The organism is Candidatus Zixiibacteriota bacterium, from assembly GCA_036480375.1.
In the GTDB taxonomy this organism is placed as follows: domain Bacteria; phylum Zixibacteria; class MSB-5A5; order GN15; family JAAZOE01; genus JAZGGI01.
In genome coordinates this window covers 1-43,453 of the sequence record JAZGGI010000037.1, presented here as the reverse complement: position 1 = coordinate 43,453, position 43,453 = coordinate 1, and the positions used below count along the sequence as shown (strand labels likewise).

General features: G+C 43.0%; 36 protein-coding genes. 5 read left to right on the top strand and 31 right to left on the bottom strand.

The window, feature by feature from the left end; genetic code table 11:
* Positions 1-521: IS3 family transposase (locus V3V99_12060; GenBank protein MEE9443389.1), on the top strand; the 521-nt coding region annotated here is incomplete at its 5' end.
* A 25-nt stretch (positions 522-546) separates the two neighbouring features.
* On the opposite strand, the gene V3V99_12055 is transcribed toward V3V99_12060, so the two are convergent.
* The 11 genes from V3V99_12055 to V3V99_12005 form a co-directional block, all read right to left on the bottom strand.
* Complete coding sequence (locus V3V99_12055; GenBank protein ID MEE9443388.1) at positions 547-1,146, bottom strand: hypothetical protein; 600 nt, start codon at positions 1,144-1,146, stop codon at positions 547-549.
* Positions 1,147-1,153: 7 nt separating this feature from the next.
* Positions 1,154-2,305 carry a molecular chaperone DnaJ gene (dnaJ, locus tag V3V99_12050; GenBank protein MEE9443387.1) on the bottom strand — a complete coding sequence of 384 codons (1,152 nt, stop codon included), beginning with the start codon at positions 2,303-2,305 and terminating at the stop codon, positions 1,154-1,156.
* The gene (locus V3V99_12045) at positions 2,306-2,896 is read right to left on the bottom strand and encodes a DnaJ domain-containing protein (GenBank protein ID MEE9443386.1); all 591 of its coding nucleotides are present in this window, start codon (positions 2,894-2,896) and stop codon (positions 2,306-2,308) included.
* 138 nt (positions 2,897-3,034) lie between these two features.
* Positions 3,035-4,954: a molecular chaperone DnaK gene (dnaK, locus tag V3V99_12040; protein MEE9443385.1), complete on the bottom strand. Its 1,920-nt coding sequence runs from the start codon at positions 4,952-4,954 to the stop codon at positions 3,035-3,037.
* A gap of 187 nt (positions 4,955-5,141) precedes the next feature.
* Complete coding sequence (locus V3V99_12035; protein MEE9443384.1) at positions 5,142-7,337, bottom strand: HEAT repeat domain-containing protein; 2,196 nt, start codon at positions 7,335-7,337, stop codon at positions 5,142-5,144.
* A complete protein-coding gene (locus tag V3V99_12030) occupies positions 7,337-8,449 on the bottom strand; it encodes a PQQ-binding-like beta-propeller repeat protein (GenBank protein ID MEE9443383.1) in 1,113 nt (370 codons plus the stop codon). The genes V3V99_12035 and V3V99_12030 overlap by 1 nt, the downstream gene beginning before the upstream one ends.
* Positions 8,449-11,256 (bottom strand): hypothetical protein, encoded by a 2,808-nt coding sequence (locus V3V99_12025; GenBank protein MEE9443382.1) that lies wholly within the window; start codon positions 11,254-11,256, stop codon positions 8,449-8,451. The genes V3V99_12030 and V3V99_12025 overlap by 1 nt, the downstream gene beginning before the upstream one ends.
* Positions 11,257-11,393: 137 nt before the next feature.
* Complete coding sequence (gene amrS, locus V3V99_12020) at positions 11,394-12,392, bottom strand: AmmeMemoRadiSam system radical SAM enzyme (GenBank protein MEE9443381.1); 999 nt, start codon at positions 12,390-12,392, stop codon at positions 11,394-11,396.
* A 2-nt stretch (positions 12,393-12,394) separates the two neighbouring features.
* Positions 12,395-13,951, bottom strand: coding sequence for an HAD-IIIA family hydrolase (locus V3V99_12015; GenBank protein ID MEE9443380.1), 1,557 nt, complete (start codon positions 13,949-13,951; stop codon positions 12,395-12,397).
* Positions 13,951-14,736: an undecaprenyl-diphosphatase UppP gene (gene uppP / locus V3V99_12010; GenBank protein ID MEE9443379.1), complete on the bottom strand. Its 786-nt coding sequence runs from the start codon at positions 14,734-14,736 to the stop codon at positions 13,951-13,953. The genes V3V99_12015 and uppP overlap by 1 nt, the downstream gene beginning before the upstream one ends.
* A 35-nt stretch (positions 14,737-14,771) precedes the next feature.
* Entirely contained in the window at positions 14,772-15,416 is a 645-nt protein-coding gene (locus V3V99_12005; protein MEE9443378.1) for a hypothetical protein, read from the bottom strand.
* 270 nt (positions 15,417-15,686) lie between these two features.
* Here V3V99_12005 and V3V99_12000 point away from each other — a divergent pair, with 270 nt between their 5' ends.
* Complete coding sequence (locus V3V99_12000) at positions 15,687-17,225, top strand: sodium-dependent transporter (protein ID MEE9443377.1); 1,539 nt, start codon at positions 15,687-15,689, stop codon at positions 17,223-17,225.
* A 183-nt stretch (positions 17,226-17,408) separates the two neighbouring features.
* On the opposite strand, the gene V3V99_11995 is transcribed toward V3V99_12000, so the two are convergent.
* From V3V99_11995 to V3V99_11930, 14 genes are all read right to left on the bottom strand, one after another.
* Positions 17,409-18,176: a class I SAM-dependent methyltransferase gene (locus V3V99_11995; GenBank protein ID MEE9443376.1), complete on the bottom strand. Its 768-nt coding sequence runs from the start codon at positions 18,174-18,176 to the stop codon at positions 17,409-17,411.
* 97 nt (positions 18,177-18,273) lie between these two features.
* Complete coding sequence (locus tag V3V99_11990) at positions 18,274-19,377, bottom strand: exonuclease SbcCD subunit D (GenBank protein MEE9443375.1); 1,104 nt, start codon at positions 19,375-19,377, stop codon at positions 18,274-18,276.
* A gap of 107 nt (positions 19,378-19,484) precedes the next feature.
* A complete protein-coding gene (locus V3V99_11985; GenBank protein ID MEE9443374.1) occupies positions 19,485-20,918 on the bottom strand; it encodes a sigma-54 dependent transcriptional regulator in 1,434 nt (477 codons plus the stop codon).
* 109 nt (positions 20,919-21,027) lie between these two features.
* Positions 21,028-22,386, bottom strand: coding sequence for a PEP-CTERM-box response regulator transcription factor (gene prsR / locus V3V99_11980; protein MEE9443373.1), 1,359 nt, complete (start codon positions 22,384-22,386; stop codon positions 21,028-21,030).
* Complete coding sequence (locus V3V99_11975; protein ID MEE9443372.1) at positions 22,387-24,483, bottom strand: ATP-binding protein; 2,097 nt, start codon at positions 24,481-24,483, stop codon at positions 22,387-22,389.
* Positions 24,483-25,340 carry a hypothetical protein gene (locus V3V99_11970; GenBank protein MEE9443371.1) on the bottom strand — a complete coding sequence of 286 codons (858 nt, stop codon included), beginning with the start codon at positions 25,338-25,340 and terminating at the stop codon, positions 24,483-24,485. The genes V3V99_11975 and V3V99_11970 overlap by 1 nt, the downstream gene beginning before the upstream one ends.
* A gap of 50 nt (positions 25,341-25,390) precedes the next feature.
* On the bottom strand, positions 25,391-26,935 hold the full coding sequence (locus tag V3V99_11965) for a fibronectin type III domain-containing protein (GenBank protein MEE9443370.1): 1,545 nt from the start codon (positions 26,933-26,935) through the stop codon (positions 25,391-25,393).
* Positions 26,936-26,937: 2 nt separating this feature from the next.
* Positions 26,938-27,669 carry a DUF5683 domain-containing protein gene (locus tag V3V99_11960; GenBank protein MEE9443369.1) on the bottom strand — a complete coding sequence of 244 codons (732 nt, stop codon included), beginning with the start codon at positions 27,667-27,669 and terminating at the stop codon, positions 26,938-26,940.
* Between the two features lie 165 nt (positions 27,670-27,834).
* Positions 27,835-28,737, bottom strand: coding sequence for a sugar transferase (locus V3V99_11955; protein ID MEE9443368.1), 903 nt, complete (start codon positions 28,735-28,737; stop codon positions 27,835-27,837).
* A 401-nt stretch (positions 28,738-29,138) separates the two neighbouring features.
* Entirely contained in the window at positions 29,139-29,951 is an 813-nt protein-coding gene (locus tag V3V99_11950) for a M48 family metallopeptidase (protein ID MEE9443367.1), read from the bottom strand.
* Between the two features lie 6 nt (positions 29,952-29,957).
* Positions 29,958-30,353 carry a hypothetical protein gene (locus V3V99_11945; GenBank protein MEE9443366.1) on the bottom strand — a complete coding sequence of 132 codons (396 nt, stop codon included), beginning with the start codon at positions 30,351-30,353 and terminating at the stop codon, positions 29,958-29,960.
* Between the two features lie 12 nt (positions 30,354-30,365).
* Positions 30,366-32,501 (bottom strand): glycoside hydrolase, encoded by a 2,136-nt coding sequence (locus V3V99_11940; protein ID MEE9443365.1) that lies wholly within the window; start codon positions 32,499-32,501, stop codon positions 30,366-30,368.
* Between the two features lie 22 nt (positions 32,502-32,523).
* Positions 32,524-33,204 (bottom strand): tetratricopeptide repeat protein, encoded by a 681-nt coding sequence (locus V3V99_11935; protein MEE9443364.1) that lies wholly within the window; start codon positions 33,202-33,204, stop codon positions 32,524-32,526.
* 121 nt (positions 33,205-33,325) lie between these two features.
* Positions 33,326-34,774 (bottom strand): outer membrane protein transport protein, encoded by a 1,449-nt coding sequence (locus tag V3V99_11930; GenBank protein MEE9443363.1) that lies wholly within the window; start codon positions 34,772-34,774, stop codon positions 33,326-33,328.
* 296 nt (positions 34,775-35,070) lie between these two features.
* Between V3V99_11930 and V3V99_11925 the strand changes: the two genes are divergently transcribed.
* Positions 35,071-35,994 (top strand): hypothetical protein, encoded by a 924-nt coding sequence (locus tag V3V99_11925; protein ID MEE9443362.1) that lies wholly within the window; start codon positions 35,071-35,073, stop codon positions 35,992-35,994.
* Positions 35,995-36,019: 25 nt separating this feature from the next.
* Here the strand turns inward: V3V99_11925 and V3V99_11920 are convergent, their stop codons facing one another.
* From V3V99_11920 to V3V99_11910, 3 genes are all read right to left on the bottom strand, one after another.
* Positions 36,020-36,778 carry a class I SAM-dependent methyltransferase gene (locus V3V99_11920; protein MEE9443361.1) on the bottom strand — a complete coding sequence of 253 codons (759 nt, stop codon included), beginning with the start codon at positions 36,776-36,778 and terminating at the stop codon, positions 36,020-36,022.
* Between the two features lie 194 nt (positions 36,779-36,972).
* Positions 36,973-38,154 (bottom strand): crosslink repair DNA glycosylase YcaQ family protein, encoded by a 1,182-nt coding sequence (locus V3V99_11915; protein ID MEE9443360.1) that lies wholly within the window; start codon positions 38,152-38,154, stop codon positions 36,973-36,975.
* A gap of 90 nt (positions 38,155-38,244) precedes the next feature.
* Positions 38,245-38,853, bottom strand: a complete 609-nt coding sequence (locus V3V99_11910; GenBank protein MEE9443359.1) for a hypothetical protein — start codon at positions 38,851-38,853, stop codon at positions 38,245-38,247.
* Positions 38,854-39,143: 290 nt separating this feature from the next.
* On the opposite strand from V3V99_11910, the gene V3V99_11905 reads away from it, so the two are divergent.
* Positions 39,144-39,506: an RNA-binding protein gene (locus V3V99_11905; protein MEE9443358.1), complete on the top strand. Its 363-nt coding sequence runs from the start codon at positions 39,144-39,146 to the stop codon at positions 39,504-39,506.
* A gap of 123 nt (positions 39,507-39,629) precedes the next feature.
* Here the strand turns inward: V3V99_11905 and V3V99_11900 are convergent, their stop codons facing one another.
* The 3 genes from V3V99_11900 to V3V99_11890 all read right to left on the bottom strand — a co-directional run bounded on the left by V3V99_11900 (position 39,630) and on the right by V3V99_11890 (position 42,392).
* Positions 39,630-40,718 carry a hypothetical protein gene (locus V3V99_11900; GenBank protein MEE9443357.1) on the bottom strand — a complete coding sequence of 363 codons (1,089 nt, stop codon included), beginning with the start codon at positions 40,716-40,718 and terminating at the stop codon, positions 39,630-39,632.
* Positions 40,719-40,940: 222 nt separating this feature from the next.
* The gene (locus V3V99_11895; protein ID MEE9443356.1) at positions 40,941-41,396 is read right to left on the bottom strand and encodes a hypothetical protein; all 456 of its coding nucleotides are present in this window, start codon (positions 41,394-41,396) and stop codon (positions 40,941-40,943) included.
* 213 nt (positions 41,397-41,609) lie between these two features.
* Positions 41,610-42,392, bottom strand: coding sequence for an MBL fold metallo-hydrolase (locus V3V99_11890; protein ID MEE9443355.1), 783 nt, complete (start codon positions 42,390-42,392; stop codon positions 41,610-41,612).
* A 248-nt stretch (positions 42,393-42,640) separates the two neighbouring features.
* On the opposite strand from V3V99_11890, the gene V3V99_11885 reads away from it, so the two are divergent.
* A complete protein-coding gene (locus tag V3V99_11885; GenBank protein MEE9443354.1) occupies positions 42,641-43,288 on the top strand; it encodes an HAD-IB family phosphatase in 648 nt (215 codons plus the stop codon).
* Positions 43,289-43,453: the final 165 nt, after the last annotated feature.

The following is a 43,453-nucleotide window of genomic DNA, read 5'->3' as shown; positions in this document are numbered from 1 at the left end:
GGGTTTATCCATATTTACTTCGCGGTCTGTCAATTGAACGTGCCAATCAGGTCTGGTGCGCCGACATCACGTATATTCCGATGCGGCGCGGCTTTATGTACCTGGTGGCGGTAATGGACTGGCATACCCGGGCGGTGTTGTCCTGGCGGTTGTCCAACACCATCGACAGCGGTTTTTGTGTCGAGGCGCTTACCGAAGCTCTGTCACGTTACGGTAAACCGGAGATATTCAACACCGATCAGGGGAGTCAGTTTACCAGTGCGGAGTTCACTGATGTTTTGTCCGGGGCCGGAGTCCGTATCTCGATGGATGGCAAAGGGCGCTGGATGGACAACGTATTCATTGAACGACTGTGGCGCTCATTGAAGTATGAGTCAGTTTACTTATGGGAGTTTGAAACGGGAATTGAGGCCCATCGTGAAATCGAGAATTGGTTACGGTTCTATAACTTGGAACGACCCCATTCTTTTTTTGATGACAAAACACCGATGGAGGTATATCTTAACAACATGGCGGCATAATCAACCAAACCGAAGACACCTTAAATCAGCCGTCAAACTGTCCAACAAACCAGGACCACCTCTTATCTTTCACAATGTATATATTTTGACTCACCCAATTTTGTTCATCTTTCGTAAATATCCTCATTTCAATATCAAATTTAGATTGAAATTCAGGAATTTTATTATTACGTGGATGAGTAAAAGCATATTGTCTTAATTCAGAAGATTTCCCTAATATTGATATTGGCTTAATGGGAAATTGGGACATAATATTTGGCTCATTTAAAAAATTATCAACCTCTCTTTCAATTAAAAATTCTCTTGAAGCTTTGATTTTACCATCAACTCTCCACTTCACTAATAGTTTTGTATCTGTAATCACAGTAGCTTTCCCCCCTGAATTTTGATATAATAAACTTAAATAAACAACAGGATAATAAATAGTAGTGTCGCCATCAATAAAGTATTTGCCAAACTTGGCCTGACGTCCTGCAAAAACTTCAACGTTTACATCAAAATTCAATGTATAAAAATTATATGCAGCAAATAATAAAGAAATAACTGCAATCACGGTTACACAATTTTTCCTCATCCAATGTATCATACCTTCAATATTAATAACGATTTTATTGCTAATCTGCAATTGTTATCTACACCCCCACTCCCGTCAATTCTTCAAACTCCTGCAACAACTCTTTTTGTCTATCGGTGAGGGTGGTGGGGACTTTGACGTTGACTGTCACGAACAGGTCGCCGGATTTATCGCCGACGCTGAGTCCCGCGCCCCGGAGCCGAAGAAGTGAACCCGGCTGAGTTCCGGCCGGAACGTTGAGCATCACTTTTTTAGACAGCGTCTGCACCGCCACTTTGGCGCCCAGCGCCGCCTGAGGAAAACTGATGTCCACCGATGTATGAATATCGCTGTCTTCCCGTTTGAATTTTTGATCGTCCATAATATTGACCTTTATAATTAAATCGCCCTGAGGGCCATTGTTTTTTCCCGGATAACCGAGGCCTTTGAGCCTGACCGTTCCGTCATGTTCAATCCCCGGAGGAATCTTAACCGATAGTTTTTTGCGTTTTTTGACCGCTCCCGTTCCCCGGCACCGCTGGCACATCTGCCCCGGTTCAACGCCTCGCCCCAGACATGACGGACAGGGCCGTGAAATCGCGAAAGCGCCCTGCGTATGCGTTACCTGCCCGGTGCCGCTGCAGCGCGAACATACTCTCTGCCCGCCGGAAACATATCCCGTCGCCGAACAGGACGAGCAACTTTCCGGCAGATGCATTTTGATTTTTTTTGCAACACCGGTTGCCGATTGTTCGACCGATATTTTCATCGTGATGCGTATATCGCGACCCTTGCGGGGAGCGTTCGGAGGCGGCGTTCCATAACCGCGCTGCCGCGTTCGAGTGCGGATGTTATCGCCGAAAAGCGAACTGAAAATATCGCCCAGACCGCCCAGACCGGAAAGATCGTTCATGTCGAAATTACCGCCGAAAGCCTGCCGGAAATCGCCGTTGGTATAAAATCGTCCTCCGCCCCCTCCGGGAAAACCGCCCGCGCCCTGGCGAGGATCGAATCCTCCGAATTTGCGCATCGTATCATATTGCTGGCGTTTTTTATCATCCTTGAGGACGTCGTAAGCTTCGGAAATTTCCTTGAATTTTTCCTCAGCCTGCTTGTCGCCCTTATTGTGGTCAGGATGATATTTTTTGGCCAGCGTGCGGTACTTGTGCTTTATCTCATCGGTTTTGGCATTCTCATCCACACCGAGAGTTTTATAATAATCCCGGGCCATCTATTTATCTTTCGCCTTATCTTCAATTTTGAATACGACCGTCAAAAACAGATTATCAATATGCTGCTTGGCTGTCGAATCATCCGCAACGCCTCCGGAAAAATCAAGCAACGTGCTTTTTTGGTAAACCTCTTCCCCGGTTCCGCCGCATTTTTTGCAACGGATAAAAAATATTTGTCCGAAGCCATAACACTTTTTACATTTGCACGTTAGCGGGAGATTGATTTTTATTTTTCCTCCTTGAGAAGCCTGTTCAGGAGTTAATTCCAAAAACAGATTCAAAAACTCAGGTTTGCCGATATCGAAATATGTCAGGATACCGTCTTTGAAATCATCGAATAAATCCTGAACTTGCTTTTTTCTATCTATGTTGACATTGACTTCGAAATCAAAATCCTTAACCGTTTCTCCCTCGCCGTGGACATATCCGGCGATTTGTTCATAAGCCAGAAGTATTCGTTTGAATTTATCGCCGGTACCGCCGACGATATCGGGATGATACCTTTTGGCCATCCGTCGAAAAGCGGATTTGATTTCGCCCCGGCTGGCATCTTTACTGATACCGAGTATGTCAAACGGTTCTTTTTTCATAGCGATAAACTATACGTCTTTTGGCCTCCGGTCAATCATTTGTTTTGTTCGATCTATATGTAACAAAAAGGGGCTTTCTTTCAAAAGCCCCCTTTACCAGAGAGCAATCCATGCCCTCAATCTATATTAAAGCGTGTGTCATTCTTCATCAACAACTTCATAATCGGCATCGACTGTCTTACTGTCGTCTGCAGATTGTGCTTGCGAAGTTTGATCGGTATTCATATCGGGATCCGGATGTGCTCCCTGTTGCTGCGCTTGTTGCTGATAAATATTCTGCGCGGCTGCATGCCAGGCGGCGGTCAAATCATCGGAAGCCGATTTAATCTCCTCGGTGTTTTCGCCTTTAAGAGCCTCTTTCACTCGCGATATAGCCGCCTCGATTTTGGTTTTGTTATCGGCATCGAGTTTATCGCCCATATCCTTGAGGTTCTTCTCAGCCATAAAAACCGCCTGGTCGGCTTCATTACGAATTTGAACTTTCTTATGTTTTTCCTCGTCTTCGGCTTCATGCGACTTGGCGTCGTCAACCATTTTCTCAATTTCCGATTCGGCCAAACCCGATGAAGCCTCGATACGCACCGATTGCTTTTTGCCGGTACCTTTATCCTGCGCCGACACTTCGAGAATACCGTCGGCATTGATATCGAAAGTGACCTCAATCTGCGGCATCCCTCTCGGCGCCGGAGGTATTCCGTCAAGATGAAAGCGCCCGATGGTTTTATTGTCGATTGCCATCTTGCGCTCGCCCTGAAGGACATGCACTTCAACCGAAGGCTGATTTTCCTGCGCGGTAGAAAACACCTGTGATTTTTTTGTCGGAATCGTCGTATTACGTTCGATAATCACGGTATCAACACCACCCAGGGTCTCAATACCAAGCGACAATGGGATCACATCGAGAAGCAAAAGATCGTTGACATCGCCTGTCAAAACGCCGCCCTGCAAAGCCGCGCCCATGGCGACGACTTCATCCGGATTGACTCCTTTATTCGGTTCCCTGCCAAACATTTTGCTGACCCGTTCAACGACTTTGGGCATCCGGGTCATTCCGCCAACCATGACAACATCATCAATATCGGAAAAATTGATGCCTGCGTCTTCGATAGCCTTGCGCACCGGTGTAATCGACCGCTCAACCAGATCGTCAGTCAACTGCTCGTATTTGGCCCGGCTGAGAGTCATATTGAGATGTCTCGGGCCGGACGAATCGGCCGTCACGAAGGGCAGATTAATATTGGTCTCAAGCGTAGATGATAATTCAATTTTAGCCTTTTCGGCGGCTTCCTTTAATCGCTGCAAAGCCATCGGGTCCTTTGAAAGGTCTATTGCGTCGGTTTTTTTGAATTCATCAGCCAGCCAGTCAATGATTCGTTTATCAAAATCATCGCCGCCCAGATGTGTATCGCCGTTGGTTGACAAGACTTCAAAAACTCCATCCGATAATTCGAGAATTGAAATATCAAAGGTTCCGCCGCCAAGGTCATAAACCGCGATTTTGCCTGATTTCTTTTTATCGAGTCCATAAGCCAGAGCCGCGGCGGTAGGTTCGTTGATAATTCGCTTGACATCCAATCCGGCAATCCGACCGGCGTCCTTGGTCGCCTGACGTTGACGATCATTAAAATAGGCCGGAACGGTAATGACAGCTTCTTTGACTTCATACCCAAGATAATCTTCCGCAGCCTTCTTGAGGTATGACAGCACCATCGCCGAAACCTGGGGCGGAGCGTAATCTTTTCCATTCATAATTACGCGCAACTCGCCATTGCTGTTCTTCTTCACTTTATATGGGAAGTTTTTCAATTCCTGAGTTATCTCATCGTATACCCGCCCCATTAGTCTTTTAATCGAGAAAATGGTATTCTCCGGATTGGTGACGGCCTGACGTTTGGCAACAGCGCCGACTAATCTTTCGCCCTTCTTATCGACGGCAACGACGGAAGGCGTTGTTCTCCCGCCTTCAGGATTATTTATAATCTTTGCCTCTTGTCCTTCGATGACCGCAAGACAGGAATTGGTGGTTCCCAGATCGATTCCTATGATTTTTTTGCTCATATCTAAATCTCCTTTTGGCACTTTTTTTCAAATATCTATCAAATATAGTGCCGAAAACGATAAGCTATTATATATAAATCAATTACGGAGAATTTAGAATTCTAAGAATTAGTCGTACTGCCAATTTGGACAAAATTATGCGCCACAATGGCATTATATTTATCTTTACATGCTATTTTGGCTTAGATTACTGCTTTAGATTTAGTTTGTTTAAAAATATTTTGGCTGTTTTTGATATATTATTTTGCTGATCAGGCTTATAATTCTCGAGTTTCTTTATTATTTCATCATCGCCGATCTTTTCAAGAGCCTTAATTATTGCGGATTGAATCAGATTTACGGACAATTTACCGGACGATAATTCTTTTAATTTTTGATCGTTTTGCAGAAGATTCCAGAGATAATCGCGTGCTTCCAAACTCCCGGTGAGCGCAAGGGCATTAATAATACGGTCGGCCTCGCCCTTTTGCCGGCCGATCAGATCAACATAAAACGGGAATAAATCGCTTCTTTTCTTCAGGCCCAAAACGATAATGGCGGCTTCACGGACAGAGCTATCGGGATCCTCCGCAAGGAGCATTAACAAATCAACCGATTCATTGGCGTCTATCTTCTCCAGCGCTCTAACCATTTCAAGGCGAACCCGAACATCGGAGTCTGATAGTCTGAACCTGAAAGCATCGCAGGCTTCCTTGTCCCCCAAATTTCCCAGAACAAAAATAGCATTTCTAATCAGATACCACTTTTCATCGGGCAATTCGCGGCGATCGAAGGGTCGCATAAAATATTTCTCATCCCTCAATATATCCGAAAATACTTTCACCGCCGGTTGGCCCGATTCCGATAGAATTTTCAAACAGTGTTGACGGATTTGACGGTTAGGGTGGATTACGATTTCCGCTAATTGAAGAGCAACCTCTTCTGATTGCAGGGCTATTAAAATATCTCGTACCTGTTTAACGAGATTACCGTTCGGTGTCTGAATTCCCCTTATCAATTGAGAGATCAATTCTTTATTATCCAGCACTTCAAAGATACGTCGCACCGTAACCGAGTCATAAACTAAAACCCCATTCTCATAACGGCGGCTGGAGCTGAGAACATTTAAAAATTCCGCGACAGCCTTATATCTCTGCATAGAAATCATAACATTTAATAGCTCAAAGGCGACTTCGGAGAATTCAAATGACTCCAGTCCGCGAGTAAACAAAGACTGCATATAGCGCAGAATCGCGTTCAAAAACTCGTTTTCTCCCGCAGTGATGCTGGTGGCTATTATATCTTTTAATAGACAAATTGAATGCTGGCGATAGATGGCCGTATCGGAGGCGAGGTAATTTACTACCTTTTCGGAAATGCTGGCCGCTTTACCAATCTGCCGGGTTCGCAGCAACCTGATAAAGGCATCACGGAATTCGCCATAGAGCGCTTCCCGGTACTTTTCAGAATAAATATCATTGCCGATACGATCAATATCCTGAACTGTTTCCAGCATAATCGAGGCCGGAACGGATAAGCAATTTTCAAGTATATTCGATTGGTAACCCTGATCCATTAAATGCGATTGGATTTTATTGGTCAATTCGTCACGGCGCGGGTGGAAATTAAAAGAATGAATAAGTTGAATCAATTCGTCGGGTAACTCATCGTTCTTATAGGGATTTTCCTCCAGAATCCTCAAGGCCATCGACAACAGCTCAGAAGACTGCAACTCCGAAAACTTTTCTGGCAATATAAATTGCACGATTTCTTTATGATAATCGATTCCGGAGTCTTCGGCCTGGTTACCGGTATCCATATAACCGCCGGCCAGCATCTTTACCGCCAGATTAATATCGCCCGATAAATAATCCGTCACCATGCGCCTGACGGAAAAATCATCAAGTTGCACTTCGCGATACCGTAAACCGGTATTATATAGTTTTTCAATTAGGGGACTATTGATTAAAATCGTCGAAATCCGTAGCCTCTCTAAATATGATTCCATCGCATAATCAGGGTGAGAAGGATTTATACGTCCGACAAACCGCTCAATAAAAGCAGTAAACTCACCGGCTGTCAGATTTTCGTCGAAAGCGATCGATTTGATATCCAGCTCATGCATTTTATCTTTAAGATAGTTCACGGCCCCGGCATCGGCCATGAGAATATTATTGGCGTATAATCGTCCCTCAGTGAAATATAATATAAAATATTTTTTAAATCCGAACAGGCGTTGCAAACCCAGAAACGGCTTGGAGAGGCCATTGAGAATCATGGGATGGTCAATGGCATATATTCCGGCTTTGCGACAAATCAAAAACAGTTCGTGGACAATCTCCCGGGTCAGGCTTTTAATATCGGTTTGAAGATTTTTCTCGCTAAGATTTATATTGCGTTCCATTAGTGCTCCTCAAAACAATAGATGCGATTTTTCTGACACGCCACAAAAATCCTGTTATTATTAATTACCGCCGCAAATGCGACCGGCCCTTCCAAATTGTGGCTATCTAACATCTCTCCGCTTTCGGCATCGAGACTATAAAAATTCCGATCATACGACCCTATTAAAACGGTATGACTATGTATAACAGGGCTGGCGACGACAACACCGTCAGTCTGATACTCCCAAATTATTCCGCCATCCTCGGCCGATAAACAATAAACTTTGCCGTCGGTGCATCCTATGTAGATTCTATCGTTATGTTCCACGGCTTTGCCTCTATACGCATACCCGATACCGGTTCGCCATACAACACTACCATTGTTCTTATCATGCGCCAGAATATCGCCGTCGGTTAAACCGATATATAAATAACGACCGATACCCAGTTTTGAACTTATCGAGGCATTGCAATCGATTTCCCATATCAAAGAACCATCGCCGGGCTCAACAGCCTTTACCTGACCACTACCGGCCGCATAATAAATCTGAGAACCATCATAAACCGGAAGGATATCAACGACATCATCGTTTTTCAACCTCCATTCCCGGCGCAAATCGGTCAAATTGAGCGACAATAAGCCGGTGGTAGTGCCCACAATAAGGCTGTTATTAACTATTATCGGCCCGGATCGAATATCTTTTACATTAAGTTCGCCTATCTTCTTGCCGGTAAAGAGATTTTGGACTCTAATCTGCCCCAGAGGCGACTTTTTTACATAGACAATTAATGAGTCGGTTAACAACGGCGGTAAGATAAAGCCTCGTCCCTGTTTAATCCGACACACCCTCTTCCCTGATTCCTGATCATAAAAAACCACGCGATTGCGAGAGGTTCGAACGCTGAGATAGCGGTCGCCGAGTATTATCGGGTCGGTCGGAGCGCCTTTGATTTTATATTCGTATAAAAGATTTAGCTGCCCGGTAAGATTTCCATCAGAAGGATAAACGCCCAATTTTTGTTCATTTATTGGTTTAAAATACCCATTGTTGCGCTTTAATTTTTTGGGAACGGTGCAGGCCGAGAATAAAAAAATAACGACCGCTGATAATATCGGAAATAAGGATTTCATTAGAAATTCCACCCGAAAAAGAAGTCGGTCCTTGTACTTTTTGAAATACCGTGAAAATTATGAATTCGGGAAAAATCAAATCTGAGGACTACCAAATAACCCAGGGCTACCCGTATTGAGGCACCGAATGATCCTCGCCATCCTATCCAGTTATCATCCCAGGCGGTTCCGGCGTCATGGAATAAGGCGCCTTGAATACCGCTGAATTTCATTGCCCCGATGGGGAATCCGATAATGAGGTTACTAATCAGAGGAAATCGAAGCTCCATAGAGTTAAAAAGAATGTTACGATTGTAGAAATGCCGACGGCTGAGGCCTCTAAATGACCAGCTGCCTCCAAGATATATTCTCTGCGGTTCGGTGCCAGCCGATGAATAAGCAAAGAATCGACTGGCAAATGATGAGCGATTGCCCAGCCTTAGATAATGCCGAAAATCAATAGATGCCAGGCGGTTAAATGTTTCGGCCGAATTCAAATCGTAGCTTAAACCGACTGTTAAATTGAGCCGCCGTCCCTCAATCGGGCCCAAAGGTTCCCAAAGCGTGTTATCAGTGATAAAACTAAATAGCTGAGTCGCGGGTAGAGCTTGGCGCCGCTGTAAACCGGCGAATCTTTCTTTATCGCTGTATCTCAGAAACAGTGATGTTTCGATACGGTCGAATTTTGTCAGGGGATAACTTAGTAAGCCAACTCCACCGATGAGTCGCTCAAAGTAAAAGCCGTCGAAATCATTATAGTATTCATCATATAAATGAAACGCGCCCACTCCCCAATTTAAACGATTTGTTCGCCTTAGATAGGTAACGCCAACATTGAAACTGGTCAATATATCATCTTTACTCTGGGCCGTATTAGACAACAGGAATATCCACATGTTGTTACCCAGCATATCGCTCACCGCCGCCTGAATCCCGCCAATTGTTCCATAAACGCCGTCATAAGCGACTGTCGATTGAGCGATATCAAGAGAATAATCAGTCTTATACTTAACCGTGGATTCCCGGGCTTCTGTGCCTATTTTTTGCGGAATCCAGCGCACCTCAATATTCTCTTTTTCATCGACGGGGACGGTTTTCATAGTATTTATATCTGAGCGAAACAAATGAAAGCCGCGGTTTTGATAGGCGTAAAAATAAACCTCTTCGCCGTTTTTATTAAAGCGGGGATCGAATGCCCCGGTCAAATATTCGGTTACTTTGGATAGTTTTCGTCCGTGTTCAAGGCTAAATATATTAAACGACCGTTCTTCACCGCGATCGGATGAGAATATCAATTGTTGACCATCAGGACTCTCTGAGGGATATCGATCATGGCACTTTCCAAATGTAATTCGTCTCAATCGGCGGTCATCCAGATTAATGCGGTACAGAGATAAATATCCTTCGGATCCATAACCTCCGCGATCGGATGAAAATATAATTGAGTTTCCTTTGCATCCAAATGATGGGTCCAGATCATTATAGAGATCATCGGTGAGCTGCGTCAATTCCCCCGACTCGAGATGTATCATATAGATGTCGGCATATCCGCTCAATTGATATCCGGTGAAGACAACCCGATCTCCCTGGGGAGAAAATCGAGGCGACACTAATCCGATAAGATTTTCAAACTCATACTTTGTGATTACTTTTCGATGATCCAGATCATAAATATACAGTACATCCCGTTCCTGTGATTTAGATGCAAAGGCCAGCAGCTTATCGTCAAATTGATCGACACCGCTCGACAGCAAATGCAACGACTCATACTTGGCCGATCGTTCGCCCTTAAGAAGAGTTATTACTTTTTTGCTTTCCCCTTTGGCCGGCTGCATATAAATGGCCGAATAACCAACCTTGTTGGCTTTGTATATCACCCAGGGTTCTTCGATACCGTTTTCGTTGGTCAAGGTAACCGGTACCGGTCGGACGGCGAAGATTCGATTGGTTAACCTGGTAGCTCTTTTATCAGGTAAATCAAGATTGGCTATCTGCGGGAAGTACTTTTTTTTGAGATAATATGACCACTTTTCGGAAAGCTCATTCAAATTATGCCCCAGCGTAAAAGTAACAACATCATCAAATGTTTTTCCCACCGACCAGTTTTCAAATAATTCTGTAATTTTATCCTCACCATATTCATCAGCGATAAAATGGCAAATTGACTCGCCCAGCTTATACACATAATAGGTATTGTTATAAATCCATATGTTTCTTATGGACGGCAAATTACCGTTGATGACCATATCCCTTAAAACCATGTCGCCTTCGCTGTCCCACTCACGAGACCAGTAATTAGCCAGCCCCTCGATGAACCATTGCGGCGGAAAAGCCGACGCCATACGGCCGTAATCCTGCATTGTCTGTCCAATCTTAGCGAAAGTGAAGACGTGCACCATTTCATGCCAGATGACTTTATTGAAATCGGAGTACGAACCGTTGAAAGGTACAACCACCCGACCCTTCATGTGTTCGGTGAAACCGGCCACGTTTTCGGGCAAAAAGTAAAATGTCGTATTGGTTTGCACAAAATAGTTGGGATTACTATAGATAATCAGCGGAATTGGCTCATATATTTCATAATTAAAAAGCGACGCGAGACGTTTGTAGGATTCTTCGGCGGACCAGGCTGCGATTTCGGCTAATTCCAATTCTGAAGGGTAAAAATATATCTTGAAATGTTCGGTCGTCATTACCTGCCAGTTAAAATTCGTGTACTGAATTTTATTTTTGCCAAAATAGAACTGCGCCTGCGCCTGCTCAATTGACAAAAAGCCAATAATGGCGACGATGGAAAAACTAATTATAAAAAATCTTAATCTCATCATAATTAAAACCGATAAGCGGCCAAATTGGGTTCCCACCCATATACTATAATTATACTATTAGACGATGGAAGCGCCATAACTGCTTGATATTAAATTGTATCGACCCATTATTACTCTTACTGCAGTCGATAATATAACTAATTCCCGGGGACAATACCAGTTTCCATGTGGCATAACGAACATACCCCGCTTTCATCCAAACCCGTCATTTCTATTCGATACCCTTGCCTTCTAATAATAACCTGATCGCATGAGGGGCAACGGCTATCGGCCAGTCCTTCGATATTCATATTCCCTACAAAGACGTTATTGACATACTTTTTCAGAATGGAATAGGCCCGTCTCATTGTTTTTTCCGGTGTCGGGGGATTATTTAATTGGTAACTCGGGTGATACGCCGAAAGATGCACCGGAATAGTTTTGTTTACCGAGTTCACAAACTCGCCCAGCTTTTGAAAGTCATCATCGTCATCATTCAGACCGGGTATAATCAAATTGGTCAACTCAAGATGAGCCGGTGATTTTTCGATAAGTTTGATAACTTCCAAAACCGGTTCGAGTCTGCCCTTACAAATACGTTTATAAAATTCCGGTTTCATTCCTTTGAGATCGATATTGAAAGCGTCAATATAGGGGAGCAATTTCTCTAATGGTTCAGAATTAATATATCCGTTGGAAACTATCACATTATCAAGACCGGCCTTTTTGACTTGAGGCGCCGCATCCAAAATATATTCAAACCAGATAAACGGCTCAGTATAGGTATAAGCGATTCCGATTGAATCTTTTTGAGCGCCTATTCCCGGCAATTTTTCAGGAGCAATATAAACAGTTGGAACTTTTTCCTGCGATATTTGCCAGTTCTGGCAATGGCGGCAGGATAAATTACATCCGTTGGCGCCTATTGATACAATACTCGTTATCGGCTTAAAATGATATAGCGGCTTTTTTTCAATGGGATCGATGGCAATGGTTACCGTTTCGCCAAAATTATCGGTAACCAACCGGCCGTCTTTGTTAAATCGGGAATGACATATTCCTCGCTTCCCCGGTTTCAGCCGACAAAGGGCCGGACATAATAAGCATTGAACCCGGTTGTTCTGCAGTTTTTTTTGATATAAAGCCTCACGAATCATATCTATGACAAAATCCTGTCGGCGGCGGCGTTTAAGTTATCGCATATATAATACGGAGAGGGATATGGCAGGGGGGGATATTCTTTTTCTGTGTCTTTACCGTAACCTGTGCGAACCAGGACGGGTATCGCTCCGGCGGATTGACCGCATTGAATGTCTGCCAGTTTGTCGCCAATCATGTAGGATCGTTTCAAATCGATTCCCAATTCGGTCGCGCTCATTTCAATCATCCCCGGTCGAGGCTTGCGGCATTCATCTTCCCTGGTGTATTCGGGAACATCTCCATCGGGATAGTACGGGCAAAATCTGATATCGTCTATCTCGACACCATTTTCTTTCAGTAATTCTACCAGACGATTATTTACTTTCACAACGGTTTCTTCGGGGAAAAAGCCCCGCGCCACGCCCGATTGATTGGAGATAATCACGATTTTAAATCCGGCCTCTTTCAATTTTCGTAAGGCGTTAACCGAGCCTTCAATAAATTCAATCTTTTCCGGGTCGGCCAGATAATGCTTATCGACTATCAAGGTACCGTCACGATCAATAAATACGGCCGGAGACAGAACTTCCTGATTGAGAATTATTGCCGCCTGTTCGTAGACAAGATCAACCGTCAAACGAGTGAAACAGTATTGTTCCTCTCGATAACAAGGGACATTGCCGTGCAGCGAACAGGGGCGGCATTTTTCGTCCGTGCCCAGCATCTTATCATGGATTCCCATGGGATAAAATCCAAGCTGTTCATGAGTCGGCCCGAACAGTCCCATAGTCGGAGTCCCGCATGCTGAGGAGAGATGCATTAATCCGGAATCATTGGTCAAACTCAAGCGATGCAGTGACAGGAGTTCGCAAATTCGATCCAGCGGTTCATCCTTATAAATTGAAACTTTGTCTTTCGGCAAAGGAGAAAGCTTATCTTCAATTTCCTTATCCGCCGATGACAGAAATACCGACACCGGAAAATTAAAATCACCAACAATTTTTTCAATAACGGAAACGAAATTTTCGATCGACCAGCTTTTAACGGGCGAACCGGTGCCCGGCGCGACGGCAACGCCTTCTCTCCGATATTTATAATCCGACAATTTTTCATAGGGCAAAAATATATCCGGCCGTTTGGCGATACGTTCGCCCTTTAGCCGATCTATTACGAGATTATACTGATCAATCGTATGCGGTATCGGTGAAACGAATTTCTTTCCATTGACGGCTGCCTGCCGCTCTCTGCGCCTTTTTTTATAAACTACTTTATAGCGGGCTTTGCATAAATTTGCCAGATGAAAGGAACGGAAATTTTTATGTAAATCGACGACCAGGTCGGGTTGGAAATCATCTAACTTAATTGATAGTTTAATAAGATCAAGATAGCTCCCCCTATCGGGAAAAGTTAATACTTCATCGACTCCGAAAAGCGAATGACACAGAGATTGATATGGCTCCCGTGTTATGTAAAATATTTTTGAATTCGGATATAGAAAACGCAGATTTTTAATAGTCGGCCCGGTTAGCGTAACATCACCCAAGCGTCCCAGACGTATGATAATAATATTCCGCATCAGTTGACAAATATAAAAGAAATAATTCCCGCGGCAAGGCAATAAAACCCAAAAATAAAAAACTTACCGCGTGCGATCAGTTTCAGAAGGTAATGAATCGAGAGCAATCCAAATACAAAGGACACTAAAGCTCCAATTAAGTACAACCCGATTTCGCTTCCCGACCAGGCCATATTATCACTCGATAATAAATCCAACAGAAATGCTCCTCCGATAGCCGGTATGGCGAGTAAAAATGAAAACTCCGCCGCCTTAGCCGGCTTGATTCCCAAAAGCATGGCATAGGTGATTGTACTTCCGGAGCGAGATATGCCGGGTAAAATAGCTAAAGCCTGGGCAATCCCGATAGCGAAACCTCGAGGAATATTTATTTGCAGGTTCTTATTGCGGGCTAATCCGCTGGCCAGGAGGATCATACCCGTAACAACAAGCATGGCCGACGTAAAGGCTGTTGAGCCAAAAGCCGATTCGATTGATGATTTTAATGAAAACCCCACTATCACGGCCGGAATTGTCCCGACAATAATTGCCAGCAATAGACGCAGGTTTTCATCGCGGTTTTCAGAATGGCCCAGCAAGGCTTTTACGATTCCAAAGAGTCGTTTATAATAATATACCAGCACCGCGACCAAAGTACCGAAATGAAGCCATATCTCAAGACTGACTCCCGGAGCTTTGATTCCCAGCATATGCTGGCTGATGACCAGATGGCCCGATGAAGAAATCGGCAAAAATTCAGTTAACCCCTGAATAACGCCTAAAATTAAGACATCCCAAAATTCCATCTATATTCAATTCTATGAAATGATTATTTCAAGTATTAAAACTCGAATAAATCCAGGCCCGCCATGATCGCGAATTGGTCATCCAATTGTAATTCGACGGTAAAATCAGCCAGTGTCATAACGCTAAAGACGGCTCCAATACTGCCGCCTAATTTTAGTTCGGAATTGGAACCGCCGCCAACCTTTTGACCCACCCCATTATAAATATCATCGGTCGAGACCCGCTGGAGACGCAAATGCAGTTGAGCGTAAGGTTCAATTTTTTTTCCGCTCTGCAAATCATGCGTATAGGATCCGGTTATCGAACCGGTCAGGCTAAAATATTTCCCGTCATCAAACCTGGAATATTCTATTCCTGTCCCGAGAGACATATCAAAAGGATTTTCCCCTCGGATATATTCCCACAATTGATATTTAGCGTCAATTCCCAATATTAAATTTACGTCGCTTCTTTCCGGATCAATAAGTCCGCCTCTAACGCGACCCTCGATATACTCAGCCAGTCCCATTCGCCATGAACCGACCACGCCTAACGCGTCCTCGGCGATAATTAAATAACCTCCGCCAATATTAGTTCCCTTTTCAAGACAATCTGCCGATGTCATTTGCCCCAGAAACTGCCCCGATGCCGATCCGGCGATCATACAGACAATAATAAAAAATCTTGTCACTCTCATCATTTAATGATGTCTCCTTTCGTATATTGGCTTAAATATAAATAATCTCTTGCCTCATTCCGGTCAACAAAAACAAAACTCTCGCCCGGCAAATATTAATATTGACAAGGAGGGGTCAGGCGTCATACTATTTACAAAATGAAATCTCAAATAGTTTCAACAAGCGCTTTATATATGATATTATCAATTTTACCACCATCAGAGATCAAAACTCATATAATATATATTGGTCTGGATGAAATTTCGTCGCGTTAATTAGCAAGAGAGGTATTTATGGCTCAACACCGAGAACGCTGGGGAACAAGAATGGGGGTCATCCTGGCCGTCGCAGGCTCCGCGGTCGGCTTAGGTAATTTCCTGAGATTTCCGGTTCAGGCCGCCCAAAACGGCGGCGGCGCGTTTATGATTCCTTATTTATGCGCGTTTCTGTTAATTGGGATCCCACTGATGTGGGTAGAATGGACGGCCGGACGCTACGGCGGCAGTTACGGCCATTCTTCAGCGCCCGGTATTTTCCAATCATTATGGAAACGCAATCGGGCGATTAAATATATCGGTGTTCTTGGCATATTGGGTCCGTTGATTATCTATATGTATTACGTTTATATCGAATCATGGACATTAGCGTATTGTTTCTATTCAGCGACTGGAACTTTGAGTCAGGCCAGCGAAGGAGGACAGTTAACCAATTTCCTTTCCGGATTGCAGGGAATTGAACACAATCATTGGTTTGGCGGTTTAAGCGCCGCGTTTACTTTCTTCATAATTACATTCTCGGTCAATATCTTCATCACATTTTTTGGCATTAAAGGCGGTATCGAAAAAATGTGCAATATTGCCCTGCCCGCTCTATTAATCTTCGGCATACTGTTAGTAATTCGAGTCATCACCATGGATTGGGGCGAGTTTAACGGCCTTGGATTTTTGTGGAATCCTGATTTCTCTCAATTAAAATCCGGGAAAGTCTGGCTGGCCGCGGCAGGACAGGTGTTCTACACTTTGTCTCTGGGTATGGGCGTTATCCTGTCTTATTCAAGTTACCTTAGAGAAACCGATGATGTTCCTCTGGCGGGGTTATCGGCGGCAAGTACCAATGAATTCGCCGAGGTCATTCTGGGCGGTTCGCTTATCATCCCGGCCGCGTTTTTCTTCTTTGGCAATGAAGGCATCGTCGAAATAGCCAATTCCGGCGCCTTTAACCTCGGATTCGTTACTATGCCCGGAATATTCGGCCAGATACCATTCGGGCAGTTATTCAGTTTTCTCTGGTTTTTAATGCTATTTTTGGCAGGCATAACATCTTCGATATCCCTGACACAGCCGTTGGTAGGCTTTTTCCAGGACGAATTCGGAATGAGCCGCAAAAGAGCGGTCATAGCTTTCGCCCTGAGCACTTTTATATTATGTCAACCGGCAATATGGTTTTTTGATAAAGGAGTCTTGGGCGATCTTGATTTCTGGGGAGGGAGCTTTATAATCGTCCTGGGCGCGACGATTGAAATTATTCTGGTAGCCTGGATTTTTGGAATCGATAAACTCTGGGCCGAAATGCATGTCGGTTCCAAGATGAGAGTTCCCGGGTTTTTCAAGTATATTATCAAGTATGTCACTCCAATTTTTCTACTGGCTATTTTGGGAACATGGTTTGTTCAGGATTGGGTCGATGTGATTCTAATGAGGGGTGTCGCCGAAGAGGATATGCCCTATATATTGGGAACGCGCATCGGCTTGGTAATCGTATTCTTAGTTCTCTGTATTTTAGTCCGTATTGCTTGGCAAAAACGTAAACGTGAAACCGGAAGCGAGGTGTAAGATGGAATTAGGCGGATGGATTATGTTAATTATCATGTGGGGCGGTGTAATTTCTATAGGAACATTTTGCTTCCGAAGAATATTAGCCGAAAACGACGACGACACACAATTATAAAGAAAGATAGTATCGATAGAATACAGCCGGGAAAAACTTCAGAATTCGGAGGTATTTCCCGGTTTATTTTAAATATGCGTTACCGGTTTTAAACCTATTAGTATTGGTGTCGTTACCCCATCCGGTATCGGTATCATTGAATCGCGTTTAAATACTTCAAGGCCGACTTCTTTCATCAAATCCATCCAGGTCGTCAGCTCAAACAGCCCCAACAAATGACAATCGATTTCAATCGAAAGTTCTCCGGAACGCCTGATTAAGTAGATAAAATTCCCCTCGTAGCAGTAATCATCCGGGATCGGATCATAATAATTTTCTATCAAAGTAATCTCAACATCGCCCAGGCTTCGAGTAGTATGCCGGGTTTTATTTTGTCTGAACGTCTCAATAGTTTCTTCAACACAGGTCAGGAAAACGCCGCCGGGTCTCAAATGAGCATAGGCAGTCGTAAAAGCCGCTTTCAGACTTTCCGGCGTCCGCATATAACTGATGGAATCAAATACCGTAACGGCATCAAACCCTTGTCCCAATCGGACCGAGCGCATATCCCCATGCTCGTATTTGACATCGGGATTAAGGGTTCGGGCCAGATGTAACATATCATGACTGATATCCACTCCGGTGACATCAAAATATTTGGCCAGCGTATTATCGTTATGGCCACCGCCGCATCCCATATTCAGGATATTCTTGACCGGAATCTGAGAATGCTCTTTTATGAGTTTGACATATTCTTCGGTTTCTTCGATATAATCGTCGGGAGGACTGATTATCGGCCAGGCCCAGGCTAAATCTTCATACATGCGCCGCTTATCGGCCGTAACAAATGTCTGCATCGCTACCCCCTGAAATTTCCGGAATCAATATTTGATACGCAATAATCGCCGGTATTATAAAAAATCGCAATATAAATTTCACTCGGGAATATAGTTTTTAGTCGTCTATTTCTTCGGCTCGATTTAGATAATCTATTCCCATCTTAGCCAATTTTTCTTTTTCAAGCTTTTCAATTGAACTGGACGAAATGAATTTTTCAAAAGCCAAATCAAGCCGCCCCAGATTCAAATCGGCATAGAGGCTGTCTTCCTTTTTCTCTTCCTTTATAAACTGAATATCGAGCGAGTACGCCTTGCTCTTCATCTCGGCTATTTTATCAAATGATAATGCCCGATATGTCTCTTCTGAAATTCCATCAACCTTCAGGCGAATAATTTTATCCTCAGGCGTTTTATCCCTTATCTTCTGTTCAATCTGCGCCATGATTTCATCCGCCGAATGCCCCCTTGCTTCGACCGGCGGTAAATCCAGCATAACCCGGGTTGGTATCTCATGAAATCTAATATCCGTTAAACCGGATTTCCCAAACTCAGCTTCTATAATACCTTTCTTATAGCCGCTTTCGGCCTGGGATAAACGCTCGGTTGAACCGGAATAGTAAATATTTTTATCAACCTTCGTGAAATTATGATAATGTCCGAGGGCGACATAATCGAAATTCTTAAAACAATCAGACGGAATCATCTGCTCCGACAAATCAGCCATTTGAAACGCTTTGATACCGCCTACCACACCATGCAGAACCAGGATATTGATAGAAGCGTCATTAACCGGTAAAATTCTGGCGAGCTCCTGATGCAAAATTTCGGGCGTCAGGCAATGAGGAACGGCTGAGACGGACACATCACCAATCCTGATTTTTTCATAGCGCGATTTATATATAACGTGAATATTTTCATAATCCTCAAATATCGATAAAGCCGCGGCGATATATTTTTGTTTGGGAGCGTCATGATTACCCGAAATTATGACCGTTGGAATTTTATGATCCCGTCCCAGACGCAAAAGCTGGCGGGAGGCAAAGGCGATAACTTTATTGGATGGTTGTACTGTGTGAAACAGGTCGCCAGCGTTTATGATTAAATCGGGGCGCAATTCAACAATTTTATCGACGGCTCTTTTAAAGCCTTCGAAGATATCGTTTTCTCGCGGTCCGGAACCGGCGCCCAGATGATTGTCGGCAAAATGACATATTCGCATATTTATCATCCCATATTAGCCAATATACGCCTGATAAAAAAAGGCCGCAATATTAATTGCGGCCAATTAAACCTTTCCTCACAGGAAAATTCGAAATATAGAATCGCCTAATATATGCCGTACTTGCTAATGCGATCCCGAAGAGTATTGCGGGATATACCCAGCATATCCGAAGCCTTGACCTGATTGGAATTAAAATGTTTCAGGCAGGCGGAGATCAAAGCCTTTTCCATGGATGACTGCATCAGATGATAAATACCGCCCTCGCTGCTGCCGATCAGTTTTGGAAATACCGGCTCAATCAGGCGAGCAAACATTTCGGTGTAATTATCCTGCAAGCCTTCCACATCAATTTCAACCTTATTGGTGTCTTCATTGCAGACCGGGAAATCTTCCGGTTGAAGCATATCTGATTTGGACATGACCATAGCGGTATGAATATTATTCTCAAGTTCCCTGACATTTCCCGGCCAGATATATTTCGATAATACTGTCTTGGCCTTTTTGGAAACGGAACGGACGTCTTTCCCCAGGGATTTATTATATTTCTTGATAAAATGATCTACCAGGAGAGGTATATCCTCGCGACGGTCGCGCAGAGGCGGAATGTACAGAGAAACAACTTTCAATCGATAGAAGAGGTCAACTCGAAAAGAGCCATCCTTCATGCATTGAACTAATGATTTATTTGTTGCCGCGATAACCCGGACGTCAACACCAATTGTCTCATTACCACCCAGCCGCTCAAATTCTTTTTCCTGTAAAACGCGAAGTACTTTTCCTTGAGTCAACATCGACATATCAGCGACTTCATCAAGGAAAATTGTCCCGTCATCGCATTGTTCGAATTTTCCGATACGCTTGAAATACGCGCCGGTGAAGGCTCCTTTTTCATGACCGAATAATTCCGACTCCAGCAGGGTATCGGATAACGCGGCACAGTTGACCGATAGGAAAGTATTGTTTCGCCTCAGGCTATTACGATGAATAGCGCGAGCTACCAATTCTTTTCCGGTGCCCGACTCGCCGAAAATTAGAACCGACGCATCGGTCTTGGCGACCTGACCAATCATCTTGGCAATTTCGACTATTTCGGGCGATTGACCGATAATAATATCTTTCGCCTTATCATCATCCGATGCGATCACATGCGGCGTTCTGATATGGGGCTCCTGCTGATAACCGCATGCTTTATTAACTATTTCAATCAATTTATTCAGTTCAAATGGCTTGGTTAAATATTCATACGCACCCTCGCGCATAGCTTCCATCGCATTTTCGGTTGATACAAAACCGGAGATAACTATGACGGGTAAATTATCCTTGATCTTTTTTATATTTCTTAATACATCCAGACCGGAGCACGACGGCAGGTTCACATCCAGCATTACGAGATCAAGATTTTCCTCATGCTGTTTAATATAACTCGTCGTTTCCTGTCCATCTTCCAGATGATGGAAAGCGTATTTATCAGGGTCAAATAAATTGATTAGTGATTGCGACATTTCAACGTCGTCATCAACAAGCAGTACTTTTTTCATATTTTGTATTTCCCTAACGTCTTGTAACGTACTATGGTATAGTTGTATAATCGGTTAAGGTGATGAATTTATTTAGGGGGAAATGTGCAAAAACCGCAATTTTGAACAGCTATTTATCTTTAAGACGGTATTTCTCAATCAAATCATACAGGGTCGTTCGGCTGGTACCCAATTCTCGCGAAACTCGGGATATATTCCAATTGTTTCTAATCAGGGATTCAAGTATATATTCTCTTTCGGTTTCTTCACGGACATCCTGCAAAGTCGCCCGGCCGGCACCGTTTCCCGAAACCGCGGGTAACGACAAATCCATCGGTTTTATCTTCTTGTCCTGAGCCATGATAACAGCTCTTTTAATTTTATTTTCGAGCTCACGGACATTACCAGGCCATTCGTAAGACGCTATTGCGCGGGCTGATGCCTCAGAAAATGACAGGTTGGTCCTTCTGTTTTCAAGGCCGTATCTATTTAGAAATGTCTTGGCCAGCAACAGGATATCGTCTCCCCGCTCCCGGAGAGGCGGTAAATCGATTGTTATTACTGATAGTCGATAATATAAGTCTTGACGAAAGGCGCCTTTTTTAACCTCTTCCAGTAAATCTCGATTGGTCGCCGCCAGGACACGAACCTCGAGAGGTATCTCCGCTCGTCCGCCAACCCTTTCAATAATATGGTTTTCCAAGACCCGCAGTAGCTTAACCTGAAGATTTAGCGGCAACTCACCAATTTCATCGAGGAAAATCGTGCCGTTATTAGCCAACTCGAATTTACCGATTTTCTGCGCATGGGCGTCGGTAAAGGCCCCTTTTTCATGTCCAAATAATTCCGATTCGAGCAGGTTTTCGGGAATCGCGCCGCAATTTATGGTTACAAAGGGCTGCCCCTTTCGAAGACCGGAATTATGAATTGCTCTTGAGACCAATTCTTTACCCGTCCCCGATTCCCCGGTTATCAAAACCTTATAATCGGTTCCCGATACCGTTTCGATAATTTTATAGACTTCCTGCATTTTATCCGAATCGCCAATGATATTGTCAAATCGTTTGACATTGGCCAACTCGGTCGATAGTTGCCGGTTCTCTTCCTCCAGCGATGCCATCCGGAGGCCCCGATCCATGATAATTTTCAATTGATCCAAATCGACCGGCTTTTCAAAAAAATCATATGCGCCTTTGGCGACAGCTTTGAGAGCGTTTTCTTTTTGACCATGTCCGGTGACCATAATAACTTTGCAAAAAGAATTTAACCTGAGGTAATACTCTATTAACTCTATACCTTCGGCGGCACCTTCCCGCGTATTCAAAGCTATGTCCTGGAGAACAATCAGGGGCTTATGATCAAAAGCCAGGGCGCGGGCATCATCCGGACCCGACGCTTCAACAACCTCATAATCATCAATCAGCGCCCATTTTAATTGAGACCGAATTCCCTCTTCATCATCAACTATGAGAATAACAGGTTTGGCCACTTATCTTTCTCCGGGTAAGTAGATTATAAAATCGGTTCCCCGACCTATTTCGCTTTTTACTTCCATGCGTCCGCCGTGTTTAAGTATAACTTCTCGAGACTGATACATACCTATCCCGAGACCATGCTTTTTGGTAGAGCTAAACGGCCGAAATAATTTTGAATTAATAAAATCGGCATCCATCCCGCAACCGGAATCGCTGAATTTTATTCCGATCGCTTCGCTATCAACTTCAGATACAATATTGATTGATAAAATGCCTCCTTCCGGCATCGCTTCGACCGCGTTCATTATCAAATTATCAAACACCGAACCTATTTTTTCCGGATCCACAAATACTGTAACGTTATCGTCAATTTCACAATTCAAATCAACCTGGGGAATGGTATCGATCCTAACTCTTTCAGTAGCGGATTTGATTAATTCAGCAAGGTTAGTCTCTTTAATAAAATATTTATCTTCGCCGCGATCTTCGGTGAGGCGTGATATTATTTTCTTCTGGCGATCGACCGCCCTTCCGATTGTCACCAGGGCTTCTTTTTGAAAATCGGGATTGGCTATATTCTTGTCGGCGTTTTGCAAAAGCATCGATAGCATCCCGACGGAATTTTTGAGATCGTGCAGCACAAACGATGAAAACCGGTGGTATGATTCAATTTCTCGCGACGTAACCAGCTCTTCGGTAATCCGCGCTCCATGTAAAGTCAAGGCGACCGGTCCGGCCGCGGCTTCGACAAAACCTATTTCGTCACTGAGAAGTTTTCTGCCCGAATTATGAAGGCCAATTCCCCACATACCGATAAATTGATGGCGCGCCGCGAAGGGAACAAGCAGAAATACATTAAACGGAATTAGCCTTTCCAATTCCTGATACTGATTCAGCTCCATCTCTCCGACATCTTTGACATCACTCACTTCAATCGGGCGCCCCAACCGGTGCAGCCAATCGCACAATTGATTCAAATTCTTCTCGGGAATAATACGGTCGATATCATCACCGACCAGTAATCTATAATCGCGACCCGGTTCGGATTCCTTGAGAATAAAAAAACTGTCCTCAATTTTCATTATACGATGCAATAATCTTTTGGTGCGCAAATAAATCTCATCATATTCTATCGTGGCAGAGATTTCTTCGGCGAATTCTTTCCATTCTACATCGTATTTGCGTCCCGAAGATATATGCCCACTTCCATCGGTCAAACCGGTTAATCGCGAGCGCCTGGCCTGAGAATAGAAAAAAACGATAAATGTCGAGACTATCAAAATCAAGGCTACAACTGTAAAAAAAGCCCCTTCATTCAAATTCAGTTTTCTCAATATTTCGCCTGTCAAGCCAATGACCAAAAAGTATAAGCCAAAAATGACAACAACGATTGATGAGTATGACGCTTTCCGTGAAATTATGATTCCATCATTTTCCGGCTCGAATCTTATCACATGTCTCACGTAAAACAGGCAAATCAGTCCGGCCAGAAAGAAATTCAGGGCCAAAAGATAATCACTGATTTGGCCGTATATTATGGCGATTGTTGCCAGAGCCAGAAAATTTATCACGTACGTCAATAAAAGGTAAAACGATTTCTTGATTCTTTCCCGCGATAATCCCAACGATGAACGATAGCGATTTTCAATGGCGTAAGCTCCGGCCGTAAGGCATATAATTAAATTCAGATTTATGAAAAAACGCCATTTTGGAAAATCTATAAACCAGCGGTCGCCAATAATAACGACATCCACTGCCTTTTGCCAGATCATAATTACGAATATTAGGACTGCCAGATAGAATAACAGACGAGGAAACAATCTGTGTTTTGATTCGAATTCGTTTTTATCCTGCGCCCAGCAACTCGACAAAACATACCATGTAAATGGCATGAACGATATAAAAGCATACACCAGGATATGAGCCGTTTTCCAGAGCTGCGGAAATTGTCCGAGTTCAATATACAACGCCGCGATTCCGATGACGTTTATAAAGGAAAAATATAAAAGCGGACGACTATAAGATGAAAACCGCTTGTATAATATAACCAGAAAAATACTGAGTAATAACAGGCCGAACGAAACAATTAAAAATACTTGGACCGGTTCCATTATGATTCATTCTGATCCATAAAAAACTTTACGGCGGTGCCTATCATGATGAAGTTGGCAATCAGACTGACTACGATTGACGTCAAAATTAGATAAAAAATCATTTCCGGATTAAACACCTCAACAACGCGAGCTGAAAACGATAACGGTAAGCCCGGAGTAGCTGATATTACATAAGGAATGAGGACGATTCCAAAGGCAACTATCGGGTGGCGAATAAAAGTCTTAAGGGCCCTGCCTATTATACTCGAAAGCGACGAACCGCCTGCCATAATACTGGGGATAATAAATATAAATGGGGAATATACCGCAATCGCCAAAAAATGCAGAGAGAAGAAAGCCGCTACCTGTCTTCGGGGCGACTGCTTCAACGTAAGTCCAATGACGTCCGTAAGAAAATCATAATAATAAAGAGAAAGCAAATAGAGAACAACCAGCAATCCACCCCACACCGAAGTCAATTTTATATATTTTTTTACGGCTCGACCGAATGATTGACTAAAAGCAGGTTTCTCTCCCCGATATACGGAAATCATTAAATCGGAAAATATTCCCAGGAAAAGCGCTTCCACGAGTATGGAAAACACCCGTACTGAAGTATCAAGAATTAGCGGTAACAAGACAAAATGGTTCGGATAGTGAAAAAAGGCGTCTTTAAATTGAGGATATGTAAAGCCTAACCAGCCTTTCAATAACGGACCCAATACGGGGGAAAAAATATAGTAATGTGCTGCCGCCAGTCCTATCGTCAGCAGCCCCAGAATTAACAAGGGCGACCATAATACGGCTCGTTTCATCTGCTTAAGTGTTTGCAGATACAAGAACCAAAATTCTCCGAATTGAACTCTCTGTCCCATTCTTAGCTGCCTTACTTAAGTGTTCTTTATCCCGATCACCCGGGCCGGAATCATGGAATATTAATTGACACGATATTCGAACCGGCCATTAATCCCTGTTTGTCAAATATAAAAATCTGATAATAGTATGTTCCGGCCGCCGGCAAATAATCGGTTACCGATGTCGTCGTTTGCGTATTAAATATGCCTACAACAAGATCGCTATCGTAACCGGTTAACAGACTGCTGTCTCTCAAAAGATGATATGACGCAAAATCATCCTCATATGATTGAAGCCAGCTAACCTCGACCGCGAGAGCCTCGCCGGTTAATCCAACCGCAACCGTTATGGCATCCGGGGGAGTGTTTTTCAAAGTCGATATTTCCAACTCATTGGATCCTGAGGAATTGCCATGGCTATCATAAACAAACACCCTGTAATAGTATGCTGTCGTGTCGGCCAGGGCCGTATCCTGAAAACTGGTCGTAGATTGACTGCTAATTGTTGTCACAAGGTAAGATGATTCATCTATGCCCGGGTTTTCATCGCGAAATATACGATAAAATGAAAAATCGGAAATGGCCGATCGAGTCCATTGTAATAGTACTTCAAGTGATGATTCGGTATAACCTGTCAGGGTCACCGGATCTGGCGGAAAAGTTGCGGTTAAACGAGTTCCGGCCTTTACATCCGAAGCTCGATTACCGGCGGCGTCAGTAAAACTTCCGGTAATTTCCGCGTCCAATAGCTCCGTTCCCACCGGCAAAACATAATCAATTTCATATATACCGTCATCGGCCAAACCGTCTCCGCTCAATCCCAGATCATTGAGAGCTACATTCCCGATTCCATCAATATTGACCGATGCCTCCCCTCCCGATTCGGAAGTATATAGTGAAATATGTACCGTATCGCCGACGGTTAAAACCGCACCGCCTGAATTTTCGGTAACCGAATCAATGACGGCATATCGATCAAGGATTATACTATCGGCTATCATCCCTGACGAATTACCTCCGTCACGAGTTTGAAAGCGAGCGTAAACGCGCTTCATTTCATCGCCATCGGATAATAAATATCCCTTCATTGCGCTAAAATCTTCCCAGTGGGCCGAATTAAAATCAGAGCTTTCGGAAAATTGTACGAGGCTGGTCAAGGCTGGCGCGGTTAACGCGATTGTTATTGTCCGATCATTTGTATATTCATCGCCGTTATTAATCAATATTGAAAATATCCCGGGAGTAGCACTGACGGCGCGAGACTTCTCGCCTTCATACCCGGTTGTGGTGAGCGCTGATACTCGAAAAAAATATCCGACTCCATTTGATAATCCCGTCACTTCGTATGATAAATTTTGAGTCGAGTCCAGCAATGACATATCAGAAGATGAAGAATCGGAGTAGTAGATAAAATATTGAGAAATCGCCGAAGCGTCCGAAACACCCCAACTCAACGTAATCGAACCTTCTCCAATTGCGGCGGTTAATCCCCGAGGTGCTTCAGGTTCCGCGGGCAAACCTGATACTCCGCTCGGTGATTCAATTTCCTCACTGCATGAAAGGAGGAACATGGCGACCAGAATCGATATGGCCAAAATAACATATTTTTTTATCATATCTAAAACCTCACCGCCAAAGTTAATCCGATTTTGTCTTCGCCCAAATCGGGCACCGCCGTAATTGCTTTATATTCGGAGTATGAACTATGCTCGGGAAATAAGAGAATAGTATCCAGGAGATTTAACAAATAAACTCCGGCCGTAACGGCTATTAAGAGATTTACTTTATTCTCCGCGTTATTGGCTTCTCTCTGGGTGGCCCAGACACGCTCTTCCAGGCTACTTAACTCACTCCAGTTGCGTTCTTCGGCAAAAGCCAATTTGGCGGCATTATACTCGTCAACCTTGTCGTCATAATCGCTTTTATAATGTAAATACCCAAGGGCCGAAGCAAGCGTACCCAATACAATTACCGTCGATTTGGTTTTATCGCCATAATATTTTTGTCCCCAGCCGGGGAATACTACGGATCTGAAAAACGCTTTCGCTCTGGTTTTTTTGACAAGATTTATATCAAGCTGGACAGGCTGTGACTCAGAGAAATACTCGGTTGATTGATACTTTTCATAGCCGTCCCGCTCTACCGTAAGACGGTACTGTCCGGATAAAACTCGGTCAAATCTAACGGGCGTAACACCTGACAGATTAAATAAACCCTCAAGCTTTACCAGCGCTCCTTGCGGATTAGAATTAATAAGGATATTACCTTCATCCTGGGCAAGAAGACCGGTCGAAGTGACCAAACATAAAACGCAACAGACCGCCAAATTCCATTTTATGGCCTGATTCATAAAGTAATTCCCTTTTTGATTAATTTCGGGAAAATATATCTAATCCTTGATATTGTAGCAATAAAAACTCATCCCCAAATATACAAAAACCGCGCCTTATATGTAAAGCGCGATTTGAATAATTTCAATAGATTCAGTCCTAAAAGACGCCTTTACCCGTTATAACTACGAGATTTTACCCGTTATAACTGCGAGAACTGTTCGCAGCATAATTTTGAAATCCTGCCAGATGCTCCATTTCTGAATATATTGCAAGTCATACTGCACTTTCCGCACTACCGACGCAACCGATGAATCATAACCGTTCTCGATTTGAGCCAGACCGGTCAATCCGGGCTTAACATCCAATCGTTTTTTATAATTATCCACTTGTGCTGATAATTCTTCAACGAATTTCGGGCGCTCCGGGCGAGGACCGACCAGCGACATTTGACCCAATAGAATATTCACAAACTGCGGAATCTCGTCTAACCGTGATTTACGCATAAATCTCCCCAGACGGGTTACTCTGGGATCATTCCTGGTCGCCCAAACAGCGCCGCACTTTTTCTCGGCTTCAGGCACCATTGTGCGAAACTTGTAAACATGGAACGGCGTGCCGTGCAAATTCATTCGACGACGATCCCGCCCGTTTCGTCCCAGCTTTGAACCGTTTTCCTGCCGTCTTCCGTCCCGGCGGCGATTCTGACCAACTCGCAATTGCTTATAAAAAATCGGTCCGGGTGAATCAAGCTTAATAAGGATCGGAAGAATAATAAATACCGGAAGAGTCAAAATCAAACCGACCAGAGCTCCAAAAATATCAACACTGCGCTTCAGATATGCCCTATTAAAGGCATAGCGAGGAATTACCGCCAGCCAATGCCGAAAGACGGAAATCATTAGCGTTACACCGAGAATGATGTAACTCATCAAAATTCCCAGTATTGAATTTCCCTGATTGCCTTTTTCAATACCGAGAGACAAAGCTATGGAGACTAAATTCTTATCCTCGACGGCGGTTAAAGAACCAGTCTTATCAATTGTTAAATCGGCTATCTGTTGCGCACCAACAGAATTTGAATACATAGTGGGCCCCCTAAAAGATCAAATAATTTTGGGTGATTTTTATAATTATCCCGAGCATTATTTGAAAACGAGCAAATAGACTGCCGGAAATATTGTCGAATTCGTATCCGAGTATTACTGCCTAAACCGCTATCTACCCACCGCCTAAGTTGTAACATCATAACGGCATACAATCACAATCGTGGATTTATTAGACCCACAATTTTTTATTAAAATTTTATGAAGTGTTTTTGGCTGTTTAGGTAATGAACAGCAAATCATAATACCTGCAATCTACTGCATTTCTCAAAGGAAATATTGCATTCAATTGCACTAATCATTGACCTATTTTGTTTTGATTAACTGAGCTCAGTATTCAGGCATTAAGCCTGCATTCCCCGGATAATATTGGTCGTAGTGAATTAAAGGCGACTCTTAAGCGCAATAAATCTCTGTGTGTTTAGAGTTAAATTGGGAGGTAATGGTTGTAGTTTCTGAATTCTCTCCCGGGTTGAAGATATTCGGTCGCTGGCTTGAGGATGACTGGAAGCGAGCATTTCGAAAAATCCGGCATTATCATCATTACTCATTGCTCGTAATTTTTCAAACATTGATATCATCCCGTCAGGGTGCCAGCCTGCCTTTACCATATAGGTCAATCCAAAATCGTCCGCCTCATGTTCATTGGAGCGCGAATAGCCCGACATAACGACTCCTAAGGCCGTACCTGCCAGAGCTTTCGCTTGATCTGATTTTTTTCCCAGAGCCAGATCAAGAACAAGTGATAAACCCATAACCGATTGAAGGCGCTTAACGCCGTGGCGACCCACAACATGGCTGATTTCGTGGGCCATAACGGCGGCTAACTCCGCCTCATTATCCATCTTCTTGATTAATCCGGTGTAAAAATATACAAAACCACCGGGCGCGGCGAAGGCGTTAATCTGATCCGATTCTATAACCGCGAATTTATATTCAATATCTTTGCGATCGGAAACCGCGACAATTTTCTGGCCGAGTTCATTGAAATACGCCTGCCAGTCCGCATCATTGAGCCATTTCTCAGACTGCTGAAGCTCCTGATTTAATCCCTGTCCAATTGATACTTCCTGACTCGAAGATATCAGGATAAATGATTTTCTGCCACCGGGACCGGTTGTCGCGCAGGATTGAAAAGCAAATAAAACAATTATTAAAAAGACCGGTAGATAGTATCTTGAATGATCAAATTTCATTCTAACTTACAACTTGAGCTTATTCGCCAGCTCTCCAATAATGGGAATCTGGTGAGCTTTACCCTGAACGGCGAACATGATGCCGGCGACAGCCGCCCCGATACACCCGATAATAATCGCTGTCCAGAACAACTGGCTGAGATGTGGAAATGAAAAAATAAAGGCGATTATTTCGAAAAAAAACAAGACCAGGCCCTGCCGGGCATGGAAATAAACGTACTGATCATCGCGCATTTTTAGAAGGGGAATAAAACACAGAAACGGTATATAAGCCATAACCGCCATCATCCGCTTATCTTCAGACGGCCGGGTATCAAATTCATCGCTCTCTAATTCCGGAATTCTTCCTTCATCGGAAAACTTTTCATCCTTCTTATCCTGATTAAAAAAAGACTCAGACATTTATCCTCCGGATTACAAATCCCATACAATATCTTCCCCCCGCCCGGGTACGGCAAAATGAATCGGATCGCCCTGGGGCCAAATTTCAAGCTCGCGTTCATCTTCCAGAACACCCATGCGAAAATACAAATCTCCGCGCCCATCCGGGAAAAACATACTCTTTTTCAAGCCGATTTCGGCAATGTCGCCAATGCCGAATAATATATCGCTTTTGTCCCTAACCCAGTCAGGCACTTTACGTATTTTATCTTTTGAAAATACAAACTGGCCCTGACCGGGATTCACGATATCAATTTTCAAACTTAGACGATGGTTGTCAAGCAAAAAACCCTTCTCGGTGAAATCTAACCGGAAATAAAGATAATCGTCATCGGAAACGAAGTATAATTCCTTAATGGCCCGATCGACTCGATGCATCGCGCCTCCGGCCTTAAGACAATCGTATTTTCCGGCCCCGAGCCATTCATAGTAGTTCGTCAGTTTACCGTCGATTTGCGGCGTTACGGTACCCTCCGGAGCAGTGATATGTGAAACCGGAACAACCTGAGTTATTGGCGAGAGAACGTTTTTGGGCACTTCCAGCCCTAATGATGAATAAATAAAGCTAATATGTTTTCGGTAAATTTGATCAAACAATTCGTTATGAGTTCCTCGATGCTCGTCACCGTACCACCAGTTCCAATCCGAACCTTCGGCGGCCAGAAGCGATTTTTCGGCCCGGGCGATTATTTCCGCATCGTAATTCGGATGTTCGTCTTTGAATTTGTATAACGCCCGTCTCGCCTCCCATAAAATATCCCAGGCCAGGTTATCCTCGGCATGACCGATCCAAATGCGAAAATTATTATTAATCCAGGAACCGGCGAAAATCTTTTTGAGTGGTTTAGATTGGATCTTACTTATCGCTTCAGACATTGTCACCGTTTCAATCTTAGCGTCGGAAGAAAGTCGCTCAAATAAAAGATTTAAAAACTCATCACCATCATCAGGATAAAATTCCCAGCAATTTTCGCCGTCAAGTATGACCGATACGATATTAGTTTTATCCTCTCCCAACAAATCATCCAGCCGGTAAAGCTGATTCATAAAATCATTAGCCGCCCGATTGGCTTCCCATCCCGAATAGACAAATCCAATTTTATCCGACAAGGCGTGATCGCGGAAAAATATATGAATTGCCTCACCGGATGATTCATATCTATAAATACTATGAGGCCCTGATTCATTCCGATTGAATCCGGATTTTTGCGCGGAATTATACAATACCTTTTCATCCGAGGCCATCCATTTGATGCCGTTTTCGATTAGGATTTCGGCCATAGCTTCAGATATCGAACCCTCGGACGGCCACATGCCTTTCAAATCTCTTCCGAATTTTTCCCGATACATTTCAATCGCAAGAACTACCTGGCGCCGAGCATCCTCCGGATGACAAAAGCGATTTTGCGGTAGATTTATCCCCGGTAATGCTTCCCGGGCGGAATCAGTATCACATAATAACGGCAAAATCGGATGAAAATACGGAGAAAAAGAAACCTCAATTTTATCTTCCTCAATCAAAGACTTATACGCGGGTACAATTTCAGACATAAGCGATAACTGGGCATCGATAAGAAGAGACTTATCCTCTTCGGTAAACTTTTCTCCTTTGTTAAATAGACTTTTGTAAGGTTCACGTTTTCTGATAATCGGATCAACCCAAACCAGATTGCCCCAGACAATCAAATCCCTGATTTCCTGAACAGTCGAAGTTCGAGCCGCCAGTTCCGCGTTATTATTACAATCCTGATATTTTTTAAAAATCCGTCGATAGCACGGAAAAGGATCAATCATGGTCTCCGGATTGGCTTGAAAGAACATCTTAAACGCTTCGTTTTTTTCCTGAGAATTTAAGCTATCGGTAGGACGGGACGTTAATTCAAAGTGCCGGTCGGTAGATTGCTTCTCGCAGTAAAGATCAATCTGTTCCAAAAGCGACGGAACCAGATTAAACGTCATTTTTAGATTTTCAAAATTCCCGACCCGAACCGGCAGGTCATAGTAATCTTTGAGAGCATGCAGCCTGACCCACGGGAGCGCCATATTACCCGATTGGGGATCACGATAATAAGGCTGATGCATGTGCCAGAGAAAGGCGACTTTCAGCATTTCCCTCCCCCGGAAATAATCATTATAATTCTATGCCGTATTCTCCGGCCAATCTTAAGGCGTCGCGATAATAACGGCTGTTTTTATAATCATTGGTCAATTTGGCGAATATCACCCTGGCCGATTCAATATTCTCCGCCAGGGCGTAATGCTTCATGGCGTCAAAATAATACTGGCCGGCCATATCAAAATCAGGATATTTTTCGGCCGCAACCCGGTACATATCGGCCGCCCCGGCCATATCGCCGATTCCAGCCAGAGAGGCCGCGATTCCCGCCATAGCTGATGTCGTAAAATATTTGTTATTGTCTTCATATTCCGACAGATAATCCTCAAATGCGACTTTGGCTTCATTAAACTGCCTGGCATAAAATTGGGCATTGCCTAATTCAAAAGCCGCCTGCTCGGCAACGGCGGATGAACCGTATTCATCAATAATCAACTTATAATCGACAATCGCCAATTGATAGCTTTTACCTATTAATTGACTGGCGGCTCGATTATAAATTTCGGCGGCCATGATTTCTTTTCGGGATTGTTCTTGCTGTAAGAAGGTAATTCCCAGTACAATAAGTATTATAACTGCCGCTCCACCGGCAAAAAACACCCAGTTAGTCATGATATAATCTTTGGACAGAAGCATATTCGTCGTGAATTTGTCTTCTTTGAGATCCCGTTTGGTAATTTTAATATTCTGTGCCATTTATTTCCTTCTTCTGTAAGCTTGTCTTAATTTAATTATCGGAACATTTCCAAATCCTATCAGAAAAAAAAGGCGGAATCAAAACTTGCTTCCGCCTAATTAAATCTTTTAAGGCTTACCCTTAAAAATACCCGGTAAAGCTAATATTAATTTCATGCGCCTTGGGCTTAAGCTGTTGATTAGATATAGTCGCCGGTTCGTCCTCAAATCCAGTTGCGGTTAGAGTCTGTAAAATGTTTAATCCCGTAGAGGACGTATAGCGGTATGCAAAATCAATTTTAATCTGCGCCCAATGAATACCCGATCCAACGCTAAACTGCTGCATATTTTGACGGCCGCTGGCAGAAAATGTAGTAGTGGAGGCACCGGTCAGCTGACCATTATCATCCAAAAACATATGATCATTTTGTACGAAATCCTTCGGCTGAGGTAACTGATTGAATCTAAATCCGACCCGTAATGGAATCTGCCCATATTCACTGCTTAAGAAATATTCAATTCCACTCCCGACTCCGAAAGTGTTATTCCAGTCAATAGGTGTTTCCGTATAATAATCAGTTTTCTCTCCTCCCGGCGATATCACCGTAGAATCATTAGCAAACCAACTAACTGAACCGTACTTATCAAAATTAAAATCAAGAGTGATATTCATGTTTTCTTTGGGTGTCAGGCCAACACCAAATCCAACCGACAACGGCATAGCCTGTTTACTCGGATTATCATCGTCAAATATGCTAAAGGTGCCGTATACATGTTCTAATCCTTGGTGAGTCGTTAAGACTTCAAAAATATAATCTGAACTGTGTTTTAGCTTAAAAGGAGTTCTTACAGTTGCACCAAAGCTCATTTTATCCAATTTATACATTAACCCGATGAGAAAATTGAATCCATTACTTGCAGTTGAATCGGTAACATTGGTTTGCTGCATTACGTTAATAGATGAACCATCGAAATAAATAACGCTATCATATGAAAGGCTTTCTCCTGAAATAATGGTTTGTCGAGCGTCGTAAATATTGGCAAGAACTCCAAATGCAAGGCGGTCATATAATCTGGTGGAGAAGCCAAAATTAAAGGTTTGCAGATAAGATTCCCATTTTTGATAACTATCCGGATCCAAACCGCTCAACGGATTTGACTTTATATCAACCAGGATACTTCGATTATTGTTCCGAATATAATTAAAATTGAAAACCCACGGATGACCCTTTATGCGTACCGGAGCCATAAAAGAGAAATAGTTAAGCCCATTAATCTGGAGATTATTATTAGTAACCTCGTGAAGTGAAAAAGGGTCCGCGTCATATTTAAATTCGTCCCGCGGTTTGAATATATTATAAGATGCGGATATAAGCGGTTTATCCATTTGATATATTCCCGCGGGATTCCAACTACCTCCGCTGGCGTCATCAGCAAGACCGATAAAAGCGCTTCCCATTGCCATAGCTCTGGCTCCACCACCATAAAATCCAAAGCTATTCGCGTTGATGGCTGTATAAGGTGTTTGCCCAAATGCCAAAGAAACGCCAAGCAATATACTCAAAGTTAAAAGACCGATCAGCATCTTCATATAGAACTTCCTTCCGTTAATCGCGAGCTAAATATTTTCTCACCTTCTGCCTTGCGACAGATTGAAAATATAACAATTTAACAATATGCTGTCAAACGGTTTTACAATACTTTAACCCAATCAGGATAAATATTTTTATCTATAAATCAGCCATATTTAAGACGGTAATTCTACCTGTTTGTCAAACGTTTAACGAAAAAACATTTTCGGCCGAATATTTGCAATACTTGACGAAATGAAATTATTGCGTATATTTTATGGCTGAAGGCATATTTATTTAAATGCAAGATAAGTTCATGAAAACAAATAAGTTCTGCAAAATACTACTGGTTTTGCTTCTGTTTGCTCAGTTCGGTTGCGGTGGCGACGATGACGATGGTGGCGATAATCCCATTCAGCCTACCTCACCGGTTCTGCAAGCGTCTCCCAATTCTCTTGATTTCGGCAGAAGTAGCGGCGTCGAGGTTCTCAGTATCGCCAACAAAGGAACCGGCACTCTCGATTGGCAGGCGGCGACAAATTATGACTGGATTTCTCTAAACCCCTCCAGTGGAAGCGCCACCTCGGAAACCGACCATATCGCCGTGAGCGTCAATCGGAGCGGTCTCGATATCGGAGATGAATCGGGAACAATAATTGTTTCCTCCAACGGCGGCACCGATACTATCCTGGTTGAGCTAACCAAAGTCGTTCCCCTTGGCCCGGAATATTTCCCGATGGCCGACGGCGACACCTGGTATTATACCAATGCCATCGATGAACAAATTATCAGAACGGTTTCCGGCGACACGACAATTGCCCTTAGTACTTGCCGCAGAGTTTTACATAACGGTATCACGGCTGAGGCGTGGTCAATAGATTCATCGGCAACCGACACCGCCGGATATTATGTCCACATGCTGACCGGCGATGATATATATGTCTTTGTTCCCCCTCTTGCGATTCCCTTTAATCTGGAAATGGCCGGACCCCACAATTATAATTCGCAGGTATTTGTCAATAACGTCGGAGCCGGTTCGGTCAGCGGTCAATTATCATTTGTCGATTATGGCAAGGTACAGATACTGGGGAGGATTTTTGAAAGCGTAATACAATTGCATTATACGCCTGATGGCGAGCCAGAATACTATGAATTTTACGCGCCTTATGTGGGACTTCTCAATAACGGCGATATTGAACTGGACAGTGCTTTTGTCGGCGGCGTCTGGTACCGGCCATAATTTGTCAAAAAACCTGGAAGAATAACTACTTCTTTCTTCTCGGCTTAGTCCCGATTATTAAATTGCCGCGGTTCTTTTCAGAGATTTTCTCGCCTTCGACCGAGCCATACCCTTCTACATCATTAAATCCAACCTGTTCAAACATATTAACCAGTTCATGATAAGAATATGCTCTGATTCGCATTGGTTGCGAGCTTTCATCTCCATCTTTTACAAAATGCCACGTTCCGTGAATTAACGACCGGCGAAAATCAAATTTATTTTCTATAAGAACATATCCGTGGCTAATTCTTAGCCATTCCGACTCCTTGAAATCAGCAATGATAAAATCTCGATTGATGGTCTGGATGAGAAGTCTACCGCCCGGCTTCAGGGCTTTATAGAATTTTCTCAATACAAGTAAATTTTCTGATTCTTTCTCGAAATATCCAAACGAAGTCCAAAGGTTTATTACGGCATGAAATTTATTTTCATAATTTATTCGGCGCATATCGCAACATTCGGTCTTGATGCGAAGTTTTTTTGCGGCAGCCTTTTTGTCTAGCTCATCCAAATACCCTTGATAAAAATCAACGCCGGTTATTTTCATGCCTTTGCGAGCCAATGTAATTGTAGCCCGGCCGATCCCGCAGGGACAGTCGAGAACATGATTACCGGATTTCAGATTTAGCTTTTTAATTGCGAACCGAACAACCGCATTGGTAGCTTTGACCGGTACAGAATCAAATACCGGCCTGAAATCATCAAAAAACTCTTCCCACCAGTCTGCGTTTTTCTTTTTCATTTACTCTCCTCGTTAAATCGTAATTTACGCTATGGAGCTAAGCCAGATTCAATTTACTTTGGCTCTGTTTCGAAAGTGAGTTCAATTCCTCCGATCCATCCGGAGACCACATTATATAACCAGGCGCCTAACGATCCAAACACAAATCCCATCCCGCCGTAAAAAACCGGCAAAAATATTAAAGAGGAATATAACTATTTCAGAGCGTTCTTTATGGCAGATTTAATAATCGTTGGTATAATCTTTTCAATCTCAATTTCATCACATCCGTTAAACCGTGCGAAATCATTCAGTTTTTTGACCAGGGCCGGAAGCAACTTATCATATTCATCAAAACTATCTTCAAAATACAATTTGCGAATCAGTAAAACTTTTTTCTTTCTCTCCGCTTTGGCGTCAATGCGGCCGACAAATCTATCACTCCATAAAATCGGTAAAACGAAATAACCGTATTTTCTTTTCGCCGCCGGGACATAACATTCTAATGTATAATCAAATTCAAAAAGACCTTTGGTTCGTTCGCGCTGAATTATCAAATTATCAAATGGCGAGAGAATATGGATCTTTTTGGAAGTGCGTTTAAGATAATTTAATTTTTCGAGCGATTCCGGCAGAGCGTAATATTTTTTATTACTCTTACCAATTGAAATCTGAACCACTTCTTTGGAATCAATCATTGCCTTCAGTGAATTTTCAATCGTCTCTTTATCAACCGAATGAATATGCTCGCGAATTTCTTTATCGGTGGCAATGCCGTAAGATTGCAGAGCGCGCCTTACAAAAAACCGCCCGACTTCATCATCATTGGGAAAAGACGTATCAACCGTATCGGGCAAAACGCGCTCGGTCAAATCATATACTCGATGAAAATTACGCCGCTCGGTTATCATCAATTCCCCACGCCAGAATAGCATCTCGAGAGCCACTTTAGCCGGCCGCCAATCCCACCATGTCCCTCTCTTCTTATCAGCCGCCTGCGCGAAATCTTTGGAGCCCAATGGCCCTTCTTTATTAATCCGTTCCAAAACCGGCTTCATCAAATGACCGTATTTCTGATATCTCATCTTTTCCCATTTGCTGTAAGGATCACAAAATTTTTTCATCCGGGGCAGGTAATACCGATAATCAGACATCGGCAGATACGACATAGCATGACCCCAGTACTCAAAAATCCACCGATCTTTGGCCTGAAGTTCATGCAGCATCTGTCCATTATAATCCCCGCGTCTCGTCCAAAGGGTATGATGATGAGCCCGTTCGACGACAGAGATCGTATCAATCTGAACATAACCGATTTTCTCAATTACTCGGGCAATCCCTTCTTTACCAGCGGGGAATTTCGTTTTGCCATCAAGCAGTTGAGCGTTTAACGCCAATCTTCGCGCCTGCCTAATTGATATCGATAAATATTTTGTGTTGGTACGGGGCATGATGAATATAAATATATCTCAGTTCTATAAATGCAATCACAAATTAAATCGTTTTCCAAAAAATCCAACCAAACCGACTCCGAGGCGAACGGTAACTCCGTCCATACCAGCCAGATTCTCTCCTTTAACTTCAAATGTATCGTGTGAGATTTTTAGCCCGATATCGAGCCCCAGAGCGGGCGAGATCATCTTGACCACTCCCAGATTTATCCCGATCGATGTCTTGACGTAGTTGAATTCAAATTCATCATGATCCTGAAATTCGCCATAGGTAAAATATATCGTCGCGTACGGGAATAGAGCGCCCTGATTGTCTTCCCGATATTTGTCACTGTTATAAAAATAGCCAATCCTGGGCCCGATAGAATATTCCAATCGCCTTTTCTTTCCGATATCGATCGATTGCATTTCCGCGGCGGCTCCGAGATAAAATCCGTCGGCAAAAAATATCCCCAAATCCGGATTTATGCTAATCGTCGTTGTTGATTCTCCCTCCTCATCCTCATAAGCTTCCCCGGTCTGGCTTTGAAAATACAATTTCCCGCCGACTAAAAAATTACTTTGTCCGACCGGATTTGACTGAGGAAAAGCCAGACCCGCGGCGCAGATTATTAACAGCGCGGTAAAAATATACTCATTTTTCATATTATCCTCCCGGAATACTACCTGTATTTTATACTTAAATTTGAGCCTCTCCAACAAAATAATTTGTAAAAAGGGTGTTGACTTTGGGGTTTTTTGCCGTATTATAGATATGTGAATTAGAAATGTCCTGGACTATGGTTTTCTTTAAGATTGGTTTTCCTGATCAATTCTTCCAAGAATCTTAGATAAGGACGCGGCGCAATAATGCGCAATAATGGGTTTATCAAGGGTCGAGGAATTCTGGATCAGGAACCGCTCCGACATGTGATAAACGTAATACGGAGAGTAGAATGAAAATCTACGTAGGAAACCTGTCGTATCAAACGACAGAGGACGACCTTCGCGAAATATTTGCGGAGCACGGCGAAATTTCAAGTATCAACATCATCAAAGACAAGTACAGCGGTGAATCCAAAGGTTTCGGATTTGTTGAAATGGATGATGATGACAAAGCCAAAGAAGCCATAGCGGCGTTGCATGAAACCGAATGCAAAGGACGCAATCTGAATGTCAACGAAGCTCGCCCTCGCACCGATAATCGGGGCGGCGGTGGTCGCGGTGGTGGTTATGGCGGCGGTGGTCGCGGCGGCGGTGGTCGTGGCGGCGGCGGTCGTGGTGGTCAACGCGGTGGCGGTGGCGGCGGACGCTGGTAATCTTTGATTACAACGCCTGCTTACCAAAAGCAGCTTGAACTATAATTATAAGGGACTGACTGTGATGGTCAGTCCTTTTTTTTGTTTAAGAATAATTTATTGATTTACAAATTTGACTCTTGCCTATTCCACAAAATCTGCAGACGGTGTGAAATATACATTTTTCCTTACCTCTTTGCCATTCCATCTAGAAATATATGTTCCATACATACTTGCATTTTCTAATTGCGTATTGGGCAGAGTGAGATATCCATCGTTAAATAATCCGCGATGGCTAATTTTATGAAGACCGATCAAAGCTATAAATTTTATCCAACCGTGAGGTGCAATTTCATCAATCTTCAAGCTCCTTTCACCCAAAAGCAAATGCCCTTTAGGTATAAGTTTATTCATAGATTCCGCCTTAATATAACTTTCAATATCTTCAGCTTTATCATGTCCTACTTCTATCCAATCCAAAATTAATCCGGTCAACCATACAGTAAGGCTTAAATCCTTTATCCATAGATTGTCTGCATGATTGGTTAACTCTATTGTATATAATAGAAATCCAAGACTATCTGCGAACTCATTATTTATTTTTGTTTTGAAGAAATTCGGGAACTTACGCGCAATATCCAGTGCGGTAATATGACTGTAGTTTATAGAAACGTCTAAATCAACTTGTTCTATTACAGAGAATTCATAATTATCTTTAATATAATTGCCTGCCTTATCGGCAATAAGAAGACCCATTAAATAGTCACCATACGCTAATTCTTCATCCAATTTGAAACTCAAGGATTCCGGGTATTGAATCAGTTTTCCATAAATTGATTCGAATGAATTCCCATTCCTTAGCCTTAAATCTATTTTACATTTATCTAAATCCAAACCTGCTCCATCTTCGGAGTAATAAACAATGAACGATTCTGTAGTTTTATTTACTTTCTTCTCAATTGACACATCAGGGAATATGCCTGTAATGATAGGTGACGTATTATCTAGATAATTTAGGAAAGTGTATTTTGACAAAACATAATTTATGGGTTCAGAAAAAAGTATTGAAACAATTAATGTAAATAGTGTGGCAACGATTATTTGGCTCTTAGGGTAATGTACCCAACAATACTTTGTACCCCAAAGGGCCTTATTCTTGCATTGGCTCTTGGTGCTAATTGCGATTGCATTGCATTGCATTTTCTTATTTTTCTTTTCTACATTAATTATCATATCAATAAAAAGTGCAACAAGTATTTTTCCATATTCGAAGTCAGTACTTGGATGCTTGCCCTCCCAACCTCATACCCCGTATTGAACGATTTTCGAACCATACAATTTAGGTTTACACGTCCATAAGCAAGTTTTGAGCAGGTCGAAAGTCCTGACTTCGACATTCGCTCACAAAAGCTGATAACTCAATATCGAAACCACAGGGGTTTCGAACTACTCGGCTTAAGCAGTCAACCATCTTTTGATCAACTGATACGATTTTGATTTTGCGTTTTTAAGAACGGAAATAGCGTCGGTCATAATTAGCTTCTCCCAATCTTTGGGATTATTGACATAATCCGCATAATAACGCACATCAGTAATTTCTCGAAAATGCCGAAACCATACTCCGATTCTGCGATCAGGTGTACGAATATAGTTATAAGCCCCTTTTACCTTAACAAGCGCAAAAGGATAGTGGTGGACAATAATAAGCACCTGATCATCGGGCAACATTTCACTCTGGAAAGCCAAGTAGTCCTGTTTTCCTTTCTCCAAGTCGTCTTTCTTAATATCAGTCAGGTCTCCTACCGATTTTGCAAAATCAAGACCGATAAATCCGGCGGCAAGACTTTCGGCGGCGAAATATGTGGCCTTGGATGGTTCAGCTGGATGCAGTTGCATACGCCAATATGACATACTGGCTCCTTTCATAATACTTAGAATATTTGACCGGTGGCCCATCCGATTCCTATTCCTCACCGCGAATGAGTGAAACCGGTTCCCGTTACCGTAACCTTTAGCTCTAAACCTGATTTCGCTGCCCCGATGCCTGTCCGATTATCTCAATACCCCGTACTGAACGATTCTCGAACCATTTGATTTATTTTTCCGCTGCCTTAGGCAGGCATATCAGTTTTCCAGACTTACAGAATCAATTGTTACTTCGTCGTTTTCGGTCTTTTCTGCGCCGATAGTGGTGAATTCATTATGCCCCGGGTAGACAATGGTCTCATCCGGAAACATCGTATATAAACGTCTAACCGAACGGACTATCTCCTCAGGAGAGCCACCCAAAAGATATGTGTTACCTACTTTTCCTCGAAACAATACATCACCTGAAAAAAGAGAGTTATTAATATGATAGCAAATACTTCCGACAGAATGGCCCGGTGAATGGATTGCCCTAATTCTAAAATTGCCCAGTTCAAACTCTTGATTATTTGTAACGAAAATTTCCGGTTCTCCGAACGAATCAGGATCAAATTCTATAATTTTTTTCATTTCAGGATCCTTGGCCCATTCTTCTATAGTTTCCTGCTCGAAGTATTCATATGCCCATTCTGTCCAGACAAACGTATTTTTATAATCTTTTCTATGCATACAGACCAAAGCTGCCGGAAATTTATTTCTGATAGCCGGTAATCCTATAGTGTGATCGGCATGCCCGTGGGTAAAAAGAAAGTACTTTAGTTTTAGGTCTTGTTCGTGAATAATTGTCAGTAATGAATCTATCGGACCACCAACGTCGATAAGAGCGGCTTCCCGGCTCTGAATATCATATATCAGATAACAGTTGGTCTCCAATCCTGTGATCTGACGTTTTACCTCTAATCTTTTACTACCCGAGCAACCCGATATTAATATGATCGCCAATGCAAATATTGATACCGTTTTCACAGCGGATAGATTCATGAGACCTCTCCTGAGTTCTTTGAAGTTTATGATGAAACTACTGAATTGTCAATTGATAAATATCCCGTTAGGTCAAAAATCCCGACTTTTGACATCTGCAAAAGGAGTGCAGAAATGATCCTCTTTGGCAATACTGTTTTTCATTGATTCCTCTTGCCAATAGCAATGCGGCAGATTACACTACATTCAAGAATTGATGTGTAATACTCTTCCGAATGGAAAATTGTCGCTATAAAGGATTGCTGTAAATGAAGATTAAGACCGTTAGTTTCGACATGGATGGTACCTTAATCAGGAACACCGATTCCGTAAGATATCTTTGTATGCTTAATAACAATTTGAAAGCGCTTGAGAAAATACAAAGCCGTGAGAACGATGGGAGCATTTCGTGGATCGAGGCAGATTATTTCAAAGTAAAACTGATCAAGGGACTTGCCCTTAAGGAAGTTAAAGACAATCTCGCAAAGAGTATTCGGCTTATCCAGAATATAGACAAGGTATTATTATTATTAAGGGAGAGACGAATAGGATCAGTACTAATAACCTCCGGACCAATTCAAGTTGCCGACATCCTCGGGATAAAATTTGGCTTCGACAGTGTTTATGGCAGTGAATATGAGGTTAAAAATCGCAAATTTACTGGAAGGATTAAGACTCACCTGAACAAAGACGGGAAACTAAAATGCCTGATAGATTATTGTACAAAGTCCGGCATTGATTTGGAGCATTGTGTGGCGGTTGGCGATAGCGAATCAGACATCGCCATCTTTAGAAAGTGCAGAAGGTCAATTGCCATCAATTATTCCAACGCTTTGAGAGGAAAGGCATCCGAATACATTATCACCGATGACCTATTCGACATAATGGATATTCTCAAACCCTGGCTGGCGGGATAGAAGCCTGTAAGGAATTTTGTGTAAATGTAAATAATTGATTATGCTTCGAAATTAAAAAGAGAAGCATTTACACAGGAGAATTAACATGAATTCGATTGATCCCGCTTTAATTAAAGAACTTCTCAAAGATTATAAGAATCCCGAAAATTTGATTGGTAAAGACGG

Coding starts and splice junctions, on each gene's coding strand:
- V3V99_11935 (MEE9443364.1), bottom strand. CDS start 33,204: ATGGCACAGAATATTAAAATTACCAAACGGGATCTCAAAGAAGACAAA.
- V3V99_11960 (MEE9443369.1), bottom strand. CDS start 27,669: ATGAATCAGGCCATAAAATGGAATTTGGCGGTCTGTTGCGTTTTATGT.
- amrS (MEE9443381.1), bottom strand. CDS start 12,392: ATGATTCGTGAGGCTTTATATCAAAAAAAACTGCAGAACAACCGGGTT.
- dnaK (MEE9443385.1), bottom strand. CDS start 4,954: ATGAGCAAAAAAATCATAGGAATCGATCTGGGAACCACCAATTCCTGT.
- V3V99_11895 (MEE9443356.1), bottom strand. CDS start 41,396: ATGTCATATTGGCGTATGCAACTGCATCCAGCTGAACCATCCAAGGCC.
- V3V99_11990 (MEE9443375.1), bottom strand. CDS start 19,377: ATGCGAATATGTCATTTTGCCGACAATCATCTGGGCGCCGGTTCCGGA.
- V3V99_12045 (MEE9443386.1), bottom strand. CDS start 2,896: ATGAAAAAAGAACCGTTTGACATACTCGGTATCAGTAAAGATGCCAGC.
- V3V99_11950 (MEE9443367.1), bottom strand. CDS start 29,951: ATGAAATTTGATCATTCAAGATACTATCTACCGGTCTTTTTAATAATT.
- V3V99_11985 (MEE9443374.1), bottom strand. CDS start 20,918: ATGAAAAAAGTACTGCTTGTTGATGACGACGTTGAAATGTCGCAATCA.
- V3V99_11965 (MEE9443370.1), bottom strand. CDS start 26,935: ATGATAAAAAAATATGTTATTTTGGCCATATCGATTCTGGTCGCCATG.
- V3V99_12005 (MEE9443378.1), bottom strand. CDS start 15,416: ATGATGAGAGTGACAAGATTTTTTATTATTGTCTGTATGATCGCCGGA.
- uppP (MEE9443379.1), bottom strand. CDS start 14,736: ATGGAATTTTGGGATGTCTTAATTTTAGGCGTTATTCAGGGGTTAACT.
- V3V99_11995 (MEE9443376.1), bottom strand. CDS start 18,176: ATGCAGACATTTGTTACGGCCGATAAGCGGCGCATGTATGAAGATTTA.
- V3V99_11885 (MEE9443354.1), top strand. CDS start 42,641: ATGAAGATTAAGACCGTTAGTTTCGACATGGATGGTACCTTAATCAGG.
- V3V99_11925 (MEE9443362.1), top strand. CDS start 35,071: ATGAAAACAAATAAGTTCTGCAAAATACTACTGGTTTTGCTTCTGTTT.
- V3V99_11975 (MEE9443372.1), bottom strand. CDS start 24,483: ATGGAACCGGTCCAAGTATTTTTAATTGTTTCGTTCGGCCTGTTATTA.
- V3V99_12030 (MEE9443383.1), bottom strand. CDS start 8,449: ATGAAATCCTTATTTCCGATATTATCAGCGGTCGTTATTTTTTTATTC.
- V3V99_11955 (MEE9443368.1), bottom strand. CDS start 28,737: ATGTATTCAAATTCTGTTGGTGCGCAACAGATAGCCGATTTAACAATT.
- V3V99_12025 (MEE9443382.1), bottom strand. CDS start 11,256: ATGATGAGATTAAGATTTTTTATAATTAGTTTTTCCATCGTCGCCATT.
- V3V99_11945 (MEE9443366.1), bottom strand. CDS start 30,353: ATGTCTGAGTCTTTTTTTAATCAGGATAAGAAGGATGAAAAGTTTTCC.
- V3V99_11970 (MEE9443371.1), bottom strand. CDS start 25,340: ATGGGACAGAGAGTTCAATTCGGAGAATTTTGGTTCTTGTATCTGCAA.
- V3V99_12035 (MEE9443384.1), bottom strand. CDS start 7,337: ATGGAACGCAATATAAATCTTAGCGAGAAAAATCTTCAAACCGATATT.
- V3V99_11890 (MEE9443355.1), bottom strand. CDS start 42,392: ATGAATCTATCCGCTGTGAAAACGGTATCAATATTTGCATTGGCGATC.
- dnaJ (MEE9443387.1), bottom strand. CDS start 2,305: ATGGCCCGGGATTATTATAAAACTCTCGGTGTGGATGAGAATGCCAAA.
- V3V99_12000 (MEE9443377.1), top strand. CDS start 15,687: ATGGCTCAACACCGAGAACGCTGGGGAACAAGAATGGGGGTCATCCTG.
- V3V99_11910 (MEE9443359.1), bottom strand. CDS start 38,853: ATGAAAAATGAGTATATTTTTACCGCGCTGTTAATAATCTGCGCCGCG.
- V3V99_11905 (MEE9443358.1), top strand. CDS start 39,144: ATGAAAATCTACGTAGGAAACCTGTCGTATCAAACGACAGAGGACGAC.
- V3V99_11930 (MEE9443363.1), bottom strand. CDS start 34,774: ATGAAGATGCTGATCGGTCTTTTAACTTTGAGTATATTGCTTGGCGTT.
- V3V99_11940 (MEE9443365.1), bottom strand. CDS start 32,501: ATGCTGAAAGTCGCCTTTCTCTGGCACATGCATCAGCCTTATTATCGT.
- V3V99_11900 (MEE9443357.1), bottom strand. CDS start 40,718: ATGATAATTAATGTAGAAAAGAAAAATAAGAAAATGCAATGCAATGCA.
- V3V99_11920 (MEE9443361.1), bottom strand. CDS start 36,778: ATGAAAAAGAAAAACGCAGACTGGTGGGAAGAGTTTTTTGATGATTTC.
- V3V99_12015 (MEE9443380.1), bottom strand. CDS start 13,951: ATGCGGAATATTATTATCATACGTCTGGGACGCTTGGGTGATGTTACG.